This is a genomic window from uncultured Friedmanniella sp. (assembly GCF_964244285.1).
GTDB lineage: Bacteria > Actinomycetota > Actinomycetes > Propionibacteriales > Propionibacteriaceae > Microlunatus.
In genome coordinates this window covers 683,763-740,143 of the sequence record NZ_CAXTHT010000001.1, presented here as the reverse complement: position 1 = coordinate 740,143, position 56,381 = coordinate 683,763, and the positions used below count along the sequence as shown (strand labels likewise).

Below are 56,381 nucleotides of genomic sequence, written 5' to 3'. Positions count from 1 at the left end.
CCACGGACGAGCCGGCCACCGCGGCTGCCGCGGCGGCGAAACGCCCGAGCAGGCGTTCGAACGTGACCACCCGAGCCATCGCCTTGGTGGTGGTGCTGCTCGTGCTGGTGATCTCCTACGCGTCCAGCCTGCGGATCTACTTCACCCAGGCCCACGAGATCTCGGCCAGCAAGGCCGAGATCGCGGACCGGTCGCAGCGGATCGCCGACCTGCAGACCGAGCTCGGCCACTGGGACGACCCGGACTACGTCCGCACCCAGGCTCGGCAGCAGCTGGGCTGGGTGGTGCCGGGGGAGACCGGCTACCAGGTCGTGGGGACCGACGGGCACCCGTTGGGCGGTGGGGCGGCGATCGAGAACGGCACCGACCCGACCGCGGCCCAGCAGGACGCCTGGTGGTCCAAGCTCTGGGGTTCGGTCGAGGCGGCCGACCAACCGGCTCCCGCCAAGAAGAAGGCGAAGGACACCGCTCCGATCACGGCGAAGACGAAGCCGAACGGCGCTCGCTGAGGCTGGTCTGCGTCGCGATCCGCTCGGCCAGCGCACGGTCGAAGTGGCCCTGACCAGGGACGAGGGCGTTGGCCACCGCGCAGCCGGTGCCGGACCGGACGGCAGCGACCAGCTCCTGGCCGCGGTCCAGGGCGGCCAGCAGTCCGCCGAGGAAGGCGTCGCCGCTGCCCACCGGAAAACGCCCACGCTGGGCGGGCGGGGCCACCCGTACCGGTCCGGACGCCCCCACGGCCACGGCTCCGGCCGTGCCGTCGGTCAGCACCACGACCGCGCCGGTCCGCGCCCGGATCTCCACGGCCAGCTCGGCCAGGTCACTGCTCGCCGGCCGTCCGAGCAGCTCGGCCGCCTCGCCCCGGTTGACCTTGACCAGCGCGGGTCCGGCAGCCGCCGCTCCCGGGAGGGACTCACCATGGGTGTCGACGGCGACCTTCGCGCCCGCCGATCGGCCGAGCCGGACCAGTGCCGCCACCGCGTCCGCCGATCCCGCCGGGCCCCGTCCCGAGATCGAGAGCCAGCCCGGTCGCGCGCCGAGCCGTTCGGCCAGGGCGGCCGCGAACCGCTCCAGCACCTCCGGCCCCACCGCCCGCGTGTCCTCGTAGATCTCGGTCAGCTCGCCGGTGTCGGCGGCCGCGACGGAGACGCAGGTTCGGGTCTCCGCGCCGCTCGGCACCTCGACCAGGGGCAGCCCCTCCGCAGCCGCCAGGGCCGCTACCCGAGCCCCGGTCGTCCCGCCCAGCAGGGCCACCACGACCACCTCGGCGCCCATCGCCCGTGCCGCCCGCGCCATGTTCAACGCCTTGCCGCCGGCGACGGCGACCGGTTCGGGGGTGCGGTGCATCCGTCCCAGCTGGTAGCGGTCGAGGGTGTAGGTCAGGTCGAGCGAGGGGCTCAGCGCGGCAACGGTGATCATGCGTGGTCCACCCGCCCGAGCGTAACGGCGCCGGACGCCGAGGGCGCCTGAGAGACTGGACCGGTGCGTGAACCCCTGACGGCCGAGGACGAGGCCGCCGTGACGGCCCAGCTGCAGCGCTCCCCGCGCGGCGTCGCGGGGGTCGCGTACCGCTGCCCCTGCGGCCGGCCCGCGGTGGTGGCGACCAGGCCCCGGCTGGCCGACGGCACCCCCTTCCCGACGACGTACTACCTGACCTGCCCGCGCGCCACCGCCGCCTGCTCGACCCTGGAGTCCCGCGGGGTGATGGCCGAGATGACGGCCCGGCTGGCCGAGGACGACCAGCTGGCGACGCACTACCGCCAGGCGCACCAGAGCTACCTGGACGACCGGGCGGAGCTGGGCGAGGTGCCCGAGATCGGCGGCGTGAGCGCGGGTGGGATGCCTGACCGGGTCAAGTGCCTGCACGTTCTCGCGGCCCACAGCCTGGCCGCGGGACCCGGGGTCAACCCGCTGGGCGACGAGACGCTGGCGGCCGTCGGGCCGTTCTGGCGCCGGCCCTGCCTGGAGGGGACACCGCCCCACGGGGCCCGGCTCGACGAGGCCAAGCCGAACGGGGAGCCGTCATGACGCGGGTGGCGGTGGTCGACTGCGGCACCAACTCGATCCGGCTGCTGATCGCCGAGGCGGGGCCGGACGGCAGCCTGGTCGAGCTGGAGCGCCGGACCGAGATCGTCCGCCTCGGGCAGGGGGTGGACGCGACCGAGGAGTTTCACCCGGACGCGCTGACCCGCACCTTCGTGGCCACCGAGGCCTACGCGGCGCTGGTCCGCGACGCCGGCGTGCCCCCCGGACGTGTCCGCTTCGTCGCCACGTCAGCCTCCCGGGACGCCCGCAACCGCGAGGACTTCTTCGCCGGGATCCGGCAGCGCCTCGGCGTGACGCCCGAGGTGGTCAGCGGCGACACCGAGGCCGCCCTCTCCTTCGCCGGCGCCCTCAGCCGGTTCGACCGCCCCGTCGAGCCCGTGCTGGTGGTCGACATCGGCGGCGGCTCCACCGAGCTGATCCTCGGTCGCCCCGACGGTGGGGTGACCGCGGCGGTCTCGCTGGACATCGGCTCGGTCCGGCTGACCGAACGCTTCCTGGGCGCTGCGCCACCGGCGCCGGGGGCTGTCGCGGCGGCTGCGGCCCACGTCGACGAGCTGCTCGCCCACAATGGGATCGACTTCGGCGCCGTCGGTACCTGGGTCGGGGTCGCCGGGACCGCCACCACCCTGGCCGGGGTGCACCTCGGTCTGGAGCACTACGACCGGGCCCGCGTGCACGGTTCCCTCATCCCGCTGACCGACCTGTACGCCCTGTTCGACCGGCTTGTGGCCAGCACCGTCGGGGAGATCCGTGCGCTCCCCTCGATGCACCCCGGCCGAGCCGACGTGGTCACCGCCGGCACCCTCATCGCGGTCCGGATTGCCGACCGCCTCGGACACGAGGGTCCCGGACAGCAGAACACGGGCGTGGACGGGCTGCGGGTGAGCGAGTCCGACATCCTCGACGGCGCCGCGCTCGAGCTGCTGCACCGGACCTGACCCGTGCCGTCCCGGCGTGTCCCACGCGCACCCGATCTGGTGGTCCGTCGACAGCGGAGCCTGGCCACGGTGCTGGCCCGGCAGACCGCCCGGGTGCGGTCCCGCCGCACCCTGCTGCTGGGGCTGCTCCGGGCTCTCGGCGTGACGCTGGTGGCCGCCCTGCTGGCCGCCCCGTTCGCGGCGGCCTGGGGGGTCGGGCACGCGGAGGTGCAGGACTACCTGGGCCCGAACCGGGTGCGGTTCGCCACCAACTTCTCCGGCGAGGTCCAGCTCGACCTCGGACCGATCGGCAACGCCTACCTACCCAGCCCGGCCGCACCCATCGGGGTCACGGCGACGGTCGGTGGCGTCGGCTCGGCGGCGCAGAGCCTCGGCTCACTGTTCTCCGAGCAGACCCTCTCCGCGTACGTCGACCTCTACGAGGACCCGCAGCTGGCCCTGCAGGGGATCCTCGACCGGCTCGAGCTCGACGCGGCCGGACAGGCCGCGCTCGCGGAGGCCGTACTGCTGGGCGCGTTCGCCCTCTGGCGGCTGCGCGACCGGCTGGTCAGTCCCTGGGTCGCCCGGTACACCACCCGCCGACGGACCACGGCGGTGTACCTCGCGGTGCTGACCCTGGTGCTGGGCTCGGCGCTGAGCCCGCGTCCGCCGGACGGCAGCCGCTACCCGGTGTCGGTCGCTCGGGGCAGCCGCTACGCCGACGTGACCGTGGACAGCGGTGCCCTCGCCGACCTGCTCGACCGCGGGGTGGTCGGGGTCACCCTGCTCAGCGGACGCCAGCAGCGGGCCGTCCGGGCGTTCACCGACGCCGCGGCCGTCAGCCTCTCCGGCCAGCTCGACCGGCTGCCGCGAGCCCGGACGGGGGAGTCGTTGCTCCTCGGCTTCAGTGACCTGCACTGCAACCAGGCGATGACCGACCTGATCGGACGGTTGGCCCGGGTGACGGCGCCGCGGGTGGTGCTCGACTCCGGTGACGACACCGTGAACGGGACGGCCGTGGAGAAGACCTGCATCCGGCGGGAGGCGGCGATCTATCCCGAGGTGCCCTTCGTGGCCTCGAGCGGGAACCACGACTCCAACATCACCGAGGCCCAGATGCGCGCCGACGGCATGGTCGACCTCAACGGCAGCATCGTCACCGCGGCCGGGCTCCGGATCCTGGGCGACGACGACCCGGAGCACAACATCCCCTTCAGCCAGGACCGCGACCGCGACCGGCCCGAGACCGAGGAGCAGATGGCCACCCGGTTGATGGGGGTGGCGGGCGCCAGGCCCGTCGACGTGCTGCTGGTCCACCAGCCTGCCGCCTCGGTGGTGGTGATGACCGCGCCCAACCCACCCGCGCGGCTCGTCGCCTGGGGTCACTTCCACCTCCAGGCCGGCCCGACCGTGGTGCTCCACGACGACGGGTCCTGGACCGTCGGCATGCAGGAGGGCACGGCGGGCGGGGTCAAGCAGCCGACGCTGACCTCGTTCAGCACGCCGTTCTCGCCGCCGCTGATCAACGCCGACGTCTACTTCTACTACCGCGACGACGCGACGGGGCTGATCACCGGCGTGCAGCCGGTGCACGTCACCCCGGACGCGAAGGTGGTGATCGACGAGCGGATCCCCACCGGTGACCTCGCCGCGCTGCCCGCCGAGACGCGGCTCAGGCTCAGCGGCAGCAGCACGACTCCCGCTCCGGCGCCGACCGGCTGAGCGGCTCCCTGGCACTAGGGTTTCGGCCGGGCCCCCGTAGCCCAACGGCAGAGGCAGGCGGCTTAAACCCGCCACAGTATGGGTTCGAGTCCCATCGGGGGCACTGATGCCCCCCGGGTCCCAGCAGTCCCTTCTTAGCCGATTCATGGCGTCCGGGTCTCCGCCTGGTCACAGCCGGTTCGTAAACTGGACGGCGTCGGCACCGCCCCTGGTGCCTCTCAGGAGGACATCACATGTTGCGCAGTTCGAACCCGATCCTCTCCAAGAAGGACGCGTTCACACCCGCAGCGCCGCAGTACGGCCAGAGCCAGTTCGGCCGATCCCCGTACCAGCAGTACCCGCCGGAGGCCTACCAGCAGGCTCCGGTCCCGCAGGCGCCGCAGGCCCGGATGAGCTTCGACGACGTGGTCACCAAGACCGCCGTCACCATCGGCACGCTGGCCCTTGCGGCCGCCGCTGCCTGGATGGTCGTGCCGGAGACGCTGTACTTCCCGGCCATGGTGCTGTCGGGCCTCGTCGGCTTCGTCGTCGTCATGGTCGTGTCCTTCCGCCGCAACGTCTCGCCGGGGCTCGTGCTGGCCTACGCGGCCATCGAGGGCGTCTTCATCGGGATGATCAGCAAGGTGTTCGAGGCGACCTACCCCGGCATCGTGGGACAGGCCGTGCTGTCGACCTTCATCGCCGCCGGAGTCACCCTGGCGGCGTACAAGTTCTTCAACATCCGGGTGACGGCGAAGTTCCAGAAGGTCGTCGTCATCTCGACCCTGGCCTTCGCGGCCATGATGTTGGTCAACTTCGTGTTCAGCCTGTTCACCGGCTCGCCCGGCCTGCGCGGCGGCCTCACCGGCGAGGTGAGCCCGATCGCCTACCTGTTCTCGGCGATCGCCATCGTGCTGGCCGTGCTCAACCTGGTGCTCGACTTCGACTACGTCGAGCGTGGCGTGGCCATGGGCGCCCCGGCGCGCGAGTCGTGGCGGGCCGCGTTCGGCCTGACCGTGACCATGGTCTGGCTCTACGTCGAGATGCTGCGCCTGCTGTCCTACATCCGTAGGTAGCCCCGAACCCGACCCCGAGAGCCGCACCCCCACCCAGGGGGTGGGGCTCTCGTGCGTCAGGGGGCAGCAGCCCGGCACTACGCTGACCGGGTGCAGTACGTGAACTCGCTGATCGACCTCGTCGGCAACACCCCACTGGTCAAGCTCTCCCGCGTGGTCGGTGAGGCGAAGCCGTTGGTGCTGGCCAAGGTCGAGTACCTCAACCCGGGCGGCTCGGTGAAGGACCGGATCGCGGTGCGGATGGTCGACGCGGCCGAGCGGGAGGGCCAGCTGCGTCCGGGCGGCACGATCGTCGAGCCCACCAGCGGCAACACCGGCGTCGGGCTGGCGATCGTGGCCCAGAGTCGTGGCTACTCCTGCGTCTTCGTCTGCCCGGACAAGGTGAGCGAGGACAAGCGGAACGTGCTTGCCGCGTACGGCGCGCGGGTGGTGGTCTGCCCGACCGCCGTCGACCCGGAGCACCCCGACTCCTACTACTCGGTCTCCGACCGGCTGGTCCGCGAGATCGAGGGGGCGTGGAAGCCCGACCAGTACAGCAACCCGAACAATCCCCTCAGCCACTACGAGACCACCGGTCCGGAGATCTGGGCCCAGACCGACGGCCGGATCACCCACTTCGTCGCCGGCATGGGCACCGGCGGCACGATCAGCGGCGCCGGGCGCTACCTCAAGGAGGTCTCGGACGGCAGGGTGCAGGTGATCGGCGCGGACCCCAGCGGCTCGGTCTACTCCGGCGGGACCGGTCGGCCCTACCTGGTGGAGGGGGTGGGCGAGGACTTCTGGCCGGCGAACTACGACCGAGGAGTGTGCGACCGGGTGATCGAGATCTCCGACGGCGACTCCTTCGCCATGACCCGTCGGCTGGCCCGCGAGGAGGCGCTGCTGGTCGGCGGTTCGTGCGGGATGGCCGCTGCCGCGGCCGTTCAGGTGGCGGCCGAGATCGACGACCCGGACGCCGTCGTCGTGGTGCTCCTCCCCGACTCCGGCCGCGGTTACCTGACCAAGATCTTCAACGACGACTGGCTGGCCCGCTACGGCTTCGCGCCCCGTCCCGAGCACTCGGTGCGGGTGGTCGGGGACGTGCTGCGGGAGAAGTCGGGCGACCTGCCGAGCCTGGTCCACACCCACCCGAACGAGACCATCGCCGAGGCGGTCGCGATCCTGCGTGAGTACGGGGTCTCCCAGATGCCGGTGGTCCGGGCCGAGCCGCCGGTGATGGCGGCCGAGGTCGTCGGGGCGGTCAGCGAGCGCGGCCTGCTGGGGGCCCTGTTCGGCCATCACGCCCGGCCGGCGGATCCGGTGGCCGCGGTGATGGAGCCGGCGCTGCCCACCCTGGGTGCCACCGAGCCGGTGGCCAGCGCGGTCGACCTGCTCGTCGACGAGGACGCCCTACTGGTCCTGGAGGACGGCCGGCCCGTCGGGGTGCTGACCCGGCAGGACCTGCTCAGCGACGTCGGCTGAGCCGCGGTCAGCCCGACCCGAGCAGCTCGCCCAGCAGCTCCTGCCAGTTGTGCGTCCACGGCAGCCGCCGCCACTCCTCCAGCGGCACCCAGCGTGCCGAGGAGGTGGTGCCGCCCAGGTCGAGGACCCGCGGCTCGCTCGGCTCCGGGCAGCTGGCCTGGTAGACCAGCCGGACGGCCTGGAAGTCCTCGATCGTCTGGCGGGGGCTTCGACCGATCCAGTGCGACGTCTGCACCGAGACCAGCTCGCCCAGCACGACGTGCTGCGACGTCTCCTCGACCACCTCGCGGAGCACGGCGTCGGCCGGTTGCTCTCCCGCGTCGATGCCACCGCCCGGCATGCCCCAGCGGCCCTCGACCGCCGTCCGACCGGAGTACTCCGTGGCCAGCAGGCCGCGGCTGGAGACCACCACCGCGTACGCGGCAACGCGCTGCCGGACCTCCGGCTGGACTCCCGGCGGTACCACCAGCCCCGCGTCCTGCCCTCGGCCGCCGAGCCGGGGTCGTGGCTCGCCCTCGAGCGGCCTGACCTGCAGCACCAGCCGTAGGTCGGCGTCGGCGGTCCGGACCGCCTCCAGCGGCCGGACCAGCGCGTATCCCTCGTCGTGCGCCACCACGACCGGGTCGGCGCCGTGCTCGAGCCTGACGTCGAAGACGGTCTCGGCGGCGGACGGGGACGCGCCGGCGACTCCCACCACCCTCATCGGCGACCCCCTCCGGTCCACCAGCATTCGTCCGGCGGCCCGGCATCAGTTTCGCAGGTCGGTAGCCTGGTTCTTCGTGCCCCACCCTCACCGGAACCGAGCCCTGCCGTGATCCCCGGACTGGCCTACGCCGTGGTGGCTCTCGCGGCCGCCGCCGGTGTCTGGGGCGTGGCCACCGCCGTCTTGAACAAGGCGCCCGGCAAGGCTCAGTTGATCTACGCCGGCGTGGTCGAGCTCGTCACCCTGGTGCAGTCGCTGGTCGCCTTCGGCAAGCTGGCCGGGGGCTTCCGCCCGGTGGAGACCGTGACCACGATCGGCTACCTGGTGGGCATCGTCGTGCTGGTCCCGCTGGCCTGGTTCTGGGCCAACACCGAGCGGACCCGCTGGTCGGGCGTCGTGCTCGCCGTCGCCGCCCTGTCGGTGCTGGCGATGACCCTGCGGCTCCTCTCGCTGTGGACCGAGGCCGTTGCATGAGCCCCCCGCAGCCGGGCCCGCCAGCCCGACGGACCACCTCCGGTCCGGGTCGGGTGCTGGTCGCCGTCTACGCGCTCTTCGCCCTGGCCGCGACGTCGCGGGCAGTTGTCCAGCTGATCACCGACTACGCCGAGGCGCCGCTGGCCTACCTGCTGTCCTTGCTGGCCGGGGTGATCTATGTCGTGGCGACCGTCACGCTCGCACGCGGCAGCGCAACGTCGCGCCGGGTCGCCTGGACGGCGATCTCCCTCGAGCTGGTCGGCGTGCTCGCGGTCGGGACGGCCAGCGTCCTCGACCCGTCGGCCTTCCCCCGGGCGACGGTCTGGTCGACCTACGGCATCGGGTACGGCTTCGTCCCCTTGGTCCTGCCGGTTCTCGGGCTGCTCTGGCTGCGACGGACCCGGCCGACGGCCGGTGCCCGCGCCCGCTAGTAAGCTCCCAACCGCCGCCGACGGTATGCTGCCGCGGCACGGGTGTCACGCCCGGGCTCGACGACAAGAGTGGCGGGCGACGTGAAGTACAACGACCAGGCCCGGCTCGACCCGTCCCAGGTCGGCGGCGGCGGTCGCGGGGGTGGCGGCAAGATCGCGCTCGGCGGTGGAGCCGGACTGGTGGTGCTGGTGATCGCCCTGCTGCTCGGGATCAACCCGAACGACATCCTGGGCGGCGCAACGACCACAGATCCGGGGACGGGCTCGGGGCAGTCGAGCCCCTTCGCTCAATGCACCAAGGGTTCTGACATCAACACGGACCGCAACTGCCGCTTCGTGGCCTACACCAACTCGATCCAGGAGTACTGGGGCTCGACGCAGCCGGACTACCAGACCATCCAGGTGCAGACCTTCACGGGCAGCATCGCCACCGGCTGCGGCAACGCGAGCTCGGCGGTGGGCCCGTTCTACTGTCCGGCCGACACCACGGTCTACCTGGACCTCGCGTTCTTCGACCAGCTCACCGGCGACCTCGGCGCCAAGGGCGGGGACGCGGCGGAGGCCTACGTGCTGGCACACGAGTTCGGGCACCACATCCAGCAGCTGAAAGGCACCATGGCCAAGGTGCAGGGCAGCGGATTGCAGGTGACCGGACCCACCTCTTCCGGCGTCCGGCTGGAGCTGCAGGCCGACTGCTACGCCGGCGTCTGGTTCAACCACGCCACCAACGATCCCGACAGCCCGATCAGCGAGGTCACCTCCGCGGATCTGGCCGACGCGCTCGACGCGGCCTCGGCCGTCGGCGACGACCGGATCCAGCAGAAGACCCAAGGCCAGGTCACGCCCGAGACCTGGACCCACGGCTCGGCGGCCAACCGTCAGAAGTGGCTGACCACCGGCTTCCGCAGTGGTGACCCGAAAGCGTGCGACACCTTCGCCGCAGGCGCTGCCTGAGACTGCCGCAGGCTCAGTTGCAGGTGACGCCGGTCGCGTGCACGGGGCAGTAGCCGAACGGGTTCTTGTCCAGGTACTGCTGGTGGTAGTCCTCGGCGTAGAAGAAGTCCGGCTCGGGCTTGATCTCGGTGGTGATCTGGCCGAAGCCCGCCCGGGTGAACTGCATCTGGTAGTCGTCGCGGACGCGCTTCACGGTGTCGAGCTGCTCGTCGGAGGTCGTGTAGACCGCTGAGCGGTACTGGGTGCCCACGTCGTTGCCCTGCCGCATGCCCTGGGTCGGGTTGTGGTTCTCGAAGAACACGTGCAGCAGGGTCTCGTAGCTCACCTTGGCCGGGTCGTAGGAGACCTTAACGATCTCGGTGTGGCCGGTCCGGGCGCTGCACACCTCCTCGTAGGTGGGGTTGGGCGTGTAGCCACCGGCGTAGCCGACCGCGGTGTTGGTGACGCCGGGAGTCTTCCAGTACAGCTTCTCCGCGCCCCAGAAACAGCCGAGGGCGAAGTAGGCGACCTCGGAGCCCGCCGGCACCTTCTGCACCGGGATGCCGAAGATGTCGTGGAAGGTCGGGTCCACCAGGACACTGCGGTCCCGGCCGCGGAGAGCCTGCTCGGGCTCGATCAACGTGGACTTCATCTTGGAGAAGAACATGGTCTCAGTCTGCCTCTCTGCGTCACCGCTGGCGTGCGGTCCGCACCGGGTGCAACGTCACCCCGGTGCGGCCTTGTTCCGTAGGCTCGGTCCATGAGTGAATCCGGCTTCTCCACCCGAGCGATCCACGCAGGCCAGCGGCCCGACCCCGGGAACGGGTCGGTCGCGCCCGCGATCTGGGCCACCTCCACCTACGCCCAGGACGGCGTCGGCGGGCTGCGGTCGGGCTATGAGTACTCCCGCTCGGCCAACCCGACCCGGACGGCCCTGGAGGAGTGCCTTGCGGCGCTGGAGGGCGGCGCGCACGGCTTCGCCTTCGCCAGCGGGCTGGCCGCCGAGGACACGCTGCTGCGGACGATCGGTCGGCCCGGCGCCCACGTGGTCATCCCCGACGACGCCTACGGCGGCACCTACCGGCTGTTCGCGAAGGTGCACGAGCCGTGGGGGCTGCGCTACACCCCGGCCCCGCTCGACGACCTGGCCGCGGTGGCCGCGGCGATCGTGCCCGGTGAGACGACGGCCGTCTGGGTCGAGACGCCGACCAACCCGCTACTGGGGGTGGCCGACATCGCCGCGGTCGCCGAGCTGGCCCACGCGGCGGGCGCGCTGCTCATCGTCGACAACACCTTCGCCTCTCCCTACCTGCAGCAGCCCCTGGGCCTCGGCGCCGACGTGGTGGTGCACTCCACCACCAAGTACTGCGGCGGTCACTCCGACGTGATCGGCGGGGCGCTCGTCACCGACGACGACGCCCTGGCCGAGCGTCTCCGGTATTTCCAGAACGCGATCGGTGGGGTCGCCGGCCCGTTCGACGCCTGGCTGGTGCTGCGCGGGCTGCGTACCCTGGCCGTCCGGATGGAGCGGCACTGCGACAACGCCGAGCGGGTCGCCGCGTACCTGGTGGACCACGCGCGGGTGGCCGAGGTGTTCTACCCGGGCCTGGACTCCCACCCCGGCCACACCGTCGCGAAGGCCCAGATGCGCCGGTTCGGCGGCATGGTCAGCTTCCGCGTCGCGGCCGGCGAGCAGGCGGCGGTCGACCTGTGCGGCCGGACCGAGGTGTTCACGCTGGGGGAGTCCCTCGGCGGCGTCGAGTCGCTGATCGAGCACCCGGGCCGGATGACCCACGCCTCGGTGGCGGGCACCGCGTTGGAGGTGCCGGCCGACCTGGTGCGGCTCAGCGTCGGCATCGAGGACGCCGACGACCTGATCGCTGACCTCGACCGCGCCCTGGCCTGACCTAGAGTGTCCAGTCGACCGGCAGAGCTCCTTGCGCCACGAGCAGCTCGTTGGTCCGGCTGAAGGGGCGCGAGCCGAAGAAGCCGTTGCGGGCCGAGAGCGGCGAGGGGTGGACGCTGGCCACGTGCGGCACGTCGCCCAGCCGCGGGATCAGGGACTGGGCGTCGCGGCCCCACAGGACCGCCACCAGGGGCCGGCCCCGGGCGACCAGCGCGTCGATGGCGCAGGCCGTCACCCGCTCCCAGCCGCGACGGCGGTGGGAGGCGGACTGGCCGGGCTGGACGGTCAGCACCCGGTTCAGCAGCAGGACCCCCTGCTCGAACCACGACGAGAGGTCACCGTGCGCCGCGGGCGGCACGCCGAGGTCGGCCTTCAGCTCGGCGTAGACGTTGTGCAGCGAGCGGGGCAGAGGTCGGACGTCGGGCGCCACGGAGAACGAGAGCCCGACCGGGTGCCCCGGCGTGGGGTACGGGTCCTGCCCCACCAGCAGCACCCGGACCTCGGCCAGCGGGCGTGAGAAAACCCTCAGCACCTGCTCGCGTACGGGCAGGTAGCCCCGACCGGCGGCCACCTCGGCGGCCAGGAACTGCTCGAGGGCGACCAGGTCGTCGGCCACGGGAGCCAGCGCCTCGGCCCAACCGGCCCCGAAGCGCGCGCCCAGGGGCGCCTCCGCGGTATCAGGCCGCACGCTCGACCTCCCGCACGCCGACGCGGGGCATCCGCGTCGAGGTGGCGGCGGCACCGAGCAGCAGGGCCGCTCCGACGGCGAAGGCGGCCGGGTAGGAGAAGGAGTCGGCCAGCAGCCCCGCGACCAGCGGGCCGACGATCGCCCCGACGTCGGAGCACATCGAGAAGACGGCCACGGCGGTCCCGCCCCGCCCGCCGGCCGCGTCCCCGACCGACGCCGCGGGCGCGGTGCCCAGGAAGGCGGCCGCGATCCCGTACAGGCAGAGCGCCACGATCAACAGCCACACGTTCGGCGCGAACGGGACGGCCAGGATCGACAGCCCGGCCAGCGTGGCGCCGGCGACCATGGCCGGGCGTCGACCCACGATGTCCACGAACCGTCCGGCCGGCCCCACGGCGATGGTCTGGACGACCGCGGCGCAGGCGAAGGCGATGCCCGTCCACGAGGTCGGGCGGTGCAGCACCTCGACCACCAGGACCGGGACCAGGGTGCTGCGGACCCCGAACGAGGTCCAGCCCTGAGCCAGGTTGGTGATGCAGGCGGCCTGGTAGCGCCGGTCGCGCAGCACCTGCCGGAACGGCACCACGGGCAGGGCTGCGGCGACCACCCCCACGCTCCGGGCGCGCAGCACGAGCCCGACGGTCCCGGCGACCGCCAGGGTACCGGCGTAGAAGAAGAAGGGCGCCGTCAGCGAGACGGCCGAGAGCAGTCCGCCGATCGCCGGGCCGGCCATGCCGCCGAGCAGGAACCCGGCCTGGTAGAAGCCGGTGGCCCGTCCGCGGATCCCGGGCTCGACGGAGGTGAGCAGCAGCGTGGTCGCCGACACGGTGAACATCGCGGAGCCGACGCCGCCGACGCCACGCAGCACGAGCAGCTGGGCGTAGCTCCGCGAGACCCCCGCGACCCCGCTGGAGAGAGCCACGACGAAGATCCCGCTGGCCATCACGATGCGCTCGCCCAGCACGTCGATCAGCCGGCCGCAGAACGGGCTGGTGGCCAGCCGCATCGCCGCGAACGCCGAGACGACGGCACCGACGGCGAAGTTGTCGACCCCGAAGCTGCGGGCGAAGACCGGCAGCACCGGCACCAGGACGCCGAAGCCGACCGCCACGCAGAAGGCGATCAGGCCCAGCACGTAGACCTCGCGCGGCAGTCCGGACGGGACGCGCAGCCGCGACCCGGCCGACCGCAACGTACGCACCGGCACAGTGTGCCAGTGGGGTCCGCTAGCGTTGATTCTTCGGGGCCATCGGCGAGGAGGCAGGTGTGGGACTTCCCAGCAGCGTCTGGACGGGTGTGACGGGATGGCGGGAAGCCGTCGTCCGGCGCGCGGAGTCAGCGCCCGCCGGACCGAACGGTCACGAGCCGCCCGCCGTCGTCCCCGTTCTCACCGCGAGCGAGGACATCGACCGGGCCGTACCGGCAGGTCTGCGACTGGCCGCGTCCTGGGCCTGGCGCATCATCTTGGTGAGCGCGCTGCTCTACGGGCTGGCTCGGGTGGCCGGCTACCTGTCGGAGGTGGTGATCCCCGTCGCCGTCGCCATCTTGCTGGCCGCGATGCTCACGCCGGTGGCGAACCGGTTACGCGCCTGGGGGTGGAACTCCGGTGCCGCCTCGGCGGTCACCCTGCTCGGGGGGATCGTCCTGATCGCTGGGGCTCTCACCCTGATCACCAGCCAGATCGTCGCCCAGGCAGCCGACCTGTCCACGAACGTCGTGGCCGGGTTCAACAACCTGGTGACGTCGCTGCAGAACAGCCGGCTGCCCATCAACGCGAGCTACTTCGACACCGCCGCCTGGGGTGAACGGATCCAGAAGTTCCTGACCGAGAGCCGCAGCACCATCGCCAGCTACGCCGCGGAGGTCGGCTCGCAGGTCGGTCACTTCGTGGCCGGTCTCGCCATCACCTTGTTCTCGCTCTTCTACTTCCTCTACGACGGCCGCGGCATCTTCACCGCCCTGCTGCGCTTCTTCCCCCGGGAGTCCCGTTCCCGCGTCGACCACGCCGCCAGCAACGGGTGGCGGGCGCTCTCGGGCTACGTCCGGGCCACGATCCTGGTGGCGCTGTCGGACGCCGTCGTGATCCTCATCGGGGCCCTGCTGCTGGGGGTGCCGGTGGCGCCGGCGCTGGCGGCGCTGGTGTTCATCGGCGCGTTCGTGCCCCTCGTCGGTGCCTTCGTCTCGGGGACCGTGGCGGTGCTCGTCGCCCTGGTGGCCCTGGGCTGGGTGCAGGCGCTGATCATGCTGGGCATCATCATCTTCGTGCTCGAGGTCGAGGGCCACCTGCTGCAGCCGCTGCTGCTCGGCCGCGCCGTCAAGCTGCACCCGCTCGCCGTCCTGCTCTCCATCGCCTCAGGGATCGTCGTCGCGGGCATCATCGGCGCCCTGCTGGCGGTCCCGCTGCTGGCCTTCGCCAAGTCGTTCGTGGAGTACCTGCGGGGCCACAAGATCCCGAGGACCGACGCCACCCCGTCGCCGGTGGGGGACGAGCCGGACGCCGGCGCCGCCGTGCCGGACCAGGAGCCGGCCGCGGCGAGCGACGTCGAGAGCGGTGAGCCGGCCGGGACCGACCCGGTACCGGTCCCGGACCGTGGGTAGGGCTCCCCGAAGTCGTGACGTGGACCGGAGGTGGTGAGGATGCGCAAGGTCGTGGTGTACGAGATGGTGTCCCTCGACGGCGTCGCCGAGGGTCCTGACCGCTTCTTCACCTGGGACGATGCGTTGGACGCCAACCTCGGCGCCGTCATCGCGACCCAGGACACCGTCATCCTCGGTCGGCGCACCTACCAGGAGTGGGCCGGGTACTGGCCGGGCAGCGACATGGAGCCCTTCGCCACCTTCATCAACGGGGCCGACAAGTACGTGGCCACCGCCAGCCCGCTCGAGGGTGACTGGGCGAACACGACGGTGGTCCACGGCGACCTCGTCGAGTTCGTCCGGGAGCTGAAGACCCGGCCGGGCGCCGACATCGGCGTGCACGCCAGCATCTCGGTCGCGCAGGCCCTGCTCGCCGGGGGCGTGGTCGACGAGCTCCGGCTGGTGATCGCACCGGCGGTCGCGGGCAGCGGACGTCGGCTTCTCGACGGGTCCCCGGCGCTGCGGCTCGAACCGATCCGGAGCAGCACCTCGCCATCCGGCTCACTGCTGGTGGACTACGCCGTCACCGGCGAGCCGAACCCGAGGTCACCGCAGGCCCGAGACTAGAGGGCGGAGCCCTTGCTGTACTGGGCGAAGGAGACGTTCCAGTCGGCGTACCCGTTGCCCTGCTCGAGGCCCCTGCTGGTGCCGGTGGTGACCACCGGGTCGCCGATCAGCGCGTTCTCGTAGAGCCAGCCGGCGTTGTCGACGCTCATCCCCACGCAGCCGTGACTGCCGTTGCGGACGCCCAGGTTGGCCAGGGCCCACGGCGCGGCGTGCAGGAACTCACCCGAGTTGGTGACGCGCAGGGCGTACTTCGCGGTGAGCTTGTACTTCTCCTTGGCGCCGATCATCTCGTTGGTCATGACCTTGTTGTACTCCTTGGCCATGATCAGCTTGGTGCCGCTGCGCGTCTGCCAGCCAGGCTTGCCGCCGGTGACGGGGATCGTGCGGACCAGCTTGCCGCTGCGGTAGACCTTCGCGTAGTCGGTCCGCAGGTTGACCTCGGTGATCATCTTCCGGCCCACCGTGAACGACGTGGACACCGAGCTCTGGCCGTAGATGCCGTTGCCGGCGTCGACGCCGTTGAGGTCGGCGTCCAGGGTGACCTTGGTGCCCGGCTTCCAGTACGTCTTCGGCCGGAAGTGGACCTCGCGGTCCGACAGCCAGTTCCAGCTGCCCTTCTGGGCCGGGTTGGACGTGACGTGCAGGTTCTTCTCGAAGGCGGCCTTGTCGCGCACCGGCACGTCGAAGTTCAGCGTCAGCGGCATGCCGACCCCGACCTGGCTGCGCGGCAGCGGGTAGGCGCTGGGATAAGTCTGCTGAGCGAGGGTGAGCTTCTGGGTCTTGAATGTCGTGGTCGTGGTCTTCTTCTGCTTGGCCTTGTTCACCCCGCTCATCGCCAGGGTGTAGGTGGCCGAGGGCTCGAGCCGGTCGCTGGCGGTCCAGCTGGAACCGTCCTTGCTGAGCGTGCCCTTGACGGTGCCGTCGACCTTTGTGCCCCGGCCGTCCACTCCCGCGTAGCTGAGCTTCACCTTGGAGACGGTGCCCGCGCTGGCCGAGACCTTGACCCGGGTGTCGACCTTCACCTTCGTCGCGTCGTCGTCCACGTTGGCCTTGAGGCTGACCGGGGCGACGGCCGGCGGGGTCGGCTTGCTCGACGTCGAGCTGCTGCTGCTCGGGGCGCTGCTCGAGCTGGGGGCTGAGCTGCTCTCGGGCTGGCTGCCGGTCAGGGCACCACACCCCACCAGGACGGTCGCCAGCATGACGCTGCCGGCGACGCCGGACAGCGAGGCCAGTCGGTGGCTGCGGTTCATGGACGTCCTCCGGGGTCGGGCTGCGGTGGTCCCAGGGTGCCATCCCGGGGCGACAAATCCGGAATCACACGCCTCCGGACGTGGCCCGACCCGTCCCCGCGGGGAGCGGGGACGGGCCAGGACCGGCGTTCGGCTGGGCTCAGTGGCCGACAGCCACCAGCTGGGGCTCCTCGGCGCTCTCGAGGGACTCCGAGGTGGCCGGTTGGCGGCCTGCCAGCGGCTTCTCCCGCATGGTCAGGGCGATGACCAGGGCCACCGCCATGAAGGGCACGGCGACGAGGAACACGTCGTCCATCGACTGGGTGAAGGCCGTCAGCACCCAGGTCTTGACCGGCTCCGGCAGGGCGCGGATGGCGGTCACGTCGTTGACCGACGCGCTCGCCGCGCCCAGCTGGGCCTGGGCCGCAGCCGGCACGACCTCAGCGAGGTGGTGCGGCAGCCGGGTGTTCAGGATGGCTCCGAAGAGCGCGACGCCGATGGCCCCACCCATCGAGCGGAAGAAGGTCACCGAAGCGGTGGCCGTCCCCATGTGCTTGCGCTCGACGCTGTTCTGCACCGCGGTCACGACCACCTGCATGGTCAGGCCGAGACCCGCGCCGAACAGGAACATCAGGCCGGCGATCTCCAGGTAGGGCGTGTCGATCTGCAGCCGGGAGAGCCCGAAGAGGGCGAGCCCGACCACGACGGCTCCGCTGACGGGCATCCACTTGTAGCGGCCCGTCCGGGACATGATCTGGCCACCACTGATGGAGGTCGAGAAGATGCCGACGACCAGTGGCAGCATCGCCAGCCCGGAACCCGTCGCGCTGTAGCCCTTCACGGCCTGCAGGTAGATGGGCAGGTAGATCAGGCCGCCGAACATGCCGACCCCCATGATCATCGCGAAGACGACGTTGCTGGTGAAGGTCCAGTGCGTGAACAGGCCGAGCGGGATGATCGGCTCGCTGACCTTGCTCTCCACCAGGATGAACAGGCCGACGAGGACCACCACGGCGACGAGCAGGGCGATGCCGGTGGTGGAGCCCCAGCCGAGGTCGGCGGACGTCGAGGGCCCGGCCCAGCTGAGGTAGAGCAGCAGGCTGGTGACGGCACCGACGATGGTGGCCGCACCGAGGTAGTCCACCGACGCCTCGCGCTTGACGTGGTGCAGCTTGAGGAACATCGAGGTCACGATCAGGGCGCCGATGCCGATGGGCAGGTTGATGAAGAAGATCCACTCCCAGCCCAGGTGGTCGGTGAACAGGCCACCGAGCAGCGGCCCGGCGACCGACGAGACGCCGAAGACGGCGCCGAACAGGCCCTGGTACTTGCCGCGCTCACGGGGCGGGACGACGTCGCCGATCACGGCGAGGGCGAGGGACATCAGTCCGCCACCGCCGAGGCCCTGGATCGCGCGGCCGCCGATCATCACGTCGATGCCGGAGATGTTCAGCCAGTCGGCGATCGGGGAAGCGAAGCCGCAGATCACCGAGCCGACCAGGAAGACGACGATGGCGGACTGGAAGATCGGGCGCCGGCCGACGAGGTCGGAGATCTTGCCCCACAACGGCGTCGCGGCCGTCGAGGTCAGCAGGTAGGCCGTGACCACCCAGGACAGCTTGTCCAGGCCACCGAGCTCGGAGGTGATCTTGGGCAGGGCGACGCCGACAATGCTCTGGTCGAGCGCGGCGAGGAACATGCCGGCCATCAGGCCGATCATGACGCCGAGGATCTGGCGGTGGCTGAGGTAGCCGCCGGCCGAGACCGTGTCGGCGACCGGTGAGTCGGACGCGCTCGCGGCCGGTGCGGTGGCGGTCACCGCGTCCCGGACGGCGTGCCGAGGAGCGACGGCGTCGTCCTCGATCAGCGCACGACGGGGTACGTGCTTGGTCATGCTTGCTCCAGATCTGCTGTGAGGTTCTCGACGTCGTTCACGAAACGGCCGAGGAGGTGGTCGAGCTGGGCGACGTCAGCGGCGTCCCAGGTGCCGATCCCGCGACTGAGCAGGGTGCGGCGGCGGTGGTAGGCGTTGTCCAGGGCCTCCCGGCCCTCGGGGCTGAGCCCGATCCGGTGGGCGCGGCGGTCAGCCGGGTCCGGGGTCCGTTCGACGAGGCCCGCGCGGTCGAGCTGGGCGACGTGGCGCGACACGGTCGAGGTGTCGAGGTGGCTGGTGCCCGCGAGCTCGGTCACCCGCATCGGCCCCTGGTGTCCCACGGTCTTCAGCAGCCAGAAGGTGCTGGGGTCAAGCGCGTCGCCGTCGATCGGCTGGCGCATCAGGCGTCCCACGGAGAGGAGGGCGTGCAGCACCGAGTCGACGACGCTCGACGCGTCGGCGGAACCCTCCGAGGAGTCCGCGGGGGCGCGGCGTCCCGTCAGCGTTGTTTGCATGTCCCAAGCATACAGATATTTGCATGACGCACACAACGGGATTGTCGAGACCCCCGTCACGTCCCAGCGCGACTGCTGGAGGCCCGGAAAACCCGGTGCCCCGGAGCTGGCTCGTGAGGCACCCTGGTCGACGGCCCTCGTCCGAGGGAGGCAGAACTGTGTGAGGTCGGAGGTACCGCCGTGGACAAGATCAGCTCCCGCTTGATCAGCTGGGCATCCATCCTCGACGACAAGACCCGGGCCCAGGCCGAGCTGGCGTCCGCGATGCCCTTCGTCTTCCCGCACCTGGCGCTGATGCCGGACGCGCACCTCGGGCTGGGGGCGACCGTCGGGTCGGTGATCCCGACCCTGCGGGCGCTGATGCCGGCCGCCGTCGGCGTCGACATCGGCTGCGGCATGATCGCCGTCCGCAGCCAGTTCGTCGCCGAGGACCTGCGGCAGCGGCCGCTCGCCGACCTGCGGCACTCCATCGAGCGGGCGATCCCGCTGTCGGCGGGGCAGCAGAACCGCGAGCTGACCGAGACCGCGGCCGTCCGGGTGGCTGAGCTGGAGGCCGTGCCGCACGTCGACCCGGACGCGCGGATGGGTCGGTGGCGTCAGCAGCTCGGCAGCCTCGGGTCCGGCAACCACTTCATCGAGGTCAGCCTCGACGAGCTGGACCGGGTCTGGCTGTTCCTGCACTCCGGCTCCCGCGGGGTGGGCAACAAGATGGCTCAGCACCACATCAAGGTCGCCGGCCGGCTGATGGAGCGGTACTGGATCGACCTGCCCGACCGCGACCTCGCCTACCTGGTGGAGGGGACCGAGGAGTTCACCGCCTACCTGCACGACCTGCGGTGGGCTCAGCGCTACGCCCTGCTCAACCGCGAGGAGATGATGGACCGGGTCGTCGACTGCCTCGGCGCATTCGTGGGCACCGACGTGGTGGAGGCGGAGCGCATCAACTGCCACCACAACTTCACGGTCCAGGAGCGTCACTTCGGCAAGACGGTGTGGGTGTCCCGCAAGGGGGCCATCGAGGCGCAGTCCGGCCAGCCCGGGCTGATCCCGGGATCGATGGGCACGGCCTCGTACGTGGTCGAGGGCCGGGGCAACCCGGTCGCCCTGTCCTCGGCGCCGCACGGCGCCGGACGGATGTTCTCCCGGACGAAGGCGCGCCAGACCTTCACCCGCGAGCAGCTGCGGACGGCGATGGCGGGGATCGAGTACCGGGACTCCGACGCGTTCCTGGACGAGATCCCGGCGGCGTACAAGGACATCGACCAGGTGATGCTCGACGCCGCGGACCTGGTCAGCGTCCGGCACGAGCTGCACCAGATCGTCAACGTCAAGGGCAACTGACGCCGGCTCCCGGAGGGGACAACCCTGAGGTTTCCTGGAGTCGGCGCCAGACCTTGAGGAAGTGAAAGGTTCGCTTTACATTCGTTTCATGACGAGCATGGCAGTGATCCTGCAAGAGCTGGCGGCGGGACGGATCGACGCGGCAGAGGCGGCGCGGCGGATCGACGGTCTCGCCGCCGGCCCGCCGGTCCCCGAACCGGCCTCGAACGAACCGGCCCCGAACGACCCGGCCCCGGAGTCCGTCGCCGAGCCTGCGGCCGACGAGCCGTGGGCCCTGGCCACGGACCGGCCCCAGCACGCGACCCACAGCACCGAGCGCTTCGCCCCCGTCGACCCGCCGGCCGACGAGGTGCCGGAGCCCGAGCCGGTGACGCCACCACCGCCGAAGGCCAAGCCGGCCAACACCGGAGGGGTCGAGCGCATCTCCGTCCGGGCGGTCGGCCGCCGGGTCCGCATCCTGGGCGAGACGGGCGTGGCCACCCTGTCCGCGGACGGGCCGCACGTGCTCCGGCGCAACGGGGCGGTGCTCGAGGTGTCCAGCGACGGCGAGATCGGGCCCAGCCTCGACGGCTTCTCCATCCTGCGGGGCGCCCCCCGCAGCATGGAGGACCTCCGGGCGATCGGCTTCGGCAAGGAGCTGCTGCTGCGGGTGAACCCGTCGATCTTCGTCGACGTCGAGGTCACCGCGGGCAGCCTCAGCACCGAGCGGGTGCCGAACCTCGGCAAGATCCGGGTGACCGCGGGCAGCGCCAAGCTGCTGGACGTGAACCAGGTCAACGACGTGCTCGTGCAGGCCGGTTCGGCCACCATCAAGGGTGCGGTCAACCGCGGCCGTAACCGCGTCCGCGCGGAGTCGGGGTCGCTGGCCATCACGCTGGCCGACGACTCCAACGTCACGGTGACGAGCGAGTCCCAGCTGGGCCGGGTCACCTGGAGCGGCGGCCACACCGGTGCCGGCGACGAGGTCGTGATGGGCAACGGCAGCGCCAAGCTGGACGTTCAGGTGGTGATGGGGCACGCCCAGGTCCGGATCGGCTCCGACCCGGCGCCGGAGGCCAAGGCGCCCAAGGCCGGCGCTGGTAAGAAGAAGGGGAGCGACACGTGAGCGAGCGGGTCCGGCGGACGCCGGCACACGAGCACCGGGCCCCTGTCGACTGCCCCGTCTGCGGTGACCGGCTCTCGGTCACCCGGTTGGGCTGCGGCTCGTGCGGCAGCGAGCTCGCCGGGGTGTTCGTGCCCTGCGCGTTCTGCGCGCTGGACGAGAAGGAGACGGAGATGTTGCGGGTCTTCCTCGCCTCGCGGGGGAACCTCCGTGATCTGGAGAAGCACCTCGGAGTCTCCTACCCGACCGCCCGGCTGAAGTTCAACCAGCTGTTGGAGAAGCTCGGACTCGCCGACTCCGACGAGCCCGCGCCGGCCGCCCTGACGCGCGACCAGATCCTGGCCGAGGTGGCCAGCGGCGCCCTGAGCCCGGCCGAGGCGCAGAACCTGCTCGGCAGCCTCGGCTGAGGCCGGTGCCGGTGCCGGGATCGTGTAGCGATGTGCCGCGAGTATGCGGCAGATCGCTACACGATCTTTGCGGAGGTCGGTCTCAGCTCTGGAAGGGCTCGACCTTGACGATGGTGACGTCGATCGAGCGGCCGTTCGGGGCGACGTAGGAGACGGCGTCGCCCTTCTTCTTGCCGAGGATGGCCGCGCCCAGTGGGGACTGCGGGCTGTAGACGTTGGTGTCGCTCACGCTCTCGTCCAGCCCGAGCAGCTCACGGGAGCCGAGGACGAAGGTGTCGGTGTCGGACTCGTCGCCGTCGAAGGCGATGGTGACCTGGGTACCGGGGCCGACCTCGTCGGCGTTCGCGGGCGCCTCGCCCACCTGAGCCCGGCGCAGCATGTCGGCCAGCTGCCGGATCCGGGCCTCCTGGACGCCCTGCTCCTCGCGGGCGGCGTGGTAGCCCCCGTTCTCGCGGAGGTCACCCTCGTCGCGGGCCCGGGCGATCTTCTGCGAGACCTCCGCCCGCCCGGGACCGGAGAGCTGGTCGAGCTCGCCCTGGAGCTTGTCGTAGGCCTCCTGGGTCAGCCAGATCGCGTTGGTCGTGGTTTCGGACATCCTCAGACTGTAACGAATCCACCCCGCCGACGCAGGTTCACGACGGGGTGCAGCCGCTGACCGAGGCCGAGGTCGCCCGGCGGAGTGTCACGAGCGTCACCGGCACGTCCACGAGCTTGATGCTGCTCGCCTCGACCGGCACCTCGAGCTCCGCCACGGGCTGGAAGTCGGTCGACTGGGCCAGGACGCGGCAGGTGACCGGCACGGATGGGTCGCGGCGCTGGACGGTGATCGTCACCTCGATGCTGGTGTCGGAGGTCACCTTGTAGTAAGGCACCTGAGCCGAGGCCACGGGCTCGGCGTGCAGCAACGCCACCCAGATGAGCCACGCCAACCCGATCGCGCTGCCCAGCGCCACCAGGCCGATCACCAGCCGGCGGGGCGTGCGCGGCGGCGGGTATCGGCGCGCGAGTCGCGCGGCGGCATCGGTCACCGGTCCATTCTGCCCGGTGAGATCGAGGCGGAGGCCCGCCGCGGCCCCGTGACACCATGACGCCATGAACCATCCCGCGCTCCGTGTGGACGCTGCCGGTGAGCGGCTTCGTCTGCTGCACGTGCACGCGCACCCCGACGACGAGTCCAGCAAGGGAGCGGCAACCACCGCCCGCTACGTGGCCGAGGGTGTCGAGGTCGTCGTCGCCACCTGCACCGGCGGCGAGCGCGGCTCGATCCTCAACCCGGCCATGGACCGGCCGGACGTGCTGGCCAACATCGCCGGCATCCGGCGCGAGGAGATGGACCGGGCCCGGCAGATCCTGGGCATCGAGCAGGTGTGGCTGGGCTGGGTCGACTCCGGGCTGCCCGAGGGTGACCCGCTACCGCCGCTGCCGGAAGGCTCCTTCGCCACCCTGGACGTCGACGTGGCCGCCGAACCGCTGGTGGAGCTGATCCGCCGCTTCCGGCCGCACGTCCTGACCACCTACGACGAGAACGGCGGCTACCCCCATCCGGACCACATCATGTGCCACCGGATCAGCATGGCCGCCGTGGCGACGGCCGCGGACCCGACGGCCAGCCCGGAGCTGGGCGGTCCGTGGCAGGTGCTCAAGGTCTACTACCAGCTGAGCTTCAACCGGCCCCGGATCGAGGCGCTGGACCGGGCGATGGTCGAGCGCGGACTCGAGTCCCCCTACGCCGAACGGCTGGCCGGCTGGACGGTCGACCCCGAGCACGAGGCCCGGCTGACCACCAAGGTGCCGTGCGCGGACTACTTCGCCGTCCGGGACCGCGCCCTCTTGGCCCACGCCACCCAGGTCGACCCCGAGGGGGCCTGGTTCGCGGTCCCCCTCGAGGTGCACCAGCGGGCCTGGCCCAGCGAGGACTGGCAGCTGGTCCGCAGCGAGGTGCCGGCCGAGCTGCCCGAGGACGACCTCTTCGCCGGGATCGCGGTCCCGGTCGCCGTCGCGGTCGCCGGGTAGGCTGACGCTATGTTCCTACTGGAGCTCGACCCGAACATCGTGAAGCCGGGATGGACGCCGTTCCTGATCACGATCGGGTTGGCCGCGGTCATGTACCTGCTGTTCCGCAGCATGCGGCGCCAGTTCCGCCGGACGGCCGCCCACTACGGCGTCCTGCCGCAGGAGCAGCCGCCGGCCGTAGGGGCCGAGGGTGAGCCTCAGCCGGGTCGCGACGCGGCCAGCGCGGCGTCGCCCGTCGAGGGTTCCCCGCCGCGTCGCTGAGGTTCCTGTCCGGCCGGCAGCAGGAAGTGGAACTCCGCTCCGCGGCCCAGCTCGCTCGACACCCAGATCCGGCCGCCGTGCAGCCGCACGATCTCCCGGCAGATGGCGAGTCCCAGGCCGGTGCCGCCCTGCTCGCGGCTGTCGGAGGAGTCGACCTGCTCGAACCGGTCGAAGATCACGTCCAGCTTCTCCGCCGGAATGCCGCGGCCGTGGTCGGCGACGGTGAACTCGACCTGGTCGCCGCGCGGTTCGGCGCTCAGCCGGACCTCTCCGCCGGGGGAGGAGAACTTCACCGCGTTGCCGATCAGGTTGGTCAGGGTCTGGACGACCCGGTCGGCGTCGGCGACCACCGTCCCCGACGTCGCGGTCACGACCAGGGACACCTCGGCGGCCAGGGCCAGCCCGGTCATCTCGGCGACCGCGGTGCCGACGAGCCGCTCGGCCTCGTGCAGCCCGCTCTCGAGCCGTACCCGGCCCGACTCCAGCCGTTCCACGTCGAGGATCTCATCGATCAGCCGGGACAGCCGCTCGCTGCTGGTCAGCGCGATGCTCACCATCCGAGCACCCTGGGGCTCCACCGGGCCGACGACGCCGCCGTGCAACAGCGCGAGGGCGCCGCGCAGGGAGGCCAGCGGGGTGCGCAGCTCGTGGCTGATGACCGACATGAACTCGTTCTTCATCCGCTCGACGAGGCGCTGCTCGCTCACGTCGCGGAACACGACGACGACGCCGGAGCCGGAGCGGTCCGGGTCCAGCCGTCCGACCGACAGCTCCACGGGCAGCTCGCCGCCACCGACCTTGGCGAAGAGGGCGGACCCGTGGACGAGCTGGTCGCCGACCCGGAGGGCCCGCAGCAGCTCCTCGACCGACTCGCCGTCCGGACCGTGCCGCCGGACGAAGTCGGCGACGTCTCGACCCACCAGGTCGGAGGGGGTCGAGCCGAGCAGCGCTGCCGCGGTGGGGTTGGCGAACTCGATCCGGCTCTGCCGGTCCACCACCACGACGCCGTCGATCACGGCGTTGCTGATCCGCTCCTTGCGCACCACCTCCGCAACCAGCCGCCGGTTGAGCCGGGCCATGTCGGCGAACAGCAGGACCTGCCGGACGATGAACGTGATCGTGACCCCGAACCCCGTCAGCAGCATCACCGGGTCACGGGGCCGGTCGTCCGGGAGCGCAGGACCCAGCGCCCCGACCACCGGGACCGACAGCACGGCTAGCCCCGTGACGAGCCAGGGCACGCCCTCGCCGGTGTAGGAGCCGGCCACCGTACGGTCGCAGGGCTTCGTCCGGGCGGCCGGGGCCAGCGCGGCCAGGGCCACGAGCCAGTAGGCGGCGATCCAGGTGAGGTCGAGCATGCTGCCCGGCGCGTAGCGGTCCTGGCTGGCCCGCAACGAATAGACGAGGTCACCTGAGGAGTAGAGCGACAGGCCGAGAGCGAGGACGGCCAGGTGGGGCGCTCCGGCCCTGGTCGTACGCAGGAGCAGGGTGACGGAGACGCTCAGCAGCACCAGGTCGCTGAGCGGGTAGACCAGCAGCAGCAGCGACACGTCGGTGCGGCCCACCAGCCCGAGGGCCCGCGCGACGAAGACCGCCGCGCCGGTCACGATGGCGGTGTCGAGCACCACGCGGTACCGGTCCCGGCCGCGCCAGGTGCGACCGCGGACCGTGAACGCCCCGGCGGCGGCCGCCCCGGTGCCCAGGACGAAGAGGAGGTCCGACGGCACGGAGTCGACGGTGCCGCTGATGGCTCCGCGGTCGAGCCAGGCGAGCTCGCCCGCGGCCCAGCACAGACCCGCGACCGCCAGCAGGATCCACGCCCGACGGCCGCGTGGGTCGTCGGACCGGCGGGCGGCGCGGGCGCAGCAGGCCGCCATCACCAGCGCCGGCAGGGTCGAGAGGGCGTAGGACGCGAGCGGGGCGGGACCGGGGCCCGCCAGCATCACGGCACTGACCACCAGGGCCAGACCGGCTGCGACGAGAGCGGCGGGAGGGGTGGTCGTCCGGGGTCGCGTCGATCCCGTCGTGCCTGCTCCCCCGCGAGTGCGTTGCATGGGGGAGGCCTTCCGTCCGCGTCCTGAGCACGCTCGCTCGGCGTCAGCATACGGGTCAGGGCCCGCGGGTCGGGAGCCCCGCCGGGTAGTGATTCGGCCTCGCTCCGCAGTCGGGGAAGAATCGGCCCATGAACCGACTGAGGTGGTCCCGCAGCCCGTACCTGCTGCAGCACCAGGACAACCCGGTGGACTGGTACGAGTGGGGGCCCGAGGCCTTCGCGCGTGCCGCCGAGCGGGATGTGCCGGTGCTGCTGTCGGTCGGCTACGCCGCCTGCCACTGGTGCCACGTGATGGCCCACGAGTCCTTCGAGGACCCCGAGCTGGCGGACCTGCTCAACCGCGATTTCGTGGCCGTCAAGGTGGACCGCGAGGAGCGGCCGGACGTCGACGCGGTCTACATGCGGGCGACGCAGGCGATGACCGGTCAGGGCGGCTGGCCGATGACGGTCTTCCTCACCCCCGACCGCCGTCCGTTCTACGCCGGCACCTACTTCCCGCCCCAGCCCCGGCACGGCCTGCCCTCGTTCGGTCAGCTGCTCGAGGAGCTGGGCAGCGCCTGGCGCGAGCGACGCTCAGAGGTGCAGGAGAGCGCCGGTCAGATCGTGCAGCACCTGGCCGGACAGGCGGTCACAGCGATGCCGGGCGAGCTGACCGAGGCCGGCCTCGACCGTGCCGTGGAGCTGCTGCGGGCCGATTTCGACCCCGAGCACGCCGGCTTCGGTGGGGCACCCAAGTTCCCGCCGTCGATGGTGCTGGAGGCGCTGCTGCGGGACGGGACCGAGGACGCCGTGGCCATGGCCGGCCAGACCCTGACGGCCATGGCGCGCGGCGGCATCTACGACCAGCTCGCCGGCGGCTTCGCCCGCTACAGTGTCGACGCCGGCTGGGTCGTGCCCCACTTCGAGAAGATGCTCTACGACAACGCGCTGCTGCTCGGCGCGTACACCCACTGGTGGCGGGTCGGCGGTTCGGAGCTGGCGGGCCGCGTGGTCACCGAGACCGTGACCTGGCTGCTCGGCGAGATGCGGACCCCGGAGGGCGGCTTCGCCGCGAGCCTGGACGCCGACTCCCTGCCGCCCAGCGCTTCCGCCGCCGACGCTCACGCCGAGGAGGGTGCGTTCTACGTCTGGACGCAGGGGGAGCTGCGGCAGGCGCTCGGGGCGGCGGACGGGGACTGGGCGGCCGCGGCGTTCGGAGTCACCGAGGCGGGCACCTTCGAGCACGGTCGGTCGACCCTGCAGCTCGAGGCCGACCCGGACCCCGTCCGGCTGGCGGACATCCGGACCCGACTGGCCGCGGCGCGGGGGGACCGACCTCGTCCCGGCCGCGACGACAAGGTCGTCGCGGCGTGGAACGGCTGGACGGTGGACGCCCTGGTCACCGCCGCGATGGTCTTCGACCGGCCCGACTGGCTGGACGCGGCCCGGGAGGCGGCCGACCTGCTCTGGCGGCTGCACTGGGTGGAGGACCGGTTGCGGCGCACCTCGCGGGCCGGCGAGGTCGGTCAGGCGCCGGGGATCCTCGAGGACTACGCCGCGCTGGCCATGGCCGCCACCCGGCTGGCGTCGGCGCTGGCCGACCCGACCTGGATCGAGCGGGCCCGGCTGCTTCTCGACGTGGTGCTGGAGGTGTTCGACGACGGCGGCACCGGGTTCTTCGACACCGCCTCCGACGCCGAGCAGCTCTACGCGCGACCCCAGGACCCGACCGACAACGCCACCCCGTCCGGCCTCAGCGGCGCGGTGCACGCGCTGCAGCTCTTCGCCCAGCTGACCGGTGAGGACGCCTACGCCGAGCGGGCCGAGCGGGCGGCGGCCAGCGCCGGCGGCCTGGTGGCCCGGGCACCCCGCTTCGCCGGCTGGTTGCTCGCGGACGCGGTCAGCAGGCTCCGGCCCGCCGCCCTTCCCGTGCAGGTGGCGGTGGTCGGCGTGCCCGGTCCTGAACGGGACGCGCTGGTGCGGACGGCCTACCGGGCCGCCGCCGCCGGCTCGGTGGTGGTGGCGGGGGAGGGTGACCGGGCGGGCTTCGCCCTGCTCGCCGACCGGGCCGCGCTGGGCGGCCTGGCCACCGCGTACGTCTGCCAGCACTTCGTCTGCCGGCTGCCGGTGACCTCCAGCGCTGCTCTGGGCGAGCAGCTCGGCACCTCCTGCGGGCTCAGGCCGCCCGGTAGGTGACCAGCGAGATGGCGACGTAGTGGCAGACGAAGCCCAGGACCGTGCCCGCGTGGAAGATCTCGTGGAACCCGAACCAGGCCGGTGAGGGGTTCGGGCGCTTGCGCGCGTAGACCACGGCGCCCGCGCTGTAGCAGGCCCCGCCCGCCAGGATGAGCACGAGGACGGCCGGCCCGCCGGCGGCGTAGAAGGCGCCCATCCAGCCCACCGCGGCCCAGCCCATCACCAGGTAGAGGGCGGTGTAGAGCCAGCGCGGAGCCGACAGCCAGAACAGCCGGAACGCGCAGCCGCCGAGCGCGGCCAGCCAGATCATCGTCAGCAGCGCCACCCGGGAACGCCCGGTGAGCATCATCAGCGCCATCGGGGTGTAGCTGGCGGCGATGAAGACGTAGATGTTGGCGTGGTCGAGCCGGCGCATCACCGCTTCGCCGCGGTCGCCCCAGGTACGCCGGTGGTACAGACCGCTGCTGCCGAAAAGCAGCACCGAGGCGGCCAGGAAGACCGAGCCGCCCACCTTGCCCTCGGCCGTGGGCGCCAGGACGACCAGGACGACGCCGGCTGCGAGGGCCAGCGGGGCCGTGCAGGCGTGCAGCCAGCCGCGCAGCCTCGGCTTGACCTTGGCTGCGACCTGGGTCATGGGCTCTCGTGAGCGAGTCTCAGTTGACAGTCGAGGCACAGCCACGATTCTACTCATGCAACCTACGGTTGCGTAGGTTCGGTATCTGAGCGGCAACTTCGGGATGGTCAGCACACGGCCGTCGGCCAACACAGACAATTGCGGGGGCCACGCGCGAGGAGGGAGTCAGTTGGCAGCGGTGCGGATCAGCGATCAGAGGGCGAGTGGGCGGGTCGAGGCGGCGTGGGTGCTCTTCGGGCTGACGGACCTCGTCACCGTCCGGGACCTGATCCGGTCGAGGGTGCGTGAGGAGGTTGCTCGCTTCAACCTCAGCGAGCGGACGACCTTCTCCGGGCTGGTCCAGCCGACGGAGACCGAGGCCGTCGCCAACGGGTACCGGCTGACCCGCAGCCGCGCGCTCGACTGGGAGCGCCAGGCCGACATCGCCGAGCAGGCTTTCATGGCCAACGGATTCTTCATGCTGGTCGACGGGGTGCAGGTGGAGGAGCTCGACCACCTGATCGACCTGCGCACAGACCCGGAGGTCGGCTTCATCAGGCTCGTTCCGCTGGTCGGAGGGTGAGGGTCTCCGCGGCTCGGACGGAGGCCGAGGCCGATGACGTCCCGCTGCTGCCCACCCCGCCCGAGCTCGCCGCGCACTTCGCCATCCTCGAACCCCGACTTAGACCGGTCTTCGCGATCCAGATGTACGGCTACGGACTCCCGTCGAGAAGCCCCTTCCGCCCGATCTGCGCCGAAGCGGTCGCCTCGCTGTCGGACGAGCAGCGCCGCGCGGTGCTGGCGTACTTGTTTGACGTGGCCCTCGCACGGCCCAGGAACCGAGTCTTCCGCTTCAACGAGGAGAACGCGGGTCGCTGGCTGCTGCGCACGCTCGGTCGTCGACGGCTGGCGTGGACCGCGGAGCAGTTGGCCTGGCTGGCGCGGATGGTGCGGGTCCGACACCACGAGCTCGGTCCGGATGGGCTTGCGCCGACCCTCGCGCTGCTGACGGGCGCCGTCGAGCGGGTCGGAGCGGAGTCGGCCCCGCTGGCTCACGACCTCCGTTGGCTGGAGAGCTGGATGCTCCGCATCGTCGCCGAGAGCCACAACATGAGCACCCCGTACTGGTGGTGGTCCGACCCTGCGATCGAGGCCTACGCAGCCCGGCTGCACGCCGTGCTAGGCGAGTCGGGTCGGGCCACGCTGCCACCGCAGGTGCTCGACGACCGCGACACCTTCGGTGCCCGGGCGCGGGCGGCGATGCTGGCCGTGGCCGACGAAGCCGCGGTCGCCGACCTGGTCGTGCTGTTCCAGGAGTTCGGGTCGGCGCCTCGGCCTCCGGCGCGGTGGCGTAGGCGAATCAGTACCGCCCTGTCGGAGCATCACGGCTATCTGACGGTGGCGCGAGCGCTGGTGCAGTCCGCCCGTACACAAACGGACCCCGTCGTCGCCGACGGCGTCTGGGTCGAGCACTGGATCGCGCCGGAGTCTCAGGCGCTGGTCCGCGCCGCGGCCTGGACGGTAGCCCTTGCCGACCCGAGCGACCAGGTCACCTCAGAGTTGCGCGACCTCGCCGCTCACCTGGCCCGGTCCGCCGGCACGCGGGGGCTGAGCACCCGTTCAGTCACGGTCGTCAATGCCGTCGTCGCTGTGCTGCAGGAGCGGTGCGACAGCCCCGGTGGGCGAGCCGCCGTCGTCGGTGCACTGTCCGCCATCCGCCTGCGCGCCAGCAACCGGGCGCTGTCGATCACTATCGACAAGGCAGTCGCGGCGGTGGCCGCCACGGCTGGCATGAGCCCGGACGAGCTGACCGAACAGGTGATACCGACTTACGGTCTCGACGCCGAGGGCTGCCTGGTCCGTCGGGTCGGGGACGCCACCGCAACCCTGCGGGCGACCGCGGACGGCGGGCGGTGCGAGGTCGAGCTCTCCTGGGTCTCGGCGTCAGGCCGCCGCCTCCAGGCCGTACCAGCGGCCGTCCGCCGCGACCACGTCGATGAGCTGGCCAGCCTGCGCCGCCTCGTCAAGGACGTTCGGACGACCCTGCCGCCCCAGCGGGACCGTCTCAACCGGTACCTGGCCGCAAGGCGCACCTGGACCCAGGCGGCCTGGCGAGACCACTACCTCGACCATCCCGTGGTTGGTCTGCTAGCTCGGTCGCTGATCTGGAGGTCGGGGGCGGCGTGCGGTCTGCCGGAGCGCGGACCGGACGGGACGTGGCGGTTGCGCGCCGTCGACGGGCGGCTGGTCACACTCGACGCGACCGATCCGGTCACGCTGTGGCACCCGCTCGGGACGCCGTGGGAGGAGGTCAGTCGTTGGCGGGACCGGCTGACCGAGCTAGAGGTCAGGCAGCCCTTCAAGCAGGCCTTCCGCGAGATCTACCTGCTCACCCCGGCGGAGGAGCAGACCAGGACCTACTCGAACCGGTTCTCGGCCCACATCCTGCGTTACCGGCAGGCTGCCGCGCTGATGCGTGCGCGGGAGTGGCGCGCCCCGGGCCTGGGGGACTGGGACATGGGGGACGAGGGCGAGGCGGTGCGTTCGTTCGGCTCCGTGCGTGCGTGCTACTTCATGAGTGTGGTCGACCGGGGCTCGTACGAGGCCGAGTACTGCTGCACCGACCAGGTCCGCTTCGAGGCTCTCGACCCGGACGGTGAGTACGCGACGGTGCCGCTCGCCGACGTCGACGTGCTTATCTTCAGCGAGGCGATGCGCGATGTCGACCTCTTCGTCGGCGTCGCCAGCATCGGCGCCGATCCGCAGTGGCTCGACCACCAGGGTCCCCGCCACCACGACTACTGGCAGGACTTCTCGTTCGGCGCGCTCAGCACCTCGGCGGCCGTCCGCCGCGACGCGCTCCGGCGGATCCTCCCGCGGACCAAGATCGCCGACCGCGCCTATGTGGACGGACGGTTCCTTGTCGTGCAGGGACAGCTGCGCAGCTACAAGATCCATCTGGGCTCCGGCAACATCTTGATGTCGCCCAACGACACCTACCTGTGCATCGTCCCGGCTCAGCCGGCCGCCCGGCCGGCGGTCTACCTGCCGTTCGAGGAGGACGGCCGGCTGTCACTCATCCTGTCGAAGGCCTTCCTGCTCGCTGACGACCGCGCCATCTCCGACCCCACCATTGTGGCGCAGCTGCGCCAGCGATGAGTGTGGGCACTTTGCCGTTTCGGGTGTGACCATGAGACTTCTCCCGCTCGCGCTGTCGGTGCCACAGGCGCGACAGACAGGACGGTTACGCTGCCAGACGTGGCGCGACTGGACCGGATGAGAGAGTTCGTCGACCGGCTGCACCCGTCGGGACTGCTCTACGCCACCTACGAGCACCGGCTGATCGCCGAGCTGGACCGCAGCCGGCTGCCGCACCACGTCGCCGTGCTGGCCGACGGCAACCGTCGCTGGGCCCGGGACAACGCCCCGGGCCAGCCGCTGGTGGCCGGTTACCAGGCGGGGTCGGACAAGCTCAAGGAGTTCGTCGAGTGGTGCGAGGAGATCGGCATCCCGGTGGTCACCCTGTGGGTGCTGTCGACCGACAACTTCTCCCGCAGCAGCGACGAGGAGGTGGGGCCGCTGCTGGAGGTGATCGAGGAGATGGTCACCGACCTGGCCCAGAGCCGACGCTGGCAGGTGCACCCCTTCGGGGCTCTGGACCTGCTGCCGGACGCCTCCGCCGAGCTGCTCCGCCGAGCCGAGGCCGACACCGCCGAGCTGCCGGGAATGGTCGTCAACATCGCGATCTCCTACGGAGGTCGCTACGAGCTGCGGGACGCGGTCCGCTCGCTGCTGGCCGAGCACGCGGCCGCCGGCACCTCCATCGAGGAGCTCTCCCACACCCTCGACATGGACCACATCGCCGAGCACCTCTACACCAAGGGCCAGCCCGACCCCGACCTGATCATCCGCACCTCGGGCGAGCAGCGGCTGTCGGGCTTCTTGATGTGGCAGTCCGCGCACAGCGAGTTCTACTTCTGCGAGGCCCTGTGGCCCGACTTCCGCAAGGTCGACTTCATCCGGGCGCTCCGCTCGTACGGCCAGCGGGAGCGTCGATTCGGTCGCTGACCGGCCGCGGAACATCGTTGGGTAGACCTGAGCCGGGTAGTCGCGGCTCAGGTCTACCCGATCTGGTCTGGGAGGTCGTGGAGGCCCTGCTCAGGGGGTCCGCAGGGTCAGCCCGAGCAGGTCGGACAGACCCAGGTCGGGCTCGGTCCGCTGTCCCGTGGCTGGGTCGACGACGACGAGCCGGCCCGCGTTCAGCACCACCAGCCGGCGCCCGTCGGCGGACCAGACCGCGAGGCTGGTGATGTCGGCGGACGCGTTCGGCTCCTCCAGCTCGGTGACGACGTGGCCGGAGGTGAGATCGACCAGCTCGGCGATGCTGGAACCGTCCTCGCTGTAGGTCATGGACGCGGCGTAGCGGCCGTCGGGGGAGAGCAGACCGCCCCCACCGAACAGCTGCAACCGCTCAGCCGGGACGTGCGTGCTCCGGTGGGTCCTGCGGTCGTAGCGGACGGTGGTGCAGTCGTGGCCGATGCCGCACGTCGACAGCAGGTAGTGGTGCGGTCCCACAGCGAGGACGCTGCCCGTGGTGATCCGGTGCCACCGAGCCTGACGTCGCTCCCACACGCCGCCGGTGTCCACCAGCAGCAGGCCGCCGGATCCGTCCGCCACGAAGGAGCCGTTCTCGCCGAGGGACCTCACAGGCGTGCCGTCGGCGGTGACCAGGACCGCCGTCGAGCGGTCGCGGTCGGCGCGGGCGGTGATCCACAGCCGGCCCTGCGTCGCCGGCAGCACCGACGAGGCGCGCCGCAGCCGGCCCTGCAGCTCGAGCGCGGGCCGGTCGTCGGGCACCCGCAACCCGGGTAGCAGGTCCAGCGGCCGCAGCACGACCGCCGCCGGCAGGGCCAGGAAGCTGACCGGGCCGGAGGTGCCGAGGCCCGCCCGCGTCGAGGTCACCCGGCCGCTGGCCAGGTCGATCCGGTAGACGGTGTCGACGCTGCGGAGGAACAGCTCGCCGGACCCGGCGCCGGGCACGCCCGGACCGCTTCGCCGCAGCACCACGGGGTCGTCGGGCTGAGGCCGCCGGGTGGAGGACACGGGCAGCGGCGTCGGCAACGGGCGGGAGGACCGCGCTGCGGGGCTGGGGACGGGCAGCTCAGCCGCGACCCGCTCGCGCTGGAGCAGCGTCCCGACCCCGAGGACGGTGAGCAGCAGGACCGCCGCGACGACGAGCAGCAGGCGTCGCCGTCGGGCGGCGGGGGAGGGCGGCTGCGGGCCGGCCTCGAGCAGCTCGGGTCCTCCGCCGGCTGCGTCCACCCAGCCAGTATCGCCGCGCCGGCGTCGCGGTACCGTGGCGCCGAGGCCGACGCCGGGGTCGCCCAGAGCTTGAGGAGCCGCATGACCATCGCCCAGGTCGCCGTCGTCGGCGCGGGCTACATGGGCGGCGGCATCGCCCAGGTGCTCGCCATGGCCGGTTTTCAGGTCACGATTGCCGACGCGGACGCGACGACGACCCGTCACCACCTCGAGCGGCTGCGTCGCGAGGCTGTCGAGTTCGAGGAGCAGGGTCTCTTCGACCCGGGCTCGGCCGATCTGGTGGCGGCCAACCTGCACGCGGCGGACAGTCTCGAGGCGGCCGTGGCCGACGCGGACTACATCGAGGAGGCCGTGCTCGAGGTCCCTGAGGTCAAGGGCCCGGTGCTGGCGGCGATCGAGGCGGCCGCCCGTCCGCACGCGGTGATCGGCAGCAACACCTCGACGCTGCCGATCGGCGGCCTCGCCGCGAACCTGCAGCACGCCGGACGCTTCCTCGGCGTCCACTTCTCCAACCCGGCACCGTTCATCCCGGGCGTCGAGCTGATCGCCCACGCGGGGACCGATGAGGCAGCGGTGGTCGCTGCCGAAGACCTGGTGGCGCGGACGGGCAAGCTGAGCGCCCGCGTCTCGGACCGGGCCGGGTTCGTGCTGAACCGGCTGCAGTACGTGCTGCTCAAGGAGGCCGCCAGCCTGGTCGAGGAAGGCGTGGCCAGCGCCGAGGACGTCGACATCGTCGTCCGCACCACCTTCGGGTACCGGCTGCCGTTCTTCGGCCCGTTCGCGATCGCCGACATGGCCGGCCTCGACATCTACGCCGCGGGCTTCCGCACCCTGGCCGAGCACTACGGCGAACGGCTCGACCCGCCCGCCGTGCTCACCGAGCTGGTGGCTGAGGGCCACTACGGGGTCAAACAGGACGGCGGCTTCGTCATCCCGGCCGGTGACTCAGCCCCCCTCGTCGCCTACCGCAACCGTGCGTACGCCCGGCTCGGCCAGTTGCTCCGCGAGCTCGGCCCCGCCCCCCTCTGACCACTCCCGCTCGCCTCCCGCTCGACTCCCGCTCGACTCCCGCTCGACCGACAAGGAGACCCGTTTCATGGCCGTGTTGCACCGTCGCGCTCCGCGCTCCGGGGTCCTGAGCTTCGCCCGATCTCGCTCGTTCCTCCTGATTTCGGGCGACGTCGTCCGGAGCTCCAACAGAGGGGCGCGTCGCTCGAAATCACTCCTCACTCCCGAGAGGCTCCGCTCATGACCGTCCCGTACACCGCCGACACCTGGCCGGTCGCGGCCGCCATGCTCGCCTTCGGCGGCACCGACTCCCGGGGCGGACCGATCCAGGACGCGCCGGCGGAGGAGTGGGCCAAGCAGCTGCGGCTGGTCTCGCGGCTGGGCTTCACCGAGATCGACCCCACCGACACCTGGGTCCGGGTGGGCGACCTCGCCCCCGAGCGGCTGTCGGAGTTCCGCGAGGTGCTCGCCGCGGCGAACCTCACGATCCCGGCCATCTCCACCTCGCGGCGCAGCGTGATGGACCCCGAGCGCGGGGCCGAGTACCTCGACTACAGCCACCGGCTGCTCGACGTCGCCGCCGAGCTCGGTGTCCCGATGGTCAGCTACGGCTTCTTCCAGGCCTTCACCCCGGCGCAGACCAAGGCGCTGTGGTTCTGGCTGGAGGACGGCTGGCACGACGACGAGTCGCCGGAGGTGCGGGCCGTCGCCGCGAGCCGGATCCGTGAGCTGGCCGAGCACGCTCAGTCGAACGGGCAGCAGATCACCCTCGAGATGTATGAGGACACCTACATCGGCACCTGCGACTCGGCCGTGGCCTTCCTGAAGGAGGTCGACCACCCCGCCTGCGGGCTGAACCCGGACCTCGGGAACTTCATCCGGCTGCACCGCCCCCTGGAGCCGGTGCCCCAGATGTTCGAGAAGGTCCTGCCGTACGCGAACTACTGGCACGTCAAGAACTACCTGCGCGATGAGGACCCGGCCAGCGGTGTCGTCACCACCTTCCCGGTGCCGATGGACATGGGCCTGATCGACTACCGCGCCGCCATCACCCGGGCGCTGGACCTTGGCTTCAACGGGGCCTTCCTCTGCGAGCACTACGGCAGCGACGGCCTCGGCGTGATCGCCCGCAACCGCGAGTACGTCCGCAGCATCCTCGCCACTCTGCTCGACTGAGTCCCAGCCCGCCGACCCAGCACATCTGAACCCACTCTCCGGAGGAACAATGACGATCCCGACCTTCCCGTCCGAGCGCACCGCCGTGGTCACCGGAGCGGGCGGGCCGGCCGGCATCGGGCGCGCCACCGCCCGGACGCTGCTCGAGCAGGGCTGGCACGTGGCCCTGGTCGACGTCAACGCCGACGGGCTGGCGACGGTGGAGGCCGAGCTGCGGGAGGCCGGCCACTCGGGCCTGCTGAGCGTGGCCACCGACATCACCGACGAGGAGTCCGTGGCCGCCGCGTTCGCCCGGATCGACGCCGAGCTGCCGCCGGTGGCGGGCCTGGTCAACCTGGCCGGCATCGCCTGCCCGGTGCCGCTGCACGAGTGCGACGTGCCCCAGTTCGAGCGGGTGATGGCGGTCAACGTCACCGGTTCCTTCCTGATGCTGCGGGCCGCGGCGGAGCGGATGATCCCGGCTGGGGTCGGCCGGATCGTCAACACCGCTTCCATCACCGCCTTCGACGGCGGCGGGACCTTCTCCAAGGGCGTCTACGCCACCGCCAAGGCCGCGGTGATCGGGATGTGTCACGGCGGCGCCCGCGAGCTCGGCCCGTACGGCATCACGGTCAACGTCCTCGCCCCGGGGCCGGTCGACACCGAGATCATGGGCGGCAAGCTCACCGACGAGCGCAAGGAGTCGATGTCCGCGGGAATTCCGCTGGGCCGGGTCGGTCAGCCCAGCGAGATCGCCGCGACCATCGCCTTCCTGCTGTCCGAGGGCGGGGGCTACGTCAACGGCGCGACCATCCAGGTCGACGGCGGCAAGCACATGCACTGACCGGGGCCAACCCCACCACCCACCACCCACCACCCGAGGAGACGACGATGTCCACACAGGTGACCGGCCGACGGTTCGAGCTGACGGAGCAGGCCACGAAGAAGGTGTTCCGGCGGCTCGTTCCGTTCCTGCTGCTGATGTACGTCATCGCCTTCCTCGACCGCAGCAACGTCTCCTTCGCCCAGAAGGAGTTCCAGGCCGACTTCGGGATCAGCGCGGCCGCGTACGCCTTCGGAGCGGGCCTGTTCTTCGTCGGCTATGCGGTGTTCGAAGTACCCAGCAACGTGCTGCTGCACCGCGTCGGCGCCCGGTGGTGGCTGGCCCGGATCATGGTGACCTGGGGCATCGTGGCCGCGTGCTTCGTCTTCGTCCAGGGGCCCACGAGCTTCTACGTGCTGCGCTTCCTGCTCGGGGTCACCGAGGCGGGCTTCTTCCCGGGCGTGATCATGTTCCTCACCTACTGGGTGCCGGCGCGGCACCTGAGCCGGGCCCGCGGCTACTTCTACATGGGGATCGCGATCGCCGGCATCCTCGGTAACCCGCTCTCGGGCGGGCTGCTCGAGCTGGACGGCATCGCCGGTTTCCGCGGCTACCAGTGGATGTTCGCGGTCGAGGGGATCATCGCCATCGCTGTCGGCGTCTGGTCCTACTTCTACCTGACCGACCGGCCGGCGGCGGCGACCTGGCTCGAGCCCGACGAGCGGACCGCGCTGGTGGAGACCATCGAGGGCGAGGACCAGGCCAAGTCCGAGGGTTCCGGTCCCGCGCACGTCTGGGCTGCGCTGGCCAGCTGGCGGGTCTGGTACTTCGCCGCCATCTACTTCTGCATCCAGATCGCCGTCTACGGCGTCACCTTCTTCCTGCCCACCCAGGTCACGGCGATCACCGGTCAGAAGCTCGGCTTCGCGGCCTCCCTGGTCACCGCCATCCCGTGGGTCTTCGGCCTCGCCTCGGTGGCGTTCTTCCCCGGCCTGGCCGACCGGACCCGCAGGCACCGGCTGATCGGCAGCGGCCTGCTGCTCGTCACCGCGCTCGGGATCGCCGCGTCCGGTGCCCTCAGCGGAACGCCCGTGCTGGCCATCGCCGGCCTGTCGCTCGCCGCGATCGGCTTCGTGGCGATGCAGCCGATCTTCTGGACCCTGCCGACGGAGTACATGACGGGTTACGCCGCGGCGGCGGGCATCGGCCTGATCAACTCCCTCGGCAACCTGGGCGGCTTCCTGGCCCCGAACATGCGCGACTACTTCGTCGAGCACGTCGGCCCGAACGCCGGCCTCTACTCCCTGGCCGTGGGGGCGGTGGTCGGCGCGGTCCTGTTCGCCCTCACCGCGTTCTTCCGCCGCGCCAACGACGTGGAGGCCGGCCAGATCGAGGGCGTCCGCGTCGTCGTGCCGCACTGATGCCCAGCCTGGAGCAGCTCCTCGGCGGCCGCCCGGACGGGCCGGAGGTCGATGTCGCGGCACTGGCCCAGCGGGTGGCCGCGTCGGGACGGGTGCTGCTGGTGCTCGACGACGACCCGACGGGGACGCAGTCGGTCGCGGACCTGCCGGTCCTGATGGACTGGTCGCCCGAGTCGCTCGGCTGGGCGTTGGACCAGGGTCGGCCGGCCGTCTACGTGATGACCAACACCCGCAGCCTCGACCCGGCCGAGGCCGAGCAGCGCAACGTCGAGGTGGCCCGGAACGCCCTGGCGGCGGCTGCCGAGCGGGGCACCGAGCTGTGCTTCGTCTCGCGTTCGGACTCGACCCTGCGCGGCCACTTCCCGCTGGAGACCGACGTCCTCGCGCGCGAGATCGAGGCGGTGACCGGCCGCGCGGTGGACGGCGTGCTGCTGGTGCCGGCCTTCGGGGACGCCGGCCGGGTCACCGTCGACGGCGTGCACTACACCGGCGCGCCGGGCGGCTTCGTGCCGGTGGGGGAGAGCGAGTTCGCCCGCGACGCCACCTTCGGCTACGCCTCGTCGGACCTGCGCGACTGGGTGGCGGAGAAGTCCGAGGGACAGATCCCGGCCGAGGACGTCGCCGCCATCGACCTCACCACCCTGCGGACGGCTCGCACCGAGGTCGTCCAGGTCCTGCGCAGCCTGCATGAGGGCCGGCCGGTCGTCGTCGACATCGTGACCGAGAACGACCTCCGGCTGCTGGCTCAGGCGGTGCTGGACGCCGAGGACGCCGGCTCGGTGTTCCTCGTCCGGGCCGGGCCGCCGTTCCCGCGGGCCCTGGTCGGTCAGGCGCCGCACCCGCCGCTCCGCGCCGACGACCTGGCCGCCATCCGTCGGGGCGGCCTGGCCGAGGACGCGCGCGGGGGTCTGGTCGTGGTGGGCTCCCACGTGGCCCTGACCACCAGCCAGCTCGAGGCCCTCGTCACGCGTCGCGACCCGGTCCGGATCGAGCTCGACGTCGCCGCGGTGCTCGGGGACGGCGTGGACGGCTACGTGAGCGACGTGGCTGCCCGGGCAGCCGAGGCGCTGGCCGAGGAGGACGTGGTGGTCAACACCAGCCGCCTCCGCGTGGACGGCGTCAGCAGGGACGAGTCGCTCGCCATCGCCCGTCGGGTCTCGACCGCGCTGATCGAGGTCGTGCAGCAGGTGCTGGCCGTCCGGGCGCCCCGCTTCGTGGTGGCCAAAGGCGGCATCACCTCCTCCGACGTCGCCGCGCGCGGCCTCGGCATCACCCGGGCCATGGTCCGCGGACCGATGCTGCCCGGCATCGTCTCGCTCTGGGAGCCGGCCGGCGGCCCGGCCCGGGGGATCCCGTACGTCGTCTTCGCCGGCAACGTCGGCGGACCTGAGAGCCTCGCCGACGTCGTCGACCTGCTCGCCGCTGACCACACCACCGTGAGCCCGAAGGAGAACCGTCCGTGAGCACCGTCGCCGTCCTCGGCCTGGGCGCCATGGGGCTGCCCATGGCCCACGTCCTGACCGCCGACCACACCGTCCGCGGCTACGACCCGACGCCGGCACGACGGGAGGCGGCCACCGGTCTCAGCGCGGTCTGCACCAGCGCCCGGGAGGCGGCGCAGGACGCCGAGGTGGTGCTGCTCGCCGTCCGCAACGCCGCCCAGCTGGACGACGCCCTCTGGGGTGAGGACGGGGTGGCCGGGGTCCTGGCCGGCGACGGGGTGGTGCTGCTGACCTCCACCGTCGGCATCGAGGCGGTCCGCGCGACGGCTGAACGGCTGGTCGCCGCCGGGCTCAAGCTGGTCGACGCGCCGGTGTCGGGCGGGCCGGTCCGGGCTGGCCACGGGGACCTTCTGATCACTGTCGGAGCGGACGACGAGGCCTACGGCGCGGCCGAGCCGCTGCTGCAGGCGATGGCGTCCACCCTGATCCGGGTGGGTCCGCGTCCCGGGGACGGCCAGGCGATGAAGACGGTCAACCAGCTGCTCTGCGGGGTGCACATCGCCGCGGCGGCCGAGGCGCTGGCGCTGGCCGGTTCGCTCGGTCTCGACCAGGCGCTCGCGCTGGAGACCCTGCAGGCCGGGGCCGCCGCGTCGTTCATGCTGGGTGACCGTGGCCCGCGGATGCTGCAGGCCGGCGACGAGGGCGGGGCCGAGGTGCGGAGCCGGCTCGACATCTTCGTCAAGGACATGGGCATCGTGAACACGGCCGCCCGTCGCGCCGGGCTGGCCACGCCCGTCGCCGCCGCCGCCGAACAGCTCTACCTGATCGGCCAGGCCCGGGGCCTGGCCGCTGCCGACGACTCCAGCGTGATCACCCTGCTGGCGCCGGCGGCCGTGGACTGAGGGTTCCGCCTGCGGCCTTCCCGTGCCTCGTCGAGGAAGTGGGTCCCTCGGCCGGCATCTGTCAGTGGTCGTGCCCATGATGAGGTCCTCAACCAGGGAGACGGGGATACTACGCTGACAAGCACAAGGAGGGTCAGGCCATGGGTGCTGTACGTGTGCTCGAGCGAACGCCGATGTCGTGGACTGCGTACGCGGACCTGCCCGAGGACATGCGCGGTGAGTACATCGATGGGGCGCTGGTGATGTCGCCTAGCCCAACCCGCCTCCACCAGCGGGTCTGCAGCCGGTTGGCGAGCGGGCTGGATGCGGCGGTCGTCGACGGATTCGAGGCCGCTGCTGGCTGGTCATGGCGCGGCGGTCAGGACGAGTTCATACCGGACGTCATGGTCTACGCGGAGACAACTGACTCCATTCGCCTGACCGGCACGCCGGTTCTGTGCGTCGAGGTGCTGTCGACCAACCGTTCGGCCGATCTGGTGGTGAAGGCCACCAAGTACGCGGCCCAGGGCGTGGATCACTACTGGACGGTCGACCTCGATCGCCGTGTCGTAGACATATTCGAGCGGGTCGGCACGACGTACCGGCTTGAGCAGTCAGTCACTGCGGATGAGCCGGTCGCCGTGGGCTTCGGGGCCGGGCGGCTGCTGATCAATGTGGACGAGCTGCTCAGTTGAGCGGTGCGCCAGATGCTGGACCGGTGAGATCGACGTCGGTCTCGTCAGCGATCTGGAAGATCGAGATGACGGGATCGTCCTCGGCCTCGGCGTCATCCTCCGCCGGGGCTGAGTTGCGGCGCGGCTCATAATCAAACGGATAGCCCTTGTCGCGGAGGAAGCGCTCGCGGTACGCCCAGTGCGCGGTCTGACCGACGTGCTCGATCATCGCGTAGTTCATCCCCGCCCCCACCACAACGCCCGCGACGGGCACGATCTGGCCGAGCTTGGCCTTCGTCAGCCGCAGGGCCAAGGCCTTGAACAGCGGTTGGAGGATCTTCGACAGCGCTGACTTGTTGAGCTGATCGGTCGCGGCTTTCCGCGCAAGCATCTGAGTCAGTCGGAACAGGTCGGCGTAGGCAGCATTCTTTGCCGTCGTTCCTGCCGCGGTGCCGTAGCTGAGCACTGCGCCGTGGAACAACTGCTCGTACTCATCGGTCGGGTCGTAGCCGTAGTACATGCCGATCTCGGCCGTGAGACGGGTCGAGGTCACCAGGACGGTTGCAGTGTCGGCGGCGAAAGCGCCTGCGGCAACGCCAAATCCCGGCGCTGCACCGGCGCCGGCGCCGAAGATGCTTCCTCCCGCGGCGACGATGGTACCGCCGGCCATAGCCGCACCTGACAACATGCCCCCCGCTCCGGCACCCGCCGCAGAGCGGTGGATCAGCCCTCAGGGCCTGACCGCGTCGATCACCTTGAGATCGAGTGCGCGGATGTCTTCCATGGTCGTCACGGACGCATCCCGACGGGCGAACTTCTTGATCAGGCGTTTGTTGCTCAAGGTGAGGAGCGCAGTGGTGCTCAAGGCCTTCCCGAGCCCCTCGACGGCCTGCTCGTAGGCACCGGCACCCAGATCGATGGCTCGATCGGCATAGGGAATCTTGCGCACACCCTCGACCGCTTTCTGGCCGGTCTCTTGGGCCACCCGCGACAACCGGTTCCGGGGCCGAACTGCGTCTTCGTGCTTGCGCTCGACAATTTTGCGGGCCTCATCGTGCTCGTACGGGGAGAACGTTGCCATTGGGTGCCTCTCGTCAGACATCGAAGACCTTCATCACTTCATCCCCGTAGTCGTTGATCACTTTGACGGCGATCTGGCCTGTCTCCGGCCGCTCGAAGGGGCGGGACTCCGTCCGGTACAGGCTGGCCCAAGCGTCCGGGTCGATATCGGCCTTGAGCGCAACCTTGAGCCGCTTGTACGGGTCGTTACCCCCGGTGAAGTAGCAGTGCCGGACGAAGAACGACTCCTGGTTGTAGTTCGTGTCGATCATCCACAGGGCGATCCGGTCGGTCGTCCGGCTGCGAACCTCCCCGGTCGTCGGATCGAAGACGTCGACCCCTTTGAGATCCACGACGAGCTGGCCGTCGTCGAGAGTGCGGATCTCGATGTCGGGTTCGCCGAAGATTGTGAACAGGTTCCCCGCGCCGGTCTTCTTGAGGTCTTCGCCCATCAACAGGTCGACGTTCATCCGGACGAGGAGTACGGGAATGCGGCCGACCCGCCGCTCGCCGGCAACGTTGGCGAACCCTTCGACGCTCGCCTCGACGGTCACGCCGTCGGACTCGGTGACGTCCGTGGCCTGGGCGTCGAAGGCGAAGCCGAGGACCACGACCAGGTCGACGTTGCCTGCCCGGATCGCCTCGCGGGCGGCGTTCTTGATGATGCCTTGGCTGACGGTGCCGTACTGGGGACCGATGGCGATGCCGATCCGGGAGCCCGACTCGTCGTCTTGAACGCCGATCGCCTGCAGGTACGCGCCGGCGTAGGACTCGGTGGTCGCGAAGGTGATGCGCTCGTCTCGACGCCCGTTCTGGATGCCCGCCTTGGCCAGGTTGTCCAGGATGGACTGCTCGAAGGACGGCGCCTCGGCATCGGTGGCGGCGGCCTGCTGGCTGATGCTCTCGCGGTTGGCCTCGTCCGTCGTACCGGTGAACGCCGGGCTGCGGTGGGGACTCAGGCTCTCGACGGTGAACGGTCCGGCCACCCGCACCTTGTTCTTGTCCTCGTACGGCTTGTCGTAAAGCACCTCGAACTCGGCGTGCTTCTTGATCGCCCTGTCGATGTCCTCACGGCTCATCCCCTCGTAAATATCGGGGTTGTTCGCGATCGACTTGAGGGTGATGTGCTGCACCCGCTCGTAGACAAAGCCGTGCCGGATGTCGTTCGTCACCTCCGCCGGCGGCAGCAGTTTCTGGCTGACCTCCTGCTCCTTCGCCCGACCCTCGACCGAGTCGGCCTTGAGGTAGTACGGAAAGCGCGCGCCCATCACCCGCTGCCGAGCGAGCGCCAGAGCAACCCGGGAGGTGTCGATGGTGATCCAGCGGCGACCCCATTGCTCGGCGACGTACGCCGTGGTGCCCGAGCCGCAGGTTGGGTCGAGGACGAGGTCGCCTGGGTCGGTACACATGAGCATGCACCGCTCGATGACCTTCACGTTGGTTTGTACGACGTAGATCTTGTCCATCGCGCTGCCTGATTGAGTGTCATCCCACAAGTTGGTCACTGGGTACGCTGGGAAGTCGTCGAGGTAGCGAACATAAGATAGAGACGAATCAGTCGCCATCAGCCGGCGAGCATACCCGAGATTTTTCATCCCAACTTTGTTGGTCTTCCAGCCCTTGTTTCCGGGTGTGAAAAGGATCCCATTAAAGTCGACAGGGAAAACGGTAGTCTGACCTGACCGGACCATGTCAGACGTGAGCGGGCTTGCTCGCAGGAGCCTACCGGTCGTCCGACCTCCCGCGCGTTCGCTAACCGTTGCGGGTCGGAGGATGCCATTAGGCTCTTCAATCGTGCGATAGGCCGAGGCACCGGTGCTCTCCGGAGATTTGCCCCGATATAGTTGGCGAAATTTGGTCGACTCAAGATTCTTTGCGAACCAGATAACGTAGTCACATGTGCTGGCCAGAGTAGTTGTTCCGCCGGAGAAACTGCCTACCGCGCTAGTTTTCTTGAATGCGACTTGTGCAATGAAATTGTCGCTACCCAATACCTCGTCCATCAGGCTGCGCACGAGGTGGACGTTCTCGTCGCCGATCTGGACGAACACGCTGCCGCTCTCGGTCAGCAGGTCCCGCGCGGCGAGCAGTCTGTCCCGCAGATACGACAGGTACGAGTGGATGCCCAGCTCCCAGGTGTCCCGGAAGGCCTTGATCTGCTCGGCCTCGCGGGCGGCGTCCTCCAGCTTGCCGTCCTTAACGTCCCGCTTCCTCGTCGAGGCCTGCCAGTTCGAGCCGAACTTGATGCCGTACGGCGGGTCGATGTAGATCATCTGGACTTGCCCGCGCAGCGACTCGCGTTCGGCCAAGGACGCCATCACCTGCAAGGAGTCGCCCAGGATCATCCGGTTCGACCAGTTGGCCTGGTGAGCGTAGAAGTCGACGATGTCGAGCTCGTTCAGGCCGTCGAAGCTCTCGAACAGCGTGGCCTCGGGCTCAGGCTCCTCTCCCTTCGAGGTCCGCCGCAGGTTCTCGACCAGCACCCGCGGGTCGATCTTCTCCTGGATGTAGATGGGCGCGGCGTCGGCCACCAGGTCGGCCGACTCGGTGTCCTTGCCGCGCCACACCAGCTGCGGGTCCAGGGTCGGGTCGCGGGGATACCGGACCTGTTGGACGGTATCGAGCTCCTCGGTGCCGAAGTCTTCGACCGCGTCCGCCGTGGGCAGGTTGACCCGCTTGTCGGTGTGCTTGATGGCCTCGACCGGGGTGGCGCCGGCCGGCTTGCGGCTACGAGGCGGCACGACGCAGATCCATGAAGTCGAGGACGTCCGGGTCGCCGATGATCGGCTCGTCCGCATAGAGCGCATCCACCGCCGCCGTCAGCCGCGAGCGGACGTCCACCATCGAGGTGATCTCGACGTAGCCCCAGCGTCCGAAGCCGCCGTGGTTGTTCACCGCGGCGCACCACTGGTCCCGGGCCGTCGCTGCCTTCGCCGCGGTCGGGCCGGGACTCTTCAGGCCACCGGACACCTCGACGACCAACGTCCGGTCGAATTCTTCCCCGGGAGCGCGGTCGAGCCGCAGCAAGAAGTCGGGCAGGTAGGAGTGGCTGCGCCCTTGATGGACGTAAGGGATCACGAAGCCGAGGTGGTCGTTCTTGGCGTACGCCGCCACCCGCGAGCCGGGCAGCTCGCACTCCAGCGCCAGGATCTGTTCCCAGGTGTTGCCGCCGGCGCCGTCAAGCACCACGTGGCTGATCTCGGAGCGCTCGGTCTCGATCGCGGGCTTTCGCGTGACGAACGAGACGTCGGCCGTTGACCCGACGGCATTCGCGCGCCGCAACAGAGGTCGTAGTCGTTCCCGACGGTCGCCGACCGATACCGCGATCGCTCGGTCGATCTGCTCGACGGCCTCGGCCCGACGCTCGGCGGACGTCATCAGGTGACCGACGACGAACCCGTCTGCGACGTCGACGCAGTCACGCAGCCAGCCGGCGCAGATGGTCACCAGCTGCGGGAACAGCCAGGGTCGGGGCACCTCGTCCAGGACGGTGAACCGCGTGAGCAGCAGCCGGCGGGCCAGGTCGTACGCCACCTGCTGCGGCCGGAACGACCCGGGATCGGCGGTACTGACGGTCTCGCCCTGGCCGACAATGCCCTCGACCTCGGTCATGGTGGGCACGGTGCTCGGGCCGATCTCGAACCGGGGCAGCTCGGCCGAGTCGAAGATGAGGGGCTCATCCGGCAGCTCGACGTGATAGCCCTCGAGCTGAGGAAAGCTGATCCGCAGGTGCTCCCGACCGGGTACGGACCCCACGACCAGCGCCGGTGGCCGAGGCAGCACCTCCGCGGTCTCCCGGTCGGTGGGAATGAACGCGAACGGGATGCCGTAGACGTTGGCGTACTCGACGTCGAAGAGGCCGGTCTCGGGGTCGATGGCGTAGGAGCGCCGCCGTAACCCCCGTCCCACGACCTGTTCGCACAACAGCTGGCTGCCGAAGGCGCGAATGCCCAGGATGTGGCTGACCGTGTTGGCGTCCCAGCCCTCGGTCAGCATGGCGACACTCACCACGCAGCGCACGCCTTCGCCGAGCTTGCCCCGCTTGCCCACCGTGTTCAGGACCTCGCGGAGCAGGTCCTCATCACTCACCTCGTCGGTGTTGACGCCGGGGTTGCGCAGTCGCAGATGCGCCTTGAAGGTGGCGATCTCGGCCGCCGCGACCGCCTTGAAGTCGTCCTTCATGCCCAGGCCCGACTCGAGCTGCGCCGAGTCGACCAGGATCGAGCGCGGTCGGGCCAACGCACGTCCGTCCTCGACGTTGCTGAACAGCTCCAGTTCGCCGCTGCGTTGGGCGCCGGACTCACTCGGCCCGCCGGCAATCCAGTCGTAGACCAGCTTGGACACCACGGTGTTGGGGCAGACGACGATGAAGACCGGCGGCGGCTCACCGTGAGGGGCGAGGACCCGCTCCCAGTGGGCGTAGGACGTGAGGTAGCTGCGGTAGAGGCTGAGCAGCGCTCCCTCAAGCTCCTTGGGAGGCACCCAGCCGCCCGGGCCCGTCGTGGTCGGAGCCCGCTTCTTGGGGAGCTGGTCGCCGATGTGGTCCCAGAGCCGGAGGTAGGTGATGAGGTCACCAGCCGCGTCGTCAAAGACGGGTGTCCGTGGGATCTTGACGATCCCGGACTCGATCGCGTCCATCAGCGAGAAGTCGCTGACCACCCACGGAAAGATGTAACCCTCGTTGTACCCGGAGCCACCGAGGTAGAACGGCGTCGCTGACAGGTCGAAGACCGTCTTGACGCCGATCTTGCGGTGGACGGCCTGCAGCCCCTTGAACCACACACGCGCGTCGGCGTTCGCGTCCTGCTGCTCTTTGGACAGCTTGGACACCGTCTCGATCGGCTTGTCCTGGTAGCAGTGGTGGGCTTCGTCGTTGAAGACCACAATTCGTTCCGAGCTGGAGCTGAAGGCCCGCAGGACCCGCGAGACCATGGCGTCCGGGGTCTCGCGGAAAGGGTCCAACTTCTTGCCCGCGAGCAGGATCTTGCGGGTGGTCGTCGCGACGCCCTTGATCTCCTTGGCGTCACGGAGCAGGAACGCGTGGTAGTTCGTGATCACCAGCTGCGCCTGCTTGAGCGCGCCTTTGAGCTCGGCCGGCACGAGATCGCGCTCGTCGTAGTAGTTGCCGGGCTCACCGGGCCGCAACACCTGCAGCCGGTCGCGGATGGTGATGCCGGGCGTGATGAGCAGGAACCGTTTGGCAAAGCGTGCGTCGCGGGGGAACGTGACCTTGTTGCAGGTCTGCCAGGCGATCAACATGGCCATCACCACGGTCTTGCCGGCGCCCGTGGCCATCTTCAGCGCCATCCGCGGCAGGCCCAGGTTGTGCTCGGCGTTGGCGTCAGCAACCCGTCGACGCCAGTCCGCGTACCCGTGCCGACCGGCCACCTCGGTGAGGAAGATCGCGGTCTCGGCGGCCTCGCGCTGGCAGAACAGCACCCGGTTGTCCCGCTCGGGGTCGGCCCAGTAGAGCAGCAGGTTGCGGGTGGTCGGGGTGACGTGGTCGTAGTCGCGGTGGCGCCATAGGGCGACTTCGCGGCGGAGCTCGTTGATGAGGCCGTTCGCCTCGCGACGCTCCCCGGTGTGGTCGAGGTCGAGGCTGTCCTGCCCTGTGCCGTCGGCGATGCTCCTGCCCTTGCGTGTGGCGGCGATCGGGATGAAGGACTCGCTGGGACGACGGCTCACCTTGATCACCCCGGTCGGGCCGTGCGGTCCCATCTCGAAGTGACGCCCAGGACTGTCGTAGGGGCCGTTGAGGATGGGGCCGACCGACGGGGCGCTGAGCAGCGTCTCGGTCGGGGGGGCCATGAAGCAATGTATACATTGCAGACGCACGAGTCCGCGCGCCGCACGGTTAAGTCGTGTTCCCCAAACCGGTCGTCTCACCGGTTGACGCGGTCGCGTTGGGCCGCACGTTCAGGGACCGCCGCGAGCAGCTGGGCCGAGCCCAGGACGAGCTGGCGATCGCGGTGGGGATCAGCCGGGTGGCCCTGCAGAACATTGAGGCGGGTCTGTCGGACCGGGCACACCAACGTCCGCTCAATCCACGGTTGACGACGCTCGTGGCCCTGTGCCGCGAGCTCGACGGGCGCCTGATCATCGATCTGGCCCAGCCCCACGGGGTGGTCGTCGAGTTCGACCCCGTAGCGGACGAGTGAACAGCCGGCTCGCGTCGTGAAGACCTACGTCGCCGTCACCGACCAGCGGTGGTACCGGTTCCTGGCTGCTCGGCCACACCTGACGGAGGCCAACTTCTGGATGCCGGGTGGGGGTCCGGCCGTCTTCGGGGCGGTCGCGCCAGGGGAGTCGTTCCTGTTCAAGACTCACCGGCCGCACAATCGGCTGGTGGGGGGCGGGTTCCTGAGCGACTACCGCCAGCTGCGGCTCAACTCGGCTTGGGAGACGTTCGGTGAGGCCAACGGCGTCGGCTCGCTGGACGAGATGAGGGCCGCTATCGGCCAGTACCGGCGGCGTGCGCTCGAACCGTACGAGAACCCGGTGATCGGCTGCGCGATGCTGCGCGACACGGCGTTCTTCGAGCTCGCCGACCTCCGTCCGACGTCAGCGGAGTTTGCCGGGAATCTGGTTCGCGGCAAGAGCTTCGAGATCGGACGGCAGCCCGACTCCAGCATCGAAGAGGCCTTCAGGCGGCTGCTCGACGACTCGCCGGCCGGCCTTACCCCGATGGATCTCGCCTACGTCGACGAGCGAGCCATGTTCGGCAGCCCGCGGCTATACACCCCGCGGCTCGGGCAGAGATCCTTCGCGGCGGTGATCGAGGACGCGTACCACCGTCGCTGCGCCATCACGGGAGCGAAGATCCGGCCGGCGTTGCAGGCGGCGCACATCAGACCGGTCGCGCAGGCCGGGCAGCACCGGGTCGACAACGGGCTGCTGCTGCGCGCAGACGTGCACATCCTGTTCGACCGCGGCTATCTCGGCGTGCACCCCATCACGCACGGGCTCCAGGTCAGTAGCCGCTTGCGGCAGGACTTCGGCAACGGTGAGGAGTTCTACCGCCGGGAAGGCGAGCCGATCGGGGTGCCGACGAAGACGGTGGAACGGCCGAACACGGAGTTCCTCGAGTGGCACCTGGACGAGGTCTTCCACGGCTGAGGCCTTGCGTCGTCAGGATGCCGGAGCGAAGCCCGGCGGCCCGGGGACGGCGGCGTGACGATCCGATGAAGAATCGGCGTGGCACCTGGGACGGCTCCGCGCTCGGCCGTAGCGTCGGCGTCACGGGCCGTGGGAAGCGGCCCGTCCGGGAGGCGATGCATGCACCGTCAGCTGACGGTCACCACCCTCGAGCCGCTCGCGGTTCGACGTCCTCTCCGGCCCACCACCTGACCGTGGGGCCGGGCGTGGAAAGCGTGCGGCCCCCAAGAAGGGCAGACCTCGTGTCCGAACGCCGCACGTACGTCATCGACACCTCCGTCCTGCTGAGCGACCCGCACGCGCTGCGCCGGTTCGCCGAGCACGACGTCATCCTGCCCATCGTGGTCATCACCGAGCTGGAGGGAAAACGGCACCACGCCGAGCTCGGCTTCTTCGCTCGAACCGCGTTGCGGCATCTGGACGAGCTGCGGGTCGAGCACGGTCGGCTGGACGCCCCGATCCCGGTCAACGACGTCGGCGGCACCGTGCACGTCGAGCTCAACCACACCGACGCCGAGGTGCTGCCGGCCGGTTTCCGGCTGGGCGACAACGACTCGCGCATCCTGGCCGTGGCCCTCAACTTCGCCGCCGAGGGCCGCCCGGTGACGCTGGTCTCCAAGGACCTGCCGATGCGGGTCAAGGCTTCGGCGGTGGGCCTGCCGGCCGAGGAGTACCGGGCCGAGCTCCCTGCGTCCGGAGAGTGGACGGGCATGGCCGAGGTCGAGGTGGACGGCGCCCAGATCGACGAGCTGTACGCCACCGGGACGCTCGACCTGGAGGAGGCGCGCAACCTGCCCTGCCACACCGGCGTCGTGCTGCTGAGCAGCAGCGGCTCCGCGCTCAGCCGGGTCACCGCGGGCAAGGAGCTGCGGCTGATCAAGGAGCGGGACGCCTTCGGCCTGCACGGCCGCTCAGCCGAGCAGCGGGTGGCCCTCGACCTGCTGCTCGACCCGGCGGTGGGGATCGTCTCCCTCGGTGGCCGGGCCGGCACGGGCAAGTCGGCGCTGGCGCTGTGTGCCGGTCTGGAGGCGGTGCTCGAGCGCCGCCAGCACTCCAAGGTCGTCGTCTTCCGTCCGCTCTACGCCGTCGGCGGCCAGGAGCTCGGCTACCTGCCCGGCAGCGAGGGCGAGAAGATGGCGCCCTGGGCCCAGGCGGTCTTCGACACCCTCGGTGCGGTCACCTCCAAGGTGGTCATCGAGGAGGTGATGGAGCGCGGTCTGCTGGAGGTGCTGCCGTTGACCCACATCCGCGGCCGCTCGCTGCACGACGCGTTCGTGATCGTCGACGAGGCCCAGTCACTCGAGCGCAACGTGCTGCTCACCGTCCTCAGCCGGATCGGGCAGGAGTCGCGGGTCGTGCTGACCCACGACGTCGCGCAGCGGGACAACCTGCGGGTCGGCCGGCACGACGGCGTGGTCGCGGTGGTGGAGAAGCTGAAGGGCCACCCGCTGTTCGCGCACGTCACGTTGCACCGTTCCGAGCGTTCACCCATCGCCGCCCTGGTCACCGAGATGCTCGAGGACGTTGGCATCTGAGGCTCCTGGGACCCGTGTGGCGCGGCGGTCACGGCAAGGTCACCATCTGCTCAGGGTTCGGTGAAGATTTCGTTTTGGTAACGGCGGTATGGCACGCTACTTGACGTGCGCCGTCTCGTTCACCATGCTGCCGCGGGCGTCGGCTTCGTCGCCGCCGTGACTATGGCTGCCGTCGTGGGCCTCGGCAGCCCCGCGGTCGAGACCGCCGCCGTTGCCGCCCCTGGCCTCTCCGTCGGCGTACCGGCCAGTACGCCCAGCGCCGAGCCCGCGGTCGAGAACGCTGCCGACCGGATCGCCCGCGAGGCGGAGGAGACCCGTAGCGCGACCCGGGCGCAGCTCGTCGCGGCCAGCAGCCAAGCGGCGCAGCGCGCGGCGGCTCTGGACCAGCAGAGCCGGGCCATCGCCGAGCAGCGGAGCAAGATCAAGGCTGACCAGAAGGCAAAGCTCGCCGCAGCCGCCAAGGCCGAGGCGAAGGCGAAGGCTGCGGCCGCCAAGGCCAAGGCCGAGGCCCTGGCTGCGGCCGAGGCGGCGGCGAAGGCCGTCAACGAGCAGGGCTACAAGCCGGGGACCTCCGATCCCCGCGAGATCGCCCGCCAGATCCTCAAGAACAAGTTCGACTACGGCGACGACCAGTACAGCTGCTTCAACAACATCATCATCCGCGAGAGCAACTGGAGCGTCACCGCCAGCAACCCCAGCGGCGCGTACGGCATCCCCCAGGCCAAGCCCGGATCGAAGATGGCCTCCGCGGGCAGCGACTGGCGGACCAACCCGGCCACCCAGATCACCTGGGGCATCCAGTACATGAAGTCCCGCTACGGCAGCCCGTGCGCCGCCTGGAGCTTCAAGCGCTCCCACGGCTGGTACTGAATATCTGCCCTCGCTTCGCTCGGGCGCGGATTCCGCTCTAGCCCGCCACGTCGTCGTCGCCGGTGAACGGAAAAGGCTGTTCACCGGCTCCTCCTCCGCACGAGGGCGCGCGTCGCCTGCCGGTCTCCGAGCCCAGCGAGCCGGGGTTCCACGGGCTCGTCGACCGGGTCCTCGCCCCGCCGCCTACAACGTTATAGAGTCCGCTGCATCGTCTAGCAGGAGGCGGAGCCGGTGGCACCCACGATCCACGACGTCGCCCGGCTGGCCGAGGTGTCGATCAAGACTGTCTCGAACGTGCTCAACGACTATCCGCACATCCGGCCCGCGACCAAGCAGCGGGTGCTCGACGCGATCAAGACGCTGGACTACCGGCCCAACCTGACGGCGCGCGGGCTGCGCTCGGGGCGGACGGGGCTGGTCAGCCTGATCATCCCGGACCTGCGCAACGCCTACTTCGCCGAGCTGGCCGACGTGGTGATGGGCGCGGCGGACCAGCGTGGCCTGTCGGTGATCATCTCCCAGTCGGGTGCCGACCGCGAGCGTGAGCTCAGCCTGCTCCGGGGCCCGCGGATGCAGCTGGTGGACGGCATCCTCTTCAGCGTGCTGGCGCTCAGCGAGAGCGACCACGACCTCCTCGCCGAGATCCGGACGCCGATGGTGCTGCTGGGGGAACGCATCCTGCACGGCCCGAAGGACCACGTGACGATGCGCAACACCGCAGGGATGCGGGCGGCCACCGAGCACCTGATCAGCCAGGGTCGACGTCGGCTGCTGGCCTTCGGGGCCGACGACGCCCAGGGTCTCGGTTCGGCGACGCTGCGGCTCGAGGGCTACCAGCAGGCGCTCGCCGCGGCCGACATCGCGTTCGACGAGGACCTCGTCGTGGACGTGGTCGGCTGGTTCCGCAGCACCGGCGCTGCGGCGATGCGCGCCTTCCTGGACCGGGGCATCGCCTTCGACGGGGTGGTCGCGTTCAACGACGCCATCGCCCTCGGCGCCATGCGGGTCCTCCAGGAGGCCGGGCTCTCCATTCCCGACGACGTCGCGGTCATCGGGTTCGACGACATCGACGAAACCCGCTACACCCTCCCGACGCTGTCCACCGTCGATCCGGGCCGGCGGGAGATCGCCGAGGTGTCGTTGCGGTTCCTCGCCGAGCGGATCGAGCAGCCGTCCATGAGCGACCTGCCGCCGCGGGAGTACCTGTCCGAGTTCTCCGTCATCGCCCGGGAAAGTTCATCGATGAAGAAGTTTTCCGCAGAGTCTTGACAGCCTGGAGGTGAGTTTGCATGATACGTCTACAACGTTTTCCTATAACGTTGTAGGAGCGACGCAGGCGACGCCTTCGGCCGGGGGCCAGCGAACCTGCCGACGACGACGTCCATGCACCCCGAAGGGACCCTCAGTGAAGAGACCAGTACTCGCCGGCCTGTCGGCGATCGCCCTGAGCGTGCTGCTCGCGGCCTGCGCCACGAGCGGCAACAACAGCGGCGGCGGGGGCAGCAGCGCTCCCAGCGCCGAGGAGTCGGGCACCAGCCCGAAGCTCACGAACTGCACCAACAAGATGCTCAACGACGCACCGCAGGTGTCGGTCTGGGGCTGGTACCCCAACATGGCGAACGTGGTCGACAACTTCAACAAGGCCCACACCGACGTCCAGATCTGCTGGAACAACGTCGGCCAGGGCGCGGACGAGTACACCAAGGTCCAGACGGCCATCTCGGCCAAGAAGGGCCTGGCCGACGTGGTCATGCTCGAGTCCGACCGCATCCCGAGCTTCAGCATCCAGAATGCGCTCGTGGACCTGACCCCCTACGGGGCGAGCGACGTCCAGGGCAACTTCAGCGAGGGTGCGTGGAAGGACGTCTCGCAGGGCGGCAAGGTCTTCGCGATCCCGGTGGACGGTGGCCCGATGGCCCTGATCTACCGCACCGACGTCTTCAAGAAGTACGGCATCGACAAGGCGCCGGCGACCTGGGACGAGTACGCCGCCGACGCTCAGAAGGTCAAGGCTGCGGGCGGACCGGTGTTCGGGGACGTCGGTTCCAACGTGCCGGCCTCGTTCATCCCGCTGCAGATCCAGAAGGGTGCGCAGCCCTTCACCTATGACCCGGCCAAGCCCCAGGACCTGGGCGTCAAGATGAACGACCAGGCGTCCAAGGACATCTTCACCTACTGGGCGAACCTCACCACCAAGGGTCTTGTCGGCACCCAGGACCAGTTCACCACCGACTACATCTCCGGCGTGGTGAACGGCAAGTACGCGACCTACACGTCTGCGGCGTGGGCGCCCGGCTACCTGACCGGCGCCGGCGTGGGCAAGGGCAAGTCCGACGGCGTGTGGGCGGTCGCACCGCTGCCGCAGTGGGACACCGCGAACCCGGTGGCCGCCAACTGGGGCGGATCAGCCTTTGCGGTGACCAACCAGGCCACCGACAAGAAGCTCGCCGCCATCGTGGCCAAGGGGATCTACGCCGATGACACCTCGCTGACCGAGGGCTGGAAGAAGCAGATCATCTTCCCGCTCAACAAGAAGGTGCTGAGCTCACCGGAGTTCATCAACAACCAGGCGGACTTCTTCAGCGGCCAGACGGCCAACAAGGACATCTACATCCCGGCCGCCGAGGCGTACAAGGGCACGACGTACTCACCCATCGCCACCTACTACTACGCCCAGCTGCAGGCGATGCTGGTCAAGATCGACTCGGGCAAGGTCAGCCCCAGCGATGGTGCCGACCAGCTGCAGGCCGACATCGTCAAGTACGCCAAGGGCCAGGGTTTCAACGTCACCGAGTAGCTCCGCGCCCCACCGCAGCACCGACCACCCACCCCGCCTCGGAGGACCGTCTCCGGGGCGGGGTACCCACCCGGAAGGATCCCGCGGATGGCCTCAGCCGTCGACGCCCCGCTCGCCCCCGCAGCCCGTAGCCCCAACGCCCCCGGCCGTCGTCGCGGCCTGAACGAGCGCAAGAAGTCCCGTACGGGCTGGATGTTCGTCCTGCCGTTCGTGGTCGTCTTCGTCGCGTTCTTGATCTTGCCGCTGCTGTACGCGTTCTACCTCAGCCTGTACAGCAAGGGACTCGCCACGGGCGTGGTGTTCGCGGGCCTGAAGAACTACACGACGGCCTTCACCGATCCCTCGTTCCTGCACGGGGTCTGGTTCGTCATCCGCTTCGCCGTCGTGCTGATCCCGGTGCAGATGCTCGTGTCGCTGGCTCTGGCGCTGGTGCTGGACGCGATCACGACCCGGTTCGCCCGTTTCGCCCGGCTGATGATCTTTCTCCCCTACGCCATTCCGGCCGTCATCGGCGCGTTGATGTGGGGCTTCCTCTACAGCCCGACCTTCGGGCCGATGCAGCAGATCTTCGGGCTGTTCGGGGCGCAGGCCCCGTTCCTGCTCAGTACCGACAACGTCTTCGTGGGCCTGATGAACGTGGTGACCTGGCAGTGGGCGGGCTACTACATGATCATCATCTTCGCTGCGCTGCAGGGCATCGACGCCACCGTCTACGAGGCGGCCCGGATCGACGGGGCGAACTCCTGGCAGATCGCCTTCCGGATCAAGGTGCCGATGGTGGCCTCGTCACTCACCCTGATCCTCGTCTTCGCGCTGATCGGCACGCTGCAGTTCTTCACCGAACCCCAGATCCTGAGGCTGGTGTCCAACGGGACCATCACCCCGGACTTCACCCCGAACATCTACGCGTTCAGCCAGGCGTTCGCCTACGCGAACTTCAACTACGCCTCGGCGATCAGCTTCTCCCTCGGCATCGTGGTGTTCATCGCGGTCTACCTCTTCCTGTTCCTCACTCGCAAGCGCGGCGGGAGCCTCTTCTCATGACCACAGCGACCCCGACCCTGTCCACGTCGAGGGCCAAGACGAGCTCAACCGCCGACGACCAGCGCAGGCGCAC

The 56,381-nt window shown here is 70.5% G+C and carries 53 protein-coding genes and 1 tRNA gene (1 of these 54 only partly in view); 37 read left to right on the top strand and 17 right to left on the bottom strand.

Features of this window, described 5'->3' with window-relative positions; translation table 11 throughout:
- Positions 1–62: 62 nt before the first annotated feature.
- Entirely contained in the window at positions 63–509 is a 447-nt protein-coding gene (locus ACFE7W_RS03495; RefSeq protein WP_375423372.1) for a septum formation initiator family protein, read from the top strand.
- Here the strand turns inward: ACFE7W_RS03495 and ACFE7W_RS03490 are convergent.
- A complete protein-coding gene (locus ACFE7W_RS03490) occupies positions 475–1,419 on the bottom strand; it encodes a 1-phosphofructokinase family hexose kinase (protein ID WP_375423371.1) in 945 nt (314 codons plus the stop codon). The genes ACFE7W_RS03495 and ACFE7W_RS03490 overlap by 35 nt on opposite strands.
- A 63-nt stretch (positions 1,420–1,482) precedes the next feature.
- On the opposite strand from ACFE7W_RS03490, the gene ACFE7W_RS03485 reads away from it, so the two are divergent.
- The 6 genes from ACFE7W_RS03485 to ACFE7W_RS03460 all read left to right on the top strand — a co-directional run bounded on the left by ACFE7W_RS03485 (position 1,483) and on the right by ACFE7W_RS03460 (position 7,201).
- Entirely contained in the window at positions 1,483–2,028 is a 546-nt protein-coding gene (locus tag ACFE7W_RS03485; protein WP_375423370.1) for a DUF501 domain-containing protein, read from the top strand.
- Positions 2,025–2,984, top strand: coding sequence for an exopolyphosphatase (locus ACFE7W_RS03480; RefSeq protein ID WP_375423369.1), 960 nt, complete (start codon positions 2,025–2,027; stop codon positions 2,982–2,984). The genes ACFE7W_RS03485 and ACFE7W_RS03480 overlap by 4 nt, the downstream gene beginning before the upstream one ends.
- A gap of 69 nt (positions 2,985–3,053) precedes the next feature.
- Positions 3,054–4,685, top strand: a complete 1,632-nt coding sequence (locus tag ACFE7W_RS03475) for a metallophosphoesterase (protein WP_375423368.1) — start codon at positions 3,054–3,056, stop codon at positions 4,683–4,685.
- Positions 4,686–4,715: 30 nt separating this feature from the next.
- Positions 4,716–4,788, top strand: a tRNA-Leu gene (locus ACFE7W_RS03470).
- 130 nt (positions 4,789–4,918) lie between these two features.
- The gene (locus ACFE7W_RS03465; RefSeq protein ID WP_375423367.1) at positions 4,919–5,740 is read left to right on the top strand and encodes a Bax inhibitor-1/YccA family protein; all 822 of its coding nucleotides are present in this window, start codon (positions 4,919–4,921) and stop codon (positions 5,738–5,740) included.
- A gap of 90 nt (positions 5,741–5,830) precedes the next feature.
- Complete coding sequence (locus ACFE7W_RS03460) at positions 5,831–7,201, top strand: cystathionine beta-synthase (protein ID WP_375423366.1); 1,371 nt, start codon at positions 5,831–5,833, stop codon at positions 7,199–7,201.
- A 7-nt stretch (positions 7,202–7,208) separates the two neighbouring features.
- On the opposite strand, the gene ACFE7W_RS03455 is transcribed toward ACFE7W_RS03460, so the two are convergent.
- Positions 7,209–7,904 carry an NUDIX hydrolase gene (locus ACFE7W_RS03455; protein WP_375423365.1) on the bottom strand — a complete coding sequence of 232 codons (696 nt, stop codon included), beginning with the start codon at positions 7,902–7,904 and terminating at the stop codon, positions 7,209–7,211.
- Positions 7,905–8,012: 108 nt separating this feature from the next.
- Between ACFE7W_RS03455 and ACFE7W_RS03450 the strand changes: the two genes are divergently transcribed.
- The 3 genes from ACFE7W_RS03450 to ACFE7W_RS03440 all read left to right on the top strand — a co-directional run bounded on the left by ACFE7W_RS03450 (position 8,013) and on the right by ACFE7W_RS03440 (position 9,763).
- Positions 8,013–8,378 (top strand): hypothetical protein, encoded by a 366-nt coding sequence (locus ACFE7W_RS03450; protein ID WP_375423364.1) that lies wholly within the window; start codon positions 8,013–8,015, stop codon positions 8,376–8,378.
- Positions 8,375–8,809: a hypothetical protein gene (locus tag ACFE7W_RS03445; protein ID WP_375423363.1), complete on the top strand. Its 435-nt coding sequence runs from the start codon at positions 8,375–8,377 to the stop codon at positions 8,807–8,809. The genes ACFE7W_RS03450 and ACFE7W_RS03445 overlap by 4 nt, the downstream gene beginning before the upstream one ends.
- A gap of 81 nt (positions 8,810–8,890) precedes the next feature.
- The gene (locus tag ACFE7W_RS03440; RefSeq protein ID WP_375423362.1) at positions 8,891–9,763 is read left to right on the top strand and encodes a neutral zinc metallopeptidase; all 873 of its coding nucleotides are present in this window, start codon (positions 8,891–8,893) and stop codon (positions 9,761–9,763) included.
- Positions 9,764–9,776: 13 nt separating this feature from the next.
- Here the strand turns inward: ACFE7W_RS03440 and msrA are convergent, their stop codons facing one another.
- Complete coding sequence (gene msrA, locus ACFE7W_RS03435) at positions 9,777–10,409, bottom strand: peptide-methionine (S)-S-oxide reductase MsrA (protein WP_375423361.1); 633 nt, start codon at positions 10,407–10,409, stop codon at positions 9,777–9,779.
- A 93-nt stretch (positions 10,410–10,502) separates the two neighbouring features.
- On the opposite strand from msrA, the gene ACFE7W_RS03430 reads away from it, so the two are divergent.
- On the top strand, positions 10,503–11,648 hold the full coding sequence (locus ACFE7W_RS03430) for a cystathionine gamma-synthase (protein WP_375423360.1): 1,146 nt from the start codon (positions 10,503–10,505) through the stop codon (positions 11,646–11,648).
- Between the two features lies 1 nt (position 11,649).
- Here ACFE7W_RS03430 and ACFE7W_RS03425 read toward each other — a convergent pair whose 3' ends face one another.
- Positions 11,650–12,336, bottom strand: coding sequence for a uracil-DNA glycosylase (locus ACFE7W_RS03425; RefSeq protein ID WP_375423359.1), 687 nt, complete (start codon positions 12,334–12,336; stop codon positions 11,650–11,652).
- Positions 12,326–13,537, bottom strand: coding sequence for an MFS transporter (locus tag ACFE7W_RS03420; protein WP_375423358.1), 1,212 nt, complete (start codon positions 13,535–13,537; stop codon positions 12,326–12,328). The genes ACFE7W_RS03425 and ACFE7W_RS03420 overlap by 11 nt, the downstream gene beginning before the upstream one ends.
- A 65-nt stretch (positions 13,538–13,602) precedes the next feature.
- On the opposite strand from ACFE7W_RS03420, the gene ACFE7W_RS03415 reads away from it, so the two are divergent.
- Positions 13,603–14,934: an AI-2E family transporter gene (locus tag ACFE7W_RS03415; RefSeq protein WP_375423357.1), complete on the top strand. Its 1,332-nt coding sequence runs from the start codon at positions 13,603–13,605 to the stop codon at positions 14,932–14,934.
- 39 nt (positions 14,935–14,973) lie between these two features.
- Positions 14,974–15,540, top strand: coding sequence for a dihydrofolate reductase family protein (locus ACFE7W_RS03410; RefSeq protein ID WP_375423356.1), 567 nt, complete (start codon positions 14,974–14,976; stop codon positions 15,538–15,540).
- Here ACFE7W_RS03410 and ACFE7W_RS03405 read toward each other — a convergent pair.
- The 3 genes from ACFE7W_RS03405 to ACFE7W_RS03395 all read right to left on the bottom strand — a co-directional run bounded on the left by ACFE7W_RS03405 (position 15,537) and on the right by ACFE7W_RS03395 (position 19,157).
- Positions 15,537–16,790: an Ig-like domain-containing protein gene (locus ACFE7W_RS03405; protein ID WP_375423355.1), complete on the bottom strand. Its 1,254-nt coding sequence runs from the start codon at positions 16,788–16,790 to the stop codon at positions 15,537–15,539. The two genes, ACFE7W_RS03410 and ACFE7W_RS03405, sit on opposite strands and share 4 nt — an antisense overlap.
- Before the next feature lie 139 nt (positions 16,791–16,929).
- The gene (locus tag ACFE7W_RS03400) at positions 16,930–18,663 is read right to left on the bottom strand and encodes an MDR family MFS transporter (protein ID WP_375423354.1); all 1,734 of its coding nucleotides are present in this window, start codon (positions 18,661–18,663) and stop codon (positions 16,930–16,932) included.
- Positions 18,660–19,157 carry a MarR family winged helix-turn-helix transcriptional regulator gene (locus ACFE7W_RS03395; protein ID WP_375423353.1) on the bottom strand — a complete coding sequence of 166 codons (498 nt, stop codon included), beginning with the start codon at positions 19,155–19,157 and terminating at the stop codon, positions 18,660–18,662. Before ACFE7W_RS03395 ends, ACFE7W_RS03400 begins: the two co-directional genes overlap by 4 nt.
- Before the next feature lie 180 nt (positions 19,158–19,337).
- Between ACFE7W_RS03395 and ACFE7W_RS03390 the strand changes: the two genes are divergently transcribed.
- The 3 genes from ACFE7W_RS03390 to ACFE7W_RS03380 all read left to right on the top strand — a co-directional run bounded on the left by ACFE7W_RS03390 (position 19,338) and on the right by ACFE7W_RS03380 (position 22,007).
- Positions 19,338–20,498 carry an RtcB family protein gene (locus ACFE7W_RS03390; RefSeq protein ID WP_375423352.1) on the top strand — a complete coding sequence of 387 codons (1,161 nt, stop codon included), beginning with the start codon at positions 19,338–19,340 and terminating at the stop codon, positions 20,496–20,498.
- 88 nt (positions 20,499–20,586) lie between these two features.
- Positions 20,587–21,603: a hypothetical protein gene (locus tag ACFE7W_RS03385; RefSeq protein ID WP_375423351.1), complete on the top strand. Its 1,017-nt coding sequence runs from the start codon at positions 20,587–20,589 to the stop codon at positions 21,601–21,603.
- Positions 21,600–22,007: a DUF2089 domain-containing protein gene (locus ACFE7W_RS03380; protein WP_375423350.1), complete on the top strand. Its 408-nt coding sequence runs from the start codon at positions 21,600–21,602 to the stop codon at positions 22,005–22,007. The genes ACFE7W_RS03385 and ACFE7W_RS03380 overlap by 4 nt, the downstream gene beginning before the upstream one ends.
- 82 nt (positions 22,008–22,089) lie before the next feature.
- On the opposite strand, the gene greA is transcribed toward ACFE7W_RS03380, so the two are convergent.
- The gene (gene greA / locus ACFE7W_RS03375; protein WP_375423349.1) at positions 22,090–22,602 is read right to left on the bottom strand and encodes a transcription elongation factor GreA; all 513 of its coding nucleotides are present in this window, start codon (positions 22,600–22,602) and stop codon (positions 22,090–22,092) included.
- A 37-nt stretch (positions 22,603–22,639) separates the two neighbouring features.
- Positions 22,640–23,035: a DUF4307 domain-containing protein gene (locus tag ACFE7W_RS03370; RefSeq protein WP_375423348.1), complete on the bottom strand. Its 396-nt coding sequence runs from the start codon at positions 23,033–23,035 to the stop codon at positions 22,640–22,642.
- A 64-nt stretch (positions 23,036–23,099) separates the two neighbouring features.
- Between ACFE7W_RS03370 and mca the strand changes: the two genes are divergently transcribed.
- On the top strand, positions 23,100–24,020 hold the full coding sequence (mca, locus tag ACFE7W_RS03365; RefSeq protein WP_375423347.1) for a mycothiol conjugate amidase Mca: 921 nt from the start codon (positions 23,100–23,102) through the stop codon (positions 24,018–24,020).
- A gap of 9 nt (positions 24,021–24,029) precedes the next feature.
- A complete protein-coding gene (locus tag ACFE7W_RS03360) occupies positions 24,030–24,281 on the top strand; it encodes a hypothetical protein (RefSeq protein WP_375423346.1) in 252 nt (83 codons plus the stop codon).
- On the opposite strand, the gene ACFE7W_RS03355 is transcribed toward ACFE7W_RS03360, so the two are convergent.
- Complete coding sequence (locus ACFE7W_RS03355; protein ID WP_375423345.1) at positions 24,218–26,335, bottom strand: sensor histidine kinase; 2,118 nt, start codon at positions 26,333–26,335, stop codon at positions 24,218–24,220. The two genes, ACFE7W_RS03360 and ACFE7W_RS03355, sit on opposite strands and share 64 nt — an antisense overlap.
- Before the next feature lie 128 nt (positions 26,336–26,463).
- On the opposite strand from ACFE7W_RS03355, the gene ACFE7W_RS03350 reads away from it, so the two are divergent.
- A complete protein-coding gene (locus ACFE7W_RS03350; RefSeq protein WP_375423344.1) occupies positions 26,464–28,509 on the top strand; it encodes a thioredoxin domain-containing protein in 2,046 nt (681 codons plus the stop codon).
- On the opposite strand, the gene ACFE7W_RS03345 is transcribed toward ACFE7W_RS03350, so the two are convergent.
- Positions 28,490–29,143 (bottom strand): hemolysin III family protein, encoded by a 654-nt coding sequence (locus ACFE7W_RS03345; RefSeq protein WP_375423343.1) that lies wholly within the window; start codon positions 29,141–29,143, stop codon positions 28,490–28,492. The two genes, ACFE7W_RS03350 and ACFE7W_RS03345, sit on opposite strands and share 20 nt — an antisense overlap.
- 169 nt (positions 29,144–29,312) lie before the next feature.
- On the opposite strand from ACFE7W_RS03345, the gene ACFE7W_RS03340 reads away from it, so the two are divergent.
- The 3 genes from ACFE7W_RS03340 to ACFE7W_RS03330 all read left to right on the top strand — a co-directional run bounded on the left by ACFE7W_RS03340 (position 29,313) and on the right by ACFE7W_RS03330 (position 33,190).
- Positions 29,313–29,705 (top strand): hypothetical protein, encoded by a 393-nt coding sequence (locus tag ACFE7W_RS03340; protein WP_375423342.1) that lies wholly within the window; start codon positions 29,313–29,315, stop codon positions 29,703–29,705.
- Positions 29,702–32,281, top strand: a complete 2,580-nt coding sequence (locus ACFE7W_RS03335; RefSeq protein ID WP_375423341.1) for a DUF4132 domain-containing protein — start codon at positions 29,702–29,704, stop codon at positions 32,279–32,281. Before ACFE7W_RS03340 ends, ACFE7W_RS03335 begins: the two co-directional genes overlap by 4 nt.
- A gap of 117 nt (positions 32,282–32,398) precedes the next feature.
- Complete coding sequence (locus tag ACFE7W_RS03330; RefSeq protein ID WP_375423538.1) at positions 32,399–33,190, top strand: isoprenyl transferase; 792 nt, start codon at positions 32,399–32,401, stop codon at positions 33,188–33,190.
- A 90-nt stretch (positions 33,191–33,280) separates the two neighbouring features.
- On the opposite strand, the gene ACFE7W_RS03325 is transcribed toward ACFE7W_RS03330, so the two are convergent.
- Positions 33,281–34,444, bottom strand: coding sequence for a hypothetical protein (locus ACFE7W_RS03325; protein ID WP_375423340.1), 1,164 nt, complete (start codon positions 34,442–34,444; stop codon positions 33,281–33,283).
- A gap of 81 nt (positions 34,445–34,525) precedes the next feature.
- Here ACFE7W_RS03325 and ACFE7W_RS03320 point away from each other — a divergent pair, with 81 nt between their 5' ends.
- The 7 genes from ACFE7W_RS03320 (at position 34,526) to ACFE7W_RS03290 (ending at position 41,869) form a co-directional block, all read left to right on the top strand.
- Positions 34,526–35,473, top strand: a complete 948-nt coding sequence (locus ACFE7W_RS03320; protein ID WP_375423339.1) for a 3-hydroxyacyl-CoA dehydrogenase family protein — start codon at positions 34,526–34,528, stop codon at positions 35,471–35,473.
- Between the two features lie 219 nt (positions 35,474–35,692).
- Positions 35,693–36,628, top strand: coding sequence for a sugar phosphate isomerase/epimerase family protein (locus ACFE7W_RS03315; protein WP_375423338.1), 936 nt, complete (start codon positions 35,693–35,695; stop codon positions 36,626–36,628).
- 49 nt (positions 36,629–36,677) lie between these two features.
- Entirely contained in the window at positions 36,678–37,451 is a 774-nt protein-coding gene (locus ACFE7W_RS03310) for an SDR family NAD(P)-dependent oxidoreductase (RefSeq protein WP_375423337.1), read from the top strand.
- A 47-nt stretch (positions 37,452–37,498) separates the two neighbouring features.
- A complete protein-coding gene (locus ACFE7W_RS03305; protein ID WP_375423336.1) occupies positions 37,499–38,851 on the top strand; it encodes an MFS transporter in 1,353 nt (450 codons plus the stop codon).
- Positions 38,851–40,314: a four-carbon acid sugar kinase family protein gene (locus ACFE7W_RS03300; protein ID WP_375423335.1), complete on the top strand. Its 1,464-nt coding sequence runs from the start codon at positions 38,851–38,853 to the stop codon at positions 40,312–40,314. Before ACFE7W_RS03305 ends, ACFE7W_RS03300 begins: the two co-directional genes overlap by 1 nt.
- Positions 40,311–41,195 (top strand): NAD(P)-dependent oxidoreductase, encoded by an 885-nt coding sequence (locus ACFE7W_RS03295; protein WP_375423334.1) that lies wholly within the window; start codon positions 40,311–40,313, stop codon positions 41,193–41,195. The genes ACFE7W_RS03300 and ACFE7W_RS03295 overlap by 4 nt, the downstream gene beginning before the upstream one ends.
- Positions 41,196–41,335: 140 nt before the next feature.
- Positions 41,336–41,869: a Uma2 family endonuclease gene (locus tag ACFE7W_RS03290; RefSeq protein WP_375423333.1), complete on the top strand. Its 534-nt coding sequence runs from the start codon at positions 41,336–41,338 to the stop codon at positions 41,867–41,869.
- On the opposite strand, the gene ACFE7W_RS03285 is transcribed toward ACFE7W_RS03290, so the two are convergent.
- Genes ACFE7W_RS03285 through ACFE7W_RS03270 form a run of 4 tightly spaced genes read right to left on the bottom strand, consistent with a single transcriptional unit; the run spans position 41,862 to position 48,715 of the window.
- Positions 41,862–42,518: an EcsC family protein gene (locus tag ACFE7W_RS03285; protein ID WP_375423332.1), complete on the bottom strand. Its 657-nt coding sequence runs from the start codon at positions 42,516–42,518 to the stop codon at positions 41,862–41,864. The genes ACFE7W_RS03290 and ACFE7W_RS03285 overlap by 8 nt on opposite strands.
- A 60-nt stretch (positions 42,519–42,578) precedes the next feature.
- Positions 42,579–42,929, bottom strand: a complete 351-nt coding sequence (locus tag ACFE7W_RS03280) for a hypothetical protein (protein WP_375423331.1) — start codon at positions 42,927–42,929, stop codon at positions 42,579–42,581.
- A 13-nt stretch (positions 42,930–42,942) separates the two neighbouring features.
- A complete protein-coding gene (locus ACFE7W_RS03275) occupies positions 42,943–45,648 on the bottom strand; it encodes a site-specific DNA-methyltransferase (protein ID WP_375423330.1) in 2,706 nt (901 codons plus the stop codon).
- On the bottom strand, positions 45,635–48,715 hold the full coding sequence (locus tag ACFE7W_RS03270) for a BPTD_3080 family restriction endonuclease (RefSeq protein ID WP_375423329.1): 3,081 nt from the start codon (positions 48,713–48,715) through the stop codon (positions 45,635–45,637). The genes ACFE7W_RS03275 and ACFE7W_RS03270 overlap by 14 nt, the downstream gene beginning before the upstream one ends.
- Positions 48,716–48,768: 53 nt before the next feature.
- On the opposite strand from ACFE7W_RS03270, the gene ACFE7W_RS03265 reads away from it, so the two are divergent.
- From ACFE7W_RS03265 to ACFE7W_RS03230, 8 genes are all read left to right on the top strand, one after another.
- Positions 48,769–49,065 (top strand): helix-turn-helix transcriptional regulator, encoded by a 297-nt coding sequence (locus tag ACFE7W_RS03265; protein WP_375423328.1) that lies wholly within the window; start codon positions 48,769–48,771, stop codon positions 49,063–49,065.
- A 16-nt stretch (positions 49,066–49,081) separates the two neighbouring features.
- Complete coding sequence (locus ACFE7W_RS03260) at positions 49,082–50,023, top strand: HNH endonuclease (protein ID WP_375423327.1); 942 nt, start codon at positions 49,082–49,084, stop codon at positions 50,021–50,023.
- 281 nt (positions 50,024–50,304) lie between these two features.
- Positions 50,305–51,597 (top strand): PhoH family protein, encoded by a 1,293-nt coding sequence (locus ACFE7W_RS03255; RefSeq protein ID WP_375423326.1) that lies wholly within the window; start codon positions 50,305–50,307, stop codon positions 51,595–51,597.
- 105 nt (positions 51,598–51,702) lie between these two features.
- On the top strand, positions 51,703–52,467 hold the full coding sequence (locus ACFE7W_RS03250) for a transglycosylase SLT domain-containing protein (RefSeq protein ID WP_375423325.1): 765 nt from the start codon (positions 51,703–51,705) through the stop codon (positions 52,465–52,467).
- Between the two features lie 231 nt (positions 52,468–52,698).
- Positions 52,699–53,736 (top strand): LacI family DNA-binding transcriptional regulator, encoded by a 1,038-nt coding sequence (locus ACFE7W_RS03245; protein WP_375423324.1) that lies wholly within the window; start codon positions 52,699–52,701, stop codon positions 53,734–53,736.
- 136 nt (positions 53,737–53,872) lie between these two features.
- Positions 53,873–55,264, top strand: coding sequence for an extracellular solute-binding protein (locus tag ACFE7W_RS03240; protein WP_375423323.1), 1,392 nt, complete (start codon positions 53,873–53,875; stop codon positions 55,262–55,264).
- A gap of 87 nt (positions 55,265–55,351) precedes the next feature.
- Positions 55,352–56,308, top strand: coding sequence for a carbohydrate ABC transporter permease (locus ACFE7W_RS03235; protein ID WP_375423322.1), 957 nt, complete (start codon positions 55,352–55,354; stop codon positions 56,306–56,308).
- Positions 56,305–56,381 carry the start of a carbohydrate ABC transporter permease gene (locus ACFE7W_RS03230; RefSeq protein WP_375423321.1) on the top strand. It continues 853 nt past the right edge of the window, so 77 of the gene's 930 nt are visible here — the first part of the coding sequence; it begins with the start codon at positions 56,305–56,307; its stop codon lies off the right edge, out of view. Before ACFE7W_RS03235 ends, ACFE7W_RS03230 begins: the two co-directional genes overlap by 4 nt.

Coding starts and splice junctions, on each gene's coding strand:
- ACFE7W_RS03410 (WP_375423356.1), top strand. CDS start 14,974: ATGCGCAAGGTCGTGGTGTACGAGATGGTGTCCCTCGACGGCGTCGCC.
- ACFE7W_RS03355 (WP_375423345.1), bottom strand. CDS start 26,335: ATGCAACGCACTCGCGGGGGAGCAGGCACGACGGGATCGACGCGACCC.
- ACFE7W_RS03315 (WP_375423338.1), top strand. CDS start 35,693: ATGACCGTCCCGTACACCGCCGACACCTGGCCGGTCGCGGCCGCCATG.
- ACFE7W_RS03235 (WP_375423322.1), top strand. CDS start 55,352: ATGGCCTCAGCCGTCGACGCCCCGCTCGCCCCCGCAGCCCGTAGCCCC.
- ACFE7W_RS03270 (WP_375423329.1), bottom strand. CDS start 48,715: ATGGCCCCCCCGACCGAGACGCTGCTCAGCGCCCCGTCGGTCGGCCCC.
- ACFE7W_RS03490 (WP_375423371.1), bottom strand. CDS start 1,419: ATGATCACCGTTGCCGCGCTGAGCCCCTCGCTCGACCTGACCTACACC.
- ACFE7W_RS03385 (WP_375423351.1), top strand. CDS start 20,587: ATGACGAGCATGGCAGTGATCCTGCAAGAGCTGGCGGCGGGACGGATC.
- ACFE7W_RS03305 (WP_375423336.1), top strand. CDS start 37,499: ATGTCCACACAGGTGACCGGCCGACGGTTCGAGCTGACGGAGCAGGCC.
- ACFE7W_RS03300 (WP_375423335.1), top strand. CDS start 38,851: ATGCCCAGCCTGGAGCAGCTCCTCGGCGGCCGCCCGGACGGGCCGGAG.
- ACFE7W_RS03405 (WP_375423355.1), bottom strand. CDS start 16,790: ATGAACCGCAGCCACCGACTGGCCTCGCTGTCCGGCGTCGCCGGCAGC.
- ACFE7W_RS03330 (WP_375423538.1), top strand. CDS start 32,399: ATGAGAGAGTTCGTCGACCGGCTGCACCCGTCGGGACTGCTCTACGCC.
- ACFE7W_RS03285 (WP_375423332.1), bottom strand. CDS start 42,518: ATGGCCGGCGGTACCATCGTCGCCGCGGGAGGAAGCATCTTCGGCGCC.
- ACFE7W_RS03360 (WP_375423346.1), top strand. CDS start 24,030: ATGTTCCTACTGGAGCTCGACCCGAACATCGTGAAGCCGGGATGGACG.
- ACFE7W_RS03455 (WP_375423365.1), bottom strand. CDS start 7,904: ATGAGGGTGGTGGGAGTCGCCGGCGCGTCCCCGTCCGCCGCCGAGACC.
- mca (WP_375423347.1), top strand. CDS start 23,100: ATGAACCATCCCGCGCTCCGTGTGGACGCTGCCGGTGAGCGGCTTCGT.
- greA (WP_375423349.1), bottom strand. CDS start 22,602: ATGTCCGAAACCACGACCAACGCGATCTGGCTGACCCAGGAGGCCTAC.
- ACFE7W_RS03310 (WP_375423337.1), top strand. CDS start 36,678: ATGACGATCCCGACCTTCCCGTCCGAGCGCACCGCCGTGGTCACCGGA.
- ACFE7W_RS03290 (WP_375423333.1), top strand. CDS start 41,336: ATGGGTGCTGTACGTGTGCTCGAGCGAACGCCGATGTCGTGGACTGCG.
- ACFE7W_RS03395 (WP_375423353.1), bottom strand. CDS start 19,157: ATGCAAACAACGCTGACGGGACGCCGCGCCCCCGCGGACTCCTCGGAG.
- ACFE7W_RS03430 (WP_375423360.1), top strand. CDS start 10,503: ATGAGTGAATCCGGCTTCTCCACCCGAGCGATCCACGCAGGCCAGCGG.
- msrA (WP_375423361.1), bottom strand. CDS start 10,409: ATGTTCTTCTCCAAGATGAAGTCCACGTTGATCGAGCCCGAGCAGGCT.
- ACFE7W_RS03480 (WP_375423369.1), top strand. CDS start 2,025: ATGACGCGGGTGGCGGTGGTCGACTGCGGCACCAACTCGATCCGGCTG.
- ACFE7W_RS03445 (WP_375423363.1), top strand. CDS start 8,375: ATGAGCCCCCCGCAGCCGGGCCCGCCAGCCCGACGGACCACCTCCGGT.
- ACFE7W_RS03345 (WP_375423343.1), bottom strand. CDS start 29,143: ATGACCCAGGTCGCAGCCAAGGTCAAGCCGAGGCTGCGCGGCTGGCTG.
- ACFE7W_RS03280 (WP_375423331.1), bottom strand. CDS start 42,929: ATGGCAACGTTCTCCCCGTACGAGCACGATGAGGCCCGCAAAATTGTC.
- ACFE7W_RS03465 (WP_375423367.1), top strand. CDS start 4,919: ATGTTGCGCAGTTCGAACCCGATCCTCTCCAAGAAGGACGCGTTCACA.
- ACFE7W_RS03320 (WP_375423339.1), top strand. CDS start 34,526: ATGACCATCGCCCAGGTCGCCGTCGTCGGCGCGGGCTACATGGGCGGC.
- ACFE7W_RS03400 (WP_375423354.1), bottom strand. CDS start 18,663: ATGACCAAGCACGTACCCCGTCGTGCGCTGATCGAGGACGACGCCGTC.
- ACFE7W_RS03350 (WP_375423344.1), top strand. CDS start 26,464: ATGAACCGACTGAGGTGGTCCCGCAGCCCGTACCTGCTGCAGCACCAG.